This is a genomic window from Azospira sp. MPR-E4, from assembly GCF_058809645.1.
In genome coordinates, this window is sequence record NZ_JBXAST010000023.1 from 1 (window position 1) to 49,344 (window position 49,344).

The following is a 49,344-nucleotide window of genomic DNA, read 5'->3' on the forward strand; positions in this document are numbered from 1 at the left end:
GGGCAGCGGTGGGGCGGGGGCGGCAGCACGGTGACGAAGTCGCCGCCCTTGAAGCTGTGCAGCTTCTTCTTCAGGGTGATGTGCTCGGCGCTGGGGATGTAGGCCGCCGGGTAGTTGGCCTTGGTGTAGTTGATGGTCTTGCGGTCGTCGCCGAACCAGGCTTCGTACTGGTAGCGGATGCCGGGGGCCAGCACCAGGTAGTCGTAGCCGATGGCGCCCTGGCCGGTGATGACCTTCTTCCTGTCCCGCTCGATGCCGACGATCTCGGACTGCAGGAACTGGTAGCCGAATTTCTTCGCCACGGTCAGGTAGTCGTGCACCAGCAGGTCGGTGCCGACGATGTCCACCAGCCACTTGTTGCTCATGGGACAGGACCAGAACACCGGGTTGCGTTCGATCAGCACCACTTCGACCGACGGGTCCAGCTTGCGCAGGTAGCGGGCCACGGTGAGGCCGCCCCAGCCGCCGCCGCAGACGACGACGCGCTTGCCCTTGGGCGGCGGCAGCAGTTCGGCGCCGAGGGAGGGCAACACCAGGTTGCCGGCATGGGCCCGGGAGACGACACCTGCGCCCAGGGCGCCGGCAGTCGCCAGGAAGTTACGACGGGAAAAGGACATGACAGACTCCCCAAAACAAAGCCGCCGCGATGGGGATGGCACCGCAGCTTAAAAGCGGCCTGGCCGCTGAAAAATGGTGGCGGTACACCGACCGCCGGGGCGGAGGATAGCCGGGGCAGGCAGGGGGGGCAAGACTGTCGGTTGTTGGCGGCGGTTTATCATGGGCAGGAAAAAAATCAGAAGGAGTGGGCCATGGCGGTAAGAGTCATTCGACTGGGAACCCCCCGGATGCCGGGGGAAGGCACCCGCATCGGCACCGTGCGGCGGCCGCCCCGTGGCGTCCCCAAGCGCGAATACGCCAGCCGGGACTGGTACGACGTGTGGTTTCCCAACCTGGCCCCCAGCCTGGAGGCCATGAAGCTGGCCCAGGCGGCCGCCAGTGAGGCGGAGTGGGCCGCCTTTGTGCGGAAATACCGAAGCGAGATGGCAACGCCGGAGAACCGCCATGCCATCGAATTGCTGGCGGTGCTGTCCCGGCAAAGCAACTTTGCCGTGGGCTGTTACTGCGAGGACGAACGCCATTGCCACCGTTCCGTCCTCAAGGAACTGTTGCGCGAGAGTGGTGCCGAGTTGGCAGATTGAAGGCGGATTGAGGGTGGAGCGAGGCTTTCGGCCGCCTGTCCGATATCCGACAAATGTCGCATTCCCCTCGCCCTGTACATGGCTCCATGTCAGGCGTGTAACATATTGATGTAATGTTGTTTTGTCGGAATTTCCGGCCCTGGCACCCTTATTGCTGATACCCCGGCAAGAGGCCATGCCATGACAACCATCACCATCAACGACACCACCCTGCGCGACGGCGAACAGACCGCCGGGGTGGCGTTCACCGCCGCGGAGAAACTGGCCATTGCCCAGGCCCTGGCGGCGGCCGGGGTGCCGGAGATGGAGGTGGGCATTCCCGCCATGGGCGAGCAGGAGCAGGAAGTGATCCGGGCCATCGCCGGCCTCGGGCTGTCCACCCGGCTCATGGTGTGGGGCCGCATGTGCGCCGCCGACCTGGAAGTGACGCGGCGCTGCAATGCCCACATCGTCAATCTCTCCATTCCCGTTTCCGACCAGCAGATCCGCCACAAGCTGAACAAGGACCACCGCTGGGTGCTCGATTCCATCCGCCGCTTCGTGCCCGAGGCCCGGGCGGCGGGGCTGGAGGTGTGCGTCGGCGGTGAGGATTCCTCCCGGGCCGACCTGGACTTCCTGCACCGGGTCATGGAGGCGGCCCAGGCCGCCGGCGCCCGCCGTTTCCGCTTTGCCGACACCCTGGGGGTGCTGGACCCCTTCATCACCCACCAGCGCATCGCCGCCCTGCGGGCCCGCAGCGACCTGGAAATCGAAATCCACGCCCATGACGACCTGGGGCTGGCCACCGCCAACACCCTGGCCGCGGTGACCGCCGGCGCCACCCACATCAACACCACGGTCAACGGCCTGGGCGAGCGGGCCGGCAATGCGCCCCTGGAAGAGTCGGTGATCGCCCTCCGGCATCTCTACGACATCGACAGCGGCGTCGATCCCCTACAGCTGCCGGCCATCTCCGATCTGGTGGCCAAGGCTTCGGGGCGGCCGGTGGCGGTGAACAAGAGCATCGTCGGCGCCAACGTGTTCACCCACGAGGCCGGCATCCACGTGGATGGCCTGGCCAAGAACCCGGCCAACTACCAGGCCTTCGATCCGGCGGAAGTGGGCAAGGGCCACCGCATCGTGCTGGGCAAGCATTCCGGTTCCACCGCCGTGATCCACGCCTACAAGGACCTGGGCATCGATATCGACGAGGGCATGGCCCGCCGCATCCTCTCCCGGGTGCGCAGCTACGCCATGGCCTTCAAGCGCCCGCCGGGCTTTCGCGAACTGATGAGTTACTACCTGGAAGGGATGCAGGGGAGCGGCCGTCCGGCCCCCCGGCTGCATGTCGTCTGAACAAGGAGAAGCCTATGGAAACCCTGATGGACGAACTGCAGCAGCTCTCCACCGCCGAGGAATTCCTCGACTACTTCGGCCTGGAATACGACCCGGCCGTGGTCAGCGTCTCGCGCCTGCACATCCTCAAGCGCTTCAACCAGTACCTGGCCCGGGAAGGCGGACTGGCGGGCCTCAACGAGGGCCTGAGCCGCATCAAGTGCCGGGAGCTGCTGGCCCGGGCCTATACCGATTTCGTTCATTCCTCCGGGATCGAGCAGAAGGTTTTCAAAGTGTTTCAACAGGGCGTGCAGCGGGTATCCGTGGATAGCCTGCGCCGCTCCCTAGGAGAGGCAAGCCATGCATAGCGTCGTCTGTATCAAGCAGGTGCCGGACTCGGCCCAGATCCGGGTGCATCCGGTGACCAACACCATCATGCGCCAGGGGGTGCCGGCCATCATCAACCCCTACGACCTGTTCGCCCTGGAAGAGGCTCTGCGCCTCAAGGACAGGTTCGGCGGCACCGTCACCGTGGTCACCATGGGCCCGCCCATGGCCGAGGCGGCCCTGCGCAAGTGCCTTTCCTACGGCGCCGACGACGCCATCCTGGTGTCCGACCGGGCCTTCGCCGGTTCCGACACCCTGGCCACCTCCTACGCCCTGGCCACGACCATCAAGAAGATCATGGGCAACATGCCGGTGGACCTGATCTTCACCGGCAAGCAGACCATCGACGGCGACACCGCCCAGGTGGGCCCCGGCATAGCCAAGCGCCTCGACTACCAGCTGCTGACCTACGTCTCCAAGATCGTGGACCTGGACCTGGAGAAGAAGGAAATCACCGTGGAGCGCCGGGCCGAGGGCGGCGTGCAGCTGCTGAAGACCGCCACTCCCTGCCTCATCACCATGCTTGAAGGCACCAACGAGATGCGCTTCGGCGACCTGGACGACCTGTTCCGCGCCGCCCGCTACGACCTCAAGGTGTGGAACCGGGAAGCCGCCGGCATCGACGATGCCGAGATGATCGGTCTCAAGGGCAGCCCCACCGTGGTGAGCAAGGTCTTCGCCCCCCGCCCCCGCAGCCAGCGGGCCGAGATGGTGGAGACGGTGGACAACGATCCGAAGAACCTGGCCGTGACCCTCCTGGCCAAGGTGTTCACCCAGCATCCCAAGCTGGAAAAGGAAATCGCCAAGCGGGCGGGTTAACCAGGGAAGAGGACAACAGCCATGAGCGAACAACCGAAAAAGCCGGCGAAGAAAAAGGTCGAACTGGACCCCCGCTTCGTCAATTACAAGCACGTCTGGGTGGTCGTCGAGAGCGAGCGCGGCGAAGTGCATCCGGTCTCCTGGGAACTGCTGGGCGAGGGCCGCAAGCTGGCCGACGCCCTCGGCGTGCAGCTGTGCGGCGTGGTCATGTGCGGCCCCGGCGAACGCGGTGCCGGCATCTGCGGCGAGGCCTTCACCTACGGCGCCGACAAGTGCTACCTGATGCAGGACGAAGTGCTGAAGGACTACCGCAACGAGCCCTACACCAAGGCCCTGACCGACCTGGTGAACACCTACCAGCCGGAAATCCTCATGCTCGGCGCCTCCACCCTGGGCCGGGACCTGGCCGGCTCGGTGGCCACCACCCTGGGCACCGGCCTGGTGGCCGACTGTACCGAACTGGTGATCGAGACCGAGACCCGCAACCTGGCCTCCACCCGTCCCACCTTCGGCGGCTCCCTGCTCTGCACCATCATGACCCAGCGCCACCGGCCCCAGATGGCGACCGTGCGGCCCCGGGTGATGGCCATGCCGGAAGCCGACGGCAGCCGCAGCGGCGAAATCGTCACCGTGCCCTTCTCCATGATCGAAACCTCCATCGTCACCAAGGTGCTGGAGTTCATCGCCGACGACACCCGGGACAAGCCCAACCTGCCCTTCGCCGACATCATCGTCTCCGGCGGCCGGGGCCTGAAGAAGCCGGAAAACTTCCAGCTGGTGTGGGACCTGGCCAAGGTCCTGGGCGCCGAGGTGGGCGCCTCCCGTCCGGTGGTGCAGGCCGGCTGGGCCGAGCTGGACCGCCAGGTGGGCCAGTCCGGCAAGACGGTGCGGCCCAAGCTGTACATCGCCGCCGGCATCTCCGGCGCCATCCAGCACCGGGTGGGCATGGACGGGGCCGACGTCATCATCGCCATCAACACCGATGCCAATGCCCCCATTTTCGACTTCGCCCACTACGGCATCGTCGGCAACGCCATGACCATCCTCCCGGCGCTGACCGAAGCCTTCAAGGCCCACCTGGCGCAAGCCAAAAAAGCCGGCTAACAGGAGAACACCATGGCTGAAAAATTTGACGTGATCGTGGTCGGCGCCGGCATGGCCGGCAACGCCGCCGCCTACACCCTGGCCAAGGGCGGCCTCAAGGTGCTGCAGATCGAGCGGGGCGAAACCCCGGGCTCGAAGAACGTGCAGGGCGCCATCCTCTACTCGGACGCCATCGAGAAGATCATTCCCGACTTCCGCGACGACGCCCCCCTGGAGCGCCATCTCATCGAGCAGCGGGTGTGGATCCTGGACGACAACTCCTACGTCGGCACCAACTACCGCTCCGAGGACTTCAACAAGCCGCCCTACAACCGCTACACCATCATCCGCGCCCACTTCGACCAGTGGTTCAGCAAGAAGGCGCGGGAGGTCGGCGCCCTCACCATCTGCGAGACCACCGTCACCGAACTGCTGCTGGACGGCAAGAAGGTGGTGGGGGTGATGACCGACCGCAAGGGCGGCGAAATCTACGCCGACGCGGTGATCCTGGCCGACGGGGTGAATTCCCGCCTGGCCACCAAGGCCGGCTTCCATCCCGAGATCAAGCCCAAGGACGTGGCCCTGGCGGTGAAGGAAATCCACTTCCTGCCCCAGGAGACCATCGAGGCCCGCTTCAACATCGGCGAGGAAGAGGGCGTGGTCATCGAAATGGCCGGCACCATCTCCGAAGGCATGATGGGCACCGCCTTCCTCTACACCAACAAGGAATCCATCACCTTAGGCATCGGCTGCATGCTGTCGGACTTCAAGAAGCAGAAGACCACGCCCTACGAGCTGCTGGACAAGATGAAGAAGCATCCTTCCATCGCCCCCCTGATCGAAGGCGGCGAGATGAAGGAATACGCCGCTCACCTGATCCCCGAAGGCGGCTACAACGCCGTGCCCCAGGTCTATGGCGACGGCTGGCTGATCGCCGGCGATGCCGGCATGTTCGTCAACGGCATCCACCGCGAAGGCTCCAACCTGGCCATGACCACCGGCATGCTGGCGGCCCAGACCCTGGTGGAGCTGAAGCAGGCGGGCAAGGCCTTCACCGCCCCCAACCTCTCCAAGTACAAGGCCAAGCTGGACGACAGCTTTGTCATGAAGGACCTGAAGAAGTACCGCCGCATGCCGGACATCTTCCACAAGAACAATCAGTTCTTCACCACCTACCCGACCCTGCTGTCGAAGGCGGCCCAGACCATCATCCGGGTGGACGGGGTGGACAAGAAAACCAAGGAAAAGGAGATCAAGAAGAGCTTCATCGCCTCCCGCTCCGTCTTTGGCCTGATCGGCGACGCCTTCAAGTTCTGGCGCGCCATGGAATAACCCGGAGGACATGACCATGTTGAAAGTCGAAGAGAAACTGTTCCAGGACCGCTACCGGGTCGATTCGGGCCGTCCCCACATCCAGATCAAGAACCCGGAGCTGTGCACCCACAAGTGCGCCGAGCAGCAATGCACGGTGTGCTGTCCCGCCGGCTGCTATACCCAGGAGGGCAACGGCAAGGTGGTGCTGATCTCCGACGGTTGTCTGGAGTGCGGCACCTGCCGCATCATCTGCGACGAACACCGCAACCTGGAATGGGAATGGCCCCGGGGCGGTTTCGGCATCCTCTTCAAGTTTGGTTGAGGGTTGTAGAACCTTTGCCACAGAGGGCACAGAGAACACAGAGTTACGTCAAAACTGACTGACCTCCAGGTCAATAAGGACGCCACTCTTCAGCATGGCATAGCCAGGACTGGCATCCACGCTGGCTTTCCGGGTGGGTGCTTGTTGCAACCTTCTCCGCCTGAAAGTGGAAAGGAAAAACTCTGTGATCTCTGTGCCCTCTGTGGCTAAAAAAGAAAGCGCAAAAATGGAAGACATTCATCTGTTCCTCGCCCACGCCATCACCCTGGAGCGGGATTCCGCCCGGCGCTACGAGGAGCTGGCCGAAGGCATGAAAACCCTGGGCGATCCGGAAGTGGCCGCCTTCTTCGAGCAGATGGCCCACTACTCCCGCCTGCATCTGGCCGAGGCCACGGAGCGGGGCGGCTTCCGCCATCCGCCCAAGCTGGAGGCCCACGAGTACCAGTGGCCCGACGGCACCAGCCCGGAGACCGCCGCCTGGGCCGGGGTGGATGCCTTCATGGACGTGCCCTCCGCCCTGGCCCTGGCCCTGGACGGGGAGCAGCGCAGCTACGCCTTCTACGCCGGCATCGCCGCCACCACCCGCAATCCCCGGGTCAAGCTGATGGCCGAGGAATTCGCCGCCGAAGAAGGCGAACACGTGGCCGAGCTGGAAAAACGCATCGCCAAACTTCCCGCCTGAGGAGGCGCCATGAAACCCAAGAAGCACGTTTTCGTCTGTACCCAGGGCCGGCCCCCCGGCCATCCCCGGGGCAGCTGCATGCAGAGCGGCGGCCAGGCGGTGATGCAGGCCTTCCTCAACGAGCTGGGCAGCCGCAACGCCTTCGACCGCTTTGCCGTCACCGCCTGCGGCTGTCTCGGCCCCTGCGACGGCGGCCCCCACGTCCTGGTCTATCCGGACGGGGTGCTGTACCAGCACGTGCAGCCCGGCGACGCCGGGGAAATCTTCGACCAGCATCTGGAATTCGACGAGCCCCTGGAACGGCTGCGGGCTCCCGCCGGAGTATGGGACTAGATCTGGAAGACGGCGACCCGGCCGGCGGCGAAAGCATCCCCGGCTACTGCGGCGACCTCCCCGCCGCCACCGCGGCCCTGCTGCAGGAGGCCGCCGCCTGCGACGACGAACGGCGGGCCGAGTTCCTCATCCTCCGGGCCCATCACCAGTCCCCCTTCCACTTCGCCGTGTACCTGGCCCTGTACAAGTTCCACTTCTACCGCCAGCACTTCGAGGCGGCGGAACAGTGGATGCGGGCCGGCCTGGCGGCCAGCGCCCAGGCCGCCGGTTTTCCCCTGGATGCGCCGGCCCCGGCCCGCTTCGCCGAGCCCCTGGCGGCAGCGCCCCGCTTCTACCTCTTCTCCCTCAAGGCCCTGGCCTTCACCCTGCTGCGCCAGCAGCGCCCGGAGGAAGCCCGGGCCTACCTGGACCAGCTGCAGCGCCTGGACCCGCAGGATCGCATCGGCGCCGGCCCGGTCCGGGCGGTGGCCGCGGCGACGGCATAAAGGGCGGCCCGGCGCGTCCATGGTTCCTGCTCCGGCCAGCCAGGCGCCGCCCCGGGCGGCCTGCCCCGAACTGCACCTGCCGCCGCCCCTGCCCGGCATCGTCGCCGCCGTCGGCGAGGATGAGCTGCGCTGGCTCTGCCTGCGCCTGGCGGAAGCCCTCCAGGCCGGGCCCCTGGCGGCGGTGTGGCGGCTGGAGGTGGATGAGTTCTCCGACCTCGCCGGCGAACTGGCCGAGCTGGTGGTGCACGGCCTGGCCGGCCGCCAGCGGCAGCGGGCGGTGATCGCCTGGGTCCGCCTGTGGGGCCGCCACGGCCCCCTGGAGCTGGACGAAGGGCAGCGTCAGTCCTGGCTCGGGCTGTGGTCCGGGCAGCTGCAGCGGGTGCCCCTGCCGGCCTACCTGGCCCGTCCCCTGGAACGCTGGATGGAGGCCCTGACGGCCCAGTGGGTGCAGCCCGGTGCCGCCACGGTGCTGGCCTTTCCCCGGGCATCCCCCGGGTAGCGCCCGTGGTTTTCCCCGGGCTGTAATTTGCCCCCGTTTCCCCTAGACTGGCCTCGAAAACCACTCCCGGGGAAGACGTCGTATGGCCATCAAGGAAAGCTGGCGCTGGATCGCCCTGGTGCTGCTGCTGGTATGCGGCATCGACCTGCGCCTGTACTTCCTGGCCCAGAACGAACGGCAGGCAACCCTGGCCCGGGCCCACGCCACCCTGCACACCAGCGCCAAGGTGCTGCTGGGCCGCATGGACCAGTTGCTCGATACCTACGACCGCACCCTGTCCGGCATCGGCGAGGCCATCGGCGCCCACGGCGGCCTCTCCCGCCGGCCCGATCTCTACCTGCACCGTCTGCTGCTGCGCCGCCATGCCATCACCCCGGGCCTCAACTGGCTGATGCTGGCCGGGACCGACGGTCGCATCGCCGAACTGTCGGACCGCTTCCCCGCCAGCGACGTGGACGACGTCTCCCAATGGCCGTTCTACCAGCTCCCCCTGCGTCATTGGGAGATGGGCCTGTACATCGGCCCGGCCCAGCGCTCGCCCCATTCCAACGAGCCCTTCGTCCCCGTCAGCCGCCGCGTCGAGAACGACGGCGAACGCCTCCTCGGCGTGGTGGCAGGCGGCATCAACCCGGAGCAGCTGCGCCGCCTGCTGGAAGACGAGGACCTGCCCCCCGGCTTCGCCCTGCACCTGCTGTTGGAGGACGGCCGGGCCCTGGCCTGCCTGCCCCTGGGGCCCGACTGTCTGGAACGCAACTGGCTGGCCGACCCGGGGCTGGCCCGCGCCATTCTGGCGGCACCCCACGGCCCCTTCGACAACGGCCGGGTCATCGGCGACGTGGTGGGGCCCGGCGCCTTTGCCCGCTCCGAGCGCTACCCGGTGCTGGTGGTGGCCACTGCCGACGAGGCCCGGGTGCTGGCGCCGTGGCGGGACAGCCTGCCCAGCTACTGGGTCATCGCCCTGGGCAGCAACATCGGCCTGGCGGCCCTGGCCTATTTTGCCTACCACCAGCTGCTGCGCCGCCGCCGCGCCCTGGAGGCCCTGCGGGAAGCCAACCAGGGCCTGGAGGCCCGGGTGGCCCAGCGCACCGCCGAACTGCGTCAGCGCGAGGCCCAGGCCCGCACCTTCATGGACACCGCCATGGACGCGGTGGTCGTCCTCGACCAGGAGCGCCGGGTGCTGGAATTCAACCGGGCGGCGGAGCGGCTCTTCGGTTTCCGCGCCGAGGAACTGCTGGGCCGCAGCGTGGAGGAGTTCATGCCGGAGCAGACGGTGCCGATCCACCGCGCCCTGCTGGCGGAAGCGGCCGCCGGCCATGCCGCCGATGGGGCCGGCCACGGCCGCGAGATGCTGGCCCGCGCCGCCGACGGCCGCGAATTCCCGGTGGAAGTGAGCATCGGCAGCACGGAACTGGCGGGGGGCCGGGTTTTCGTCGGCATCCTGCGCGACATCAGCGAACGCAAGGCGGTGGAAGAGGAGCTGCAGCGCCTGGCCACCACCGACGGCCTCACCGGCATTCTTAACCGCCGCGCCTTCACCGCCGAGGCCGAGCGCCTGGTGGCCCTGGCCCGGCGCCACGATCACCCCCTGGCCCTGTTCATCCTCGATGCGGACAAGTTCAAGAACATCAACGACAGCCACGGCCACCCGGTGGGCGACCAGGTGCTCCAGGCCCTGGTCCGTGCCATCGGCGGCGGCCTGCGCCAGAGCGACGTCTTCGGCCGCCTGGGAGGCGAGGAATTCGGCCTGCTGCTGCCGCAGACGCCGCCGGCCGGGGCCCACCAGCTGGGCCAGCGCCTGTTGCAGGCGGTGCGCCAGGTGCGGCTGCCCCTGGCCCAGGGCGAACTGTCCTTCAGCGTCAGCATCGGAGCCTCCCTCCTGGCCGGTCCGGGGGACGACCTGGAGGCCATGATGCACCGGGCCGATGCCGCCCTCTATGCCGCCAAGGCCGGCGGCCGGGACCGGCTGGCCTGGGAAGGCTGGCAGCCCCCCGCCGCCTGAGCGCACTGGCCTGGGGCGCCGGGTCCTCCGGACGACCCAAGGCGGGGCCCGGCCCCCGGTCCCGGGGCGCCCCCATTCCCGCCATTGCCGGGAAATTCCCCTAAGTCCTTGTCCGGCATGGGCTTTGCTAACCGTTATATATTCGAAAAATAACGAAGGAAAGCCGCCATGAACGACCAGCCCATTAGCGAGATTGCCGATCAACTCAGCCCCGACCGGGTCGCGCCCCTGCGCCTGTACCCGGTGGCGGGCATTCCCGGTCCCTTTGCCGTGGCCGCCGGCCACGACCGTCTGGCCTGGCTGGAGCGGGCCGCCGTGGCCGACGCCCTGGCGGTGGGCGCCGAGGCCGCCGGGGAGGCCCGCCGCGCCGCCGAGGAGCTGAACAATCTGGCCGGCGAACGCCTGGCCGAATGGGAGGCGGAGGATGGTGGCGAAGGCAGCAGCGGCCGCCTGCGCCTGACGCCCCGGGGCCGGCGTCTGGCCATGGTGTTGGTGGCCCTGGCGGAAGAGCGGCAACTGCTGCGCCAGCGTTGCGGCGGCCACTTTGATGCGGACCTGCAACTGCTGGAACGGGTGGCGGTACGCACCAGCGCCCGCAACCAGTTCTGCGGCCGGGTGCAGGCGGTGGAGCAGGGCCCCCTGCTCGACCAGGTGCTGCTGGCCTTGCCCGGCGGGCGCCTGCTGCAGGCCAGCGTCACCCCGGAGAGCACCCGCTGCCTGGGCCTGGTCCCGGGCCAGGAGCTGGTGGCCCTGGTCAAGGCCTCGGCCACCCTGGTGCTGGGCAGCGGCGAAGGCAGCGACTACGCCGACTACAACCGCCTCGGCGGCATCGTCCAGCGCATCCAGGAAAGCGGCGAACGGCGGGAGATCGTGGTGGATCTTGGCCACGGCCTCACCGGCGTCGCCAACGCCGGCGCCGACCTGGCCGAACCCTTCGCCCCGGGTCAGCCGGCCTGGATCGCCTTCCGTCCCTCGGCCGTGCTGCTGGGTCTCGTCAGCTAGACCAGCCCCAGGCTCACCGCCACGTCCCGGGGCGTGGCGCTGTAGGGCCAGGAGGAGACCAGCAGGCGGGCGCCGCTGGCGGCGTAGGCCGCTGCGTTGCCGGGGTGGATGCCGCCGGCGGCGGCGAGGATGGGGTGCAGCTCGTGGCTGGCCAGCAGGTCGCGGCAGGCGGCGACGGCGGCGGGAGTGAATTTCTCCAGCTGCAGGATTTCGGCGCCGGCCCGGGCCCAGACCAGGGCCTCTTCGGCGCTATACACTTCCACCGCCAGCTTGTGCTCCGGCAGGGCGCCATGGAGCCGGGCCACGGTGGCGGCGGGGGGCTCGGCGAGAAAGCGGCGGTGCTCGGCGAAGAGCAGGAGGGACTCGGAAAGGCCCAGGCGGTGCATGACGGCACCGCCGCAGCGCATGGCCTTCACCGCCAGGGCTTTGCTGCCCGGCGGCGTCTTGCGCGTGCAGGCCACCGGCAGGGGCGCCGCCGCGGCCACCAGTTCGGCGGCGGCGCTGGCCAGGCCGCTGCTCCATTCCAGCAGCACCTGGGCGCTTTTCCAGGCCCGGTGCAGGGCGGCGGCACTGCCTGCGGCTTCCAGGATGGGGGCGTCGGCGGCCAGGGCGTCGCCGCTGGCCGCCAGGGGGCGTGCCGCGCAGCCGGCCAGGGTCAGCAGGCGGACCGCCTCCTCGACACCGCACAGGGTCATGGGCTGGCGGGCCCGGCAGTCGAGGCGGCCGGCCTGGGGGCCGATGCCCAGGGCGGCGGTGGTGAGGTCGCCGTGGGGTACGTCGTCGACCAGCAGCCGGGTCAGGTCGGCGTCGCCGAGGACACAGTCGGTGTCGACCGCAGGCGTGGCGGAGGGGGAATGAGGATGGGAAAGAGGAGCGGCGGCAACCATGGCGGGCTTTCGTCGTTGGCGCCGCGCCGGGGGCGCGGCTAGTGGCGGGAGGTGAGCAGGTCCTTCAGCTTGCACAGGATCAGGGTCGGGTCGAAACGTGTGTCGGGCAGCACCTCGCCGGCCAGCACCCGGGCCAGGGCCGCCGCCGGGTCGGTCTCGCCGGTGAGCAGCACCTGGGCGCCGCGCTTGGCCATGTGACGGATGAAGCCGTCGCCGGCGCTGGCGGCGATGACCACTTCCACCCCGTCCAGGGGATGGGGGCCGTTGTCGTCGAAGTGGTGGATGACCTGCTCCTTGGCCAGCTCGATGCGTTCCCCGGCGGGCAGGGGGGCGCCCGGCCGGCAGTCGTAGAGCAGCCACTGGTGGGCCTGGCCGGCATGGCTGGAGACGGTGGCGAAATCCTTGGCGGCGATGGCGATTTTCATGGTGTCGGAAGTCCTACAAAGGGAGGCGGATGGCTCTTCAGAGCGAATTCCATACCGCTTCATCTTCCTTGCCAGGGCAGGCCTGGGAGGTAGAAGAGACGGCCTTCTCGACGATGCCATGCCGGAGAGTGGCGTCCCTCCTGGCGTTACGGGCAGTGTCTGCGGGCAACCCGGGCCGCAGCCTGGCAGTCGCCTTCTCCAGCCGTGCAGCCCTCAGGCCAGCAGGGCCACGGCCTTGATCTGGGCCCACACGCTTTTCCCCGGCTGCAGTTGCAGCTGGTCCCGGGAGCGGCGGGTGATGCGGGCCAGCAGGGGCGTGCCGCCGGCTTCCAGGCGCACCAGGACGTGGGCCGGGGTGTCGGCGTCGGCGATGGCGGCCACCGTGGCCGGCACCCGGTTGAGGATGGAGCTGTCGTCCCGTTCCGAGAGGGAGAGGCTGACGTCCCGGGCTCGCACCTGGAAGCGCAGGCGCTTGCCCGGGTTTTCCGGGCCGTGGGCCACCTGCACCCGGCCGCCGGGGAAATCCAGGGCCAGCAGGTGGTAGGCGGCATCGTGGCCGGCCACGAGGCCTTCCACCACCACGCCGGCGTCGTCGCTCACTGCCGTGGGCAGGTCGAGACGGGCCAGGGTTTCCGCCAGGGGGCCGCTGGCCGCCACCTGGCCGTTGTCCAGCAGCACCAGGTGGTCCGCCAGGCGGGCCACTTCATCGGGGGAATGGGTGACGTAGAGCACCGGGATGTCCAGCTCCTCCCGCAGGCGGGTGAGGTAGGGCAGGATCTCGGCCTTGCGCTTGCCGTCCAGGGCTGCAAGGGGCTCGTCCATGAGCAGCAGCCGGGGCGAGGCCAGCAGGGCCCGGGCGATGGCCACCCGCTGCCGCTCGCCGCCGGAGAGCTTGTCCGGGCGGCGGGCCAGGAGGTGGCCGATGCCCAGCAGTTCCACCGCCTGGGCCAGGTCCACCCGCCGCTCGGCGGCGGCCAGGCGCTTGCGGCCGAAGTCCAGGTTGGCCTCGACGCTGAGGTGGGGAAAGAGGCTGGCCTCCTGGAAGACATAGCCCAGGGGGCGGCGATGGGTGGGCAGGAAGCGTTCGCCGTCCTGCCACACCTCGCCGTTCACCTCCAGGTAGGCGCCGGGGTGGCGCTCCAGGCCGGCGATGGCCCGCAGCAGGGTGGTCTTGCCCGAGCCGGAGTGGCCGAACAGGGCGGTGACGCCCCGGCCCGGCAGGGTCAGGTCTGCCGCCAGGGAAAATTCCCCGTAGGCGATGTGAAAGCGGGCGTGGATGGCCTGGTCGTCGTTGCGCATTTCAGTAGCCATGGCGGCTCCTTGCCTTGCTGCCGTAGAGGGCCAGCAGCACCAGGAAGCTGAAGACCAGCATGCCGCCGGCCAGCCAGTGGGCCTGGGTGTATTCCAGGGCCTCCACATGGTCGTAGATCTGCACCGAGACCACCCGGGTCTTTTCCGGGATGTTGCCGCCGATCATCAGCACCACGCCGAACTCGCCCACGGTGTGGGCGAAGCCCAGGATGGTGGCGGTGACGAAGCCGGGCCGGGCCAGGGGCAGCACTACCGAGAAGAAGGTGTCCCAGGGCGAGGCCCGCAGGGTGGCGGCCGCCTCCAGGGGCCGTTCCCCCAGGGACTCGAAGGCCTGCTGCAGGGGCTGCACCACGAAGGGCATGGAGTAGAGCACGGAGGCCAGCACTAGGCCGGGAAAGGTGAAGGGCAGCAGGCCCAGGCCGAGGGACTGGGTCAGCTGGCCGATGGGGCCGTTGGGGCCCAGGGTCACCAGCAGGTAGAAACCGAGCACCGTCGGCGGAAGCACCAGGGGCAGGGCCACGGCGGCCCCCACCGGGCCCTTCAGCCAGGAGCGGGTGCGGGCCAGCCACCAGGCGATGGGCGTGCCGAAGAGCAGGAGAAGGAGGGTGGTGGTACCGGCCAGCTTGAGGGTCAGCAGGACGGCGTTCCAATCATCGGGACCGAAGGGCATGGGCAGCGTGGGGCAGTCGGGTCAGGTAAGTATGGCCGAAGGGCGGTGCAGGTGGTGATTGTGGCAGCTGGCGCAAAAGGGGGCCGGGGCGGCGCCTGGCGCCCCGCCCGGCCCAAGGGGGTGACTCAGAGGTCGTAGCCGTAGGTCTTGATCACGGCCCTGGCCTTGTCGCCCTTCAGATACTTGACCAGGGCCTCGGCGGCGGGCTTGGCCTTGCCGTTGACGGTGCCCTTTTCCAGGATGGCGGCGTCCTGGCGGATGGGGCTGTACAGCTTGCCCGGCACCAGCCAGACGGAGCCGCCCTTGAGCTGGCCGTGTTCGTCCAGCACCTGGGCATAGGCGACGAAGCCGAGCAGGGCGTTGCCGGTGGCGACGAAGTTGTAGGCCTGGGCGATGTTCTCGGCCTGCACGAACTTGGGCGCCAGGGTTTCGTAGGCGCCCAGGGCCTTCATGGTCTCCACGGCGGCGGCGCCGTAGGGGGCCAGCTTGGGATTGGCCAGGGAGAGATGATCGAAGCCGCCCTTCTTCAGCACTTCGCCCTGGTTGTCCACGATGGCCGGCTTGGCGCTCCACAGCACCAGCTTGCCGATGGCGTAGGTGAAGCGGCTGCCGGGGAGGGTGCCGTTTTCCTTTTCCAGCCGGGCCGGGGTCTCATCGTCGGCGGCGAGGAAGACCTCGAAGGGGGCGCCGTTCCTGATCTGGGAATAGAACTTGCCGGTGGCGCCGAAGGACAGCACCGCCTTGTGGCCCGTGTCCTTCTCGAACTGGGCGGCAATCTTCTGCATGGGGGCGGTGAAGTTGGCGGCCACGGCCACCTGCACCTCGTCCGCCCGGGCGGCGGTGGCGGCGAAGGCGCCCAGGAGGGCGGCGGCGAGGATGGCGGCGGAACGGCGGGGCAGGGTCATGGCGGTTCTCCGAAGGTCGTGAAAGGGGATTGGGAAAAGCGGGAATCAGGCGGTGGCGGCGAGGATCACGCTGGAGGCCTTGAAGAAGGCGCAGGCCTTCTTGCCCGGCACCAGTTCCAGGGACTCGATGCTGCCGTGGGTGACCACGGCGGTGAGGGTCTTGCCGCCGGGCAGGGTCAGGGTGACCTCGGCATTCACCGGGCCGTCGTGGATGTGGCTGATCTCGCCCCACAGCTGGTTGCGGGCGGTGATGCGGCCGGCGCCCTCGGTCAGCAGCATCAGGGAGGAGGCCTTGACCAGGGCGCAGATCTCCTTGCCCAGGGCCAGTTCCAGGTTCTCCGAGGATTCCCTGGTGATGATGGCCACCAGTTCGGTGGATTCGTCCAGGGCGATGCGCACCTCGAAATCCACGCCGCCGTCGCGCAGGCCGACGATCTTGCCGACGAACTGGTTGCGGGCACTGGTGCGTACCGAGAGGCGGCGCAGCAGGGACTGGAACTGGCGCACGTCGCCCTCGCTGATTTCCGCCATATGGCCGGCGAGGCGGTCCAGGGCGCCCTGGTATTCCTGCTCCACGGCCCGGTACAGGGCGATGATCTTGCGTCCGTAGTCCGTCAGCAGGGTGCCGCCGCCGTGGCGGCCGCCGGTGCTGCGCACCACCAGGGCCTCGTCGGCCAGGTTGTTCATGGCATCCACCGCATCCCAGGCCGCCTTGTAGGAGAGGGGCACGGCCTTGGCCGCCTGGGAAATGGAGCCGTGGGTGTCGATGGCTTCCAGCAGGCGGATGCGGGTGTCGCCGAGAAAGGGGCCGAACTCGGTTTCCAGGGCCAGCTTGCCCACCAGCTTCTGTTGATTTTGGGACATCACAGCCTCTTCCTTGTCACGAAATATACAAAACTACATAGCCATTCTGGTGCGCGGGCGATCATTGATGCACCACCGCGGGGATTTGCAGCGCTATGGTTGAACTAATGCAACGGAACGACCTAGACTGCGCTTCATCACGCAAGAACCATGCGCGATATTATGTAGTAAATAGCGCAATTGAAAATAACCCGGATCAAAAAGGAGTTCAGCATGAAGACCAGCGCCCGTAACGTCTTTTCCGGCAAGGTGAGCGCCCTCACGGCCGGCGCCATCAATACCGAGGTCGAAATCACCACCGACGGCGGCGACCGGCTGGTCGCCATCGTCACCCAGGCCAGCGTCAGGGAACTGGGCCTGGCCCTGGGCAAGGAGGCCTTCGCCCTGGTCAAGGCGCCCTGGGTCATCCTCATGGCCGACGACGGCGAGGTGAGGTTCTCCGCCCGCAACCAGCTCAAGGGCACGGTGCAGAAAATTTCCCGGGGCGCCATCAACACCGATGTGGTGCTGGCCCTGGCCGGCGGCACCCAGGTGCACGCCGTGGTCACCAACGAGGCGGTGACCGAACTGGGCCTCAGGGAAGGCAGCCCGGCCACCGCCCTGATCAAGGCCAGCCACGTGGTGCTGGGCGTGCCGGCCTGAGTTTTTCGGCCAGCAGAAAAGGAAAAAGCCGCCCGTGGGCGGCTTTTCTATTTTGCGGCATCGACTCCTGCGGCGAGGAGTGCTGGCCGCTTCCCCTTTGGGGGAAATTTGCTCCGGGTGCGCCGGATCAGGCGCGGCAGGTTGCCGGTTTGGGTTGGGGCTTCTTGCCCTTGGATTCCTTCTTCTTGTCCTTGCTGCCCATATGTTTGCTCCTTGAATGAGGGTGCCGGCGCGATGCCGGCACTGTCTGGATCATAGTACGGATGGCGGATGCCGGGAGGCCGGAATTCCTTCTGCATGCCGGTGATTGGGCGGGGGAGGGCGGCGATCGGTTAAAATCCCGTCCCTGTTAACTGGAGAACCCCATGTCCAACCTGCCCGCCTGCCCCCAATGCACCCTGGAAAACACCTACCCGGACGGCGACAACTACGTCTGCGCCGATTGCGGTTTTGAATGGCCCCAGGCCGGTGCGGCGGCGGAAGAGGAAGCCGACGCCGTGATCAAGGACGCCAACGGCACCGTCCTCAACGACGGCGATGCCGTGGTGCTGATCAAGGACCTCAAGGTCAAGGGTTCCTCCATCGTCCTCAAGCAGGGCTCCAAGGTGAAGAGCATCCGTCTGGTGAGTGGCGGCGACCACGAGGTGGACTGCAAGCTGGACCAGGGCAATTTCATGCTCAAGGCCTGCTTCCTGAAGAAGGTCTGAGTCGTATAGGCACCGGTAGCGCCGGTCCCGCCGCAGCAAGGCCCGCCCATCTGGCGGGCCTTGGTTCTTTCAGGAGTGCTGTTAGGAAAATCTCTTAATGCGAGGTAAGTATTTCTTTCGCTATCAGAGTGTTGGCGTAGTCTGAGATATGGTCCGAGTAGCTGTACAAAAAATTGCCATCCTTCGTGATCGAGCACCTATTTTGTGGACGATCGCAAAGAATATCTGTTGGGTCAAACAATACAACTTGCGCGTTAGATTTCGATAGTCTTTCAGCAAACTGCCGATAGGCAGCTGTTCCCTCAATATGATCTGTGTAAGAAATTGTGCAGCGAGGGTTTTCCTTGCGATAGAGGAAGTTGTTGAGGAATGCACTTGAGGTCATGCCGCCACTAATGCAACTGCGCGGGTCTGGGAAGGTGGGGTTGTCAATCAAGAAAATAACTTTCTTCCCTGATGTTGTTAGATCGGCGATTGCATTTTTGTAGGCGGCGAATGTTTCATTCAGATTATTTGGTGTTGGATTGGATATGAATCCTGTTTCGCTATTAATCTGAAATATGTTTCGCATAGCAATAACTAAAACAACAGTTTTGATCGTCTGGCTATTCTTTAAAATGTCAAACGCCAACTTGTTCTTTTCCTGTTGTTTGATGTCGGCAGGGGTGTTTAACGGCTCTCGTGGCGGGCGAATGGAGCCAATCAAAATGCTGCTTGATTGGCTATTTATTGCTTTCAATTCTCGAGCAATTCCATAATATAAAGCCTCGGCCTTGCTGTCGCCAATAATAGCAATACTGGGTTGATTTTTGGTGCTGGATAAGCAGAACTGGTAGTTCCTAATTTTTTCGGACGGAAGTCCGCATTCCTTGAGGAGATTCCCCCTGTCATGTCCGATGGTCAGGGTGCTAATATTTCCGTTCAATTTGCCGTAAACCCTGTTTTTTATTCCATCAAGCTTGCGAATTGTTACGCCAAGGGAAAAAAGAATTATGGCGCCAATGCAGAGCAAGGCGACATACTTTTTTTGAGCGTGGCCATGTTTACTTCTGATGGGGATTTCTATAAATTTGTAAGTTCCCCAGGCCAAAACGAAACTGACGAGTATAAGAATTGCTCTGGTGCTAGCAGATGGTGTTTGGGATTCTATTATTCTGGCATAAGACAGCAGCGGCCAGTGCCATAGATAGAGTGGGTAGCTGATCAGGCCAACGAGCGCTAGTGGGCGAATAAAAAAACTGACGGATATTTTTGACTCTGTATGTGCGCTGTAATTTGCAATTACTAAAGCAGCTCCCAGGACGGGGATGGCTGCGATAATGCCAGGAAACGGAAGTGTGTTGTCGATGAAGAAGATGGCAATGGCAATAAGGCTAACTCCTATTGCCACCCAGAATGTCTTAATTCTGGCTTGATAATTTAATTTGTTGCTAAGCTCCATCTGAGCGATAAATGCGCCGGCCCCCAACTCCCAGAAACGGGTTATGGGAGAGTAAAAATCTGCGGTTGGGTTGCTTTTGACCAAGAATGCCGAGTAGACAATGGATAGCGCACAAAGAGAAAAAATGTATTTGGAAATGTATTTTGATTGAAAACGCCACAGCAGTGCGAGCAATACGGGCCAGATGATATAAAACTGCTCTTCCACTCCAAGTGACCATAGATGTAATAGTGGTTTGGTATCGGCGGCCATATCGAAATAACCAGCCTCTTTCCAAAAAACGAAGTTAGCGACAAATGCAGCGCCGCCAGCAATCGGTCGCCCAAGCATTTTGTATTCGTCGGGCGTTAATATTATCCAGCCAATAATTGCAGTTACAGCAATTACAACGGTGAGTGCCGGGAAAATTCTTTTGATACGCTTCCTGTAGAAAGAGCGAGTTGAAAAGGCGTTCTGCTGAAGGTCTTTTAGTATATGTTTTGAGATCAAATAGCCGGATATGACGAAGAAAATATCTACTCCGACGAATCCGCCTGGAGCAAAAGAGGGGAAGGCGTGAAAGAGTATGACCGCGATAACTGCTACTGCCCGCAATGCGTCAATGTCTGGTCTGTACTCGGAGTATTTTATTGACGTCTTTTCGCAATGGGATGCAAGTAATTCTTCTTTTTCTATTGGATTTGTACAGGACATAGTCAGCTCGAGTTGATTGCGGTATTCCGATTTTCTATAAATACCGTGCTATCAACTTAGGTTGGTGGCGTTAATATTGATGCGTATTCAATAATAATACGATTGGTTTCAGTGGTTGCCGTGGGTGCACTTAGGCGTTTGTCATTTTACCACAGATGGCTAAACATAGCCTGAGGCCTGTTCTAGGCTCGTTAGTGCGATACGCATATGCTGCGGATTAATGTCCGAATCATTGTTGATGGTTCCAATCGCGTGGCGCCTGAATTTTGATGCTCAGAAACGCCTATGTCCGTACGCGGTGCAGAGGCAGGAATAGCTCTGAGTCGGGCACAATGACGACTGGAATTCGTTCACGCAAGGCAAACCGAAGGGGTTGAGGGTTGTTTTGCTCTATCGGAAAGCTTGCTCGCGATATATTTAGGGACGGAGATGGGTTGAGAGATTTTTGGCCCGCCTCAATCGGGTGCAGGTTAAGTAGCACCGCGTGTTGCTAGTGGCGAACCATTGGGGACTGCGCTGATGTCTTGGGATTACTGCGATATCCTCTCGGCACTGAGATCAGCCGTCCAGTTCTCATTCCGTTGGTAGCGAGAGTAGCCTTCCGGTGCTGCGGGTGTCTGCCCCGCTACAAGACCGACTGGCGCTGGCTCGAAGGGCGCCAGGATTCGCCCTGGTATCCGGGGGTGCTGCGCCTGTTCCGCCAGGAGCGGCGGGGCGACTGGGACGAGGTGGTGTCCCGGGTGGCCGGGGAACTGGCGGCCTGGGCTGCCGGTGCAACTCCAGACAGCGGGACCCCTGCCCTAGAGGTGGGCGCTCACGGAGAGGGTGCCTAGGGCCGGCCCGTCCTCGTTGCCGAAGCACTCCGCCAGATGGGCGCAGACGCCGCAGGAGGGAGCGCGGCAGGCGCGGATTTCGGCCTGCTCGCACAGTTGCAGGTAGAAGAACTTCTTCCAGCGCATATTGCCCGTGTTGCGCGCGAAGAGCCGGGGAAAGTGTTCCCGCAGCAGGTCCGACAGGGCCTGCCGGTGGGGCAGGCCCAGGTCCTGCCACAGGTGGTTGTCGCCGAGGCAGCCCTTGGCCACGGCGGCGGCCAGGGGCCGGCTCTCCGGTCCGCTGCCATGGTCGAGCAGGAGGGCCAGCAGGTCCTCGTACTCGTCGTCCCGGGCCCGGGGCAGGAGGGCGAGACGGCCCAGGTCCATCAGGGCCAGGTAGTGGGCGGCGTCCATGGCGGCGGCTCGGGGTGGAACGGGTTCAGGCCTTGGCCGGGGCGTGGCTGATGCACTTCTTGGAACAGTTGCGGGCACAGGCCTCGCAGCCGACGCAGTTTTCCGGGTGGGCCACGGTCATGACCTTTTTCTCGTACTCGTCGTCGTCGCCGTCGTCGATGGCGATCAGCTCGCCCTCGTCGTCCATGGCCATGAGGGAGAGCACATCCCGGCCGCAGGTCTTGAAGCAGCGGCCGCAGCCGATGCACTTTTCGTCGTCGATGCTTTGCACGAAGTTGGGAATCCACTCCACACCGGAGGGCAGGGTGACGCTGAAGACAGACATGATGGCTCCTTGTAGAAAAATTCAGCGGGGCAGGGTGGCGGCCAGGGCGTAGTGGCGCCGCTCCGGGCGGCAGGCGCCGGCGGCGCCGTGCTCCCGGGTGCACACCAGCCAGTTGCCGGCGAGGCGCCAGGCGAAGACCGACTGGCCGTAGCAGCGGGCTTCCTGGAAGGCGCCTTCCTCGTCGTCCACGATGGGGGCGGGCACTTCATAGACGTGGTGGTAGAAGCAGTTCTCGCCCCAGCGGTCGAAGCCCATGACCCGCACGCCGCCGGCCTGAAGGTCCGCCTCCCGCTCGAAGCGGATGGGTACCGCGGTACGCCGCCGGTAGTCCGCCGGCAGGTAGCGTTGCCATTCGCGGCGCCAGGAGGTCTCGTCCCGGGTCAGGTCGGGCAGGCGTTCCACGATTCCTCCTAGCCCAGCTCGGCCAGGCGCTGCCGCGCCGCGGTGAGGGCGGCGTAGGCGTCGTGGGTCTTCTGGGCCGTTTCCATGATGTTTTCCCAGTTCACCGGCAGCTCCTCCGAGAGGTCGTGCAGGTTCATCTTCCAGGTCATGGCCTGGGCCGAGAGCTTCTTGATCTGGGCCTTCAGTTCTTCGGGGTTGTCGCTCATGGGGGGATTCCTTAAATCGTTGCCACCGAGGGCACAGAGATCACAGAGGGGAAAACATCGCAGCGGAAACGCCGGGGGTTTTGACGATCCGTATTGCCGCCGCTACTGCCCGGAATTTCTCTGTGCTCTCTGTGTCCTCTGTGGCTAAAGCCTTTCAACCGTAATTCGCCACCTCGCCAAAGCGGGCGATCATGGCCACCGCTTCGTTGACGATCTTGTCGCCCTGTTCCGCCAGGGCTTCCAGGGAGTCGAAGCCGAAGCGGTGCACGTCCCGGTGGTATTTATTGAACACCACCAGGCGGCCGGCGATGAGCACCACGCGGCCGAAGCCCTCGTGGCTCATCTTGATCATGGGGGCGCACATGACCTTGCTCTGGCGCTCGATGGCCAGGCCGATGGCGTTGTAGTACAGCTCCAGGCGCCACAGCACTTCCGGGTCCGGGTCGTCGATGATGGGGATGGCCTTGCGCGCCTCCTTGTCCAGCACGTAGGGACCCACCACTTCCACATCGCTCTTGCCGTCCCAGTGGCCGTAGCTGTCCTGGGAACGCAGCTGCTTGACCAGCTCGGAGAGGAAGGGGGAGTCGGCAATGGCAAAAGTTGCGCAGACAGCTGAATCAGACATGGGATTTTTCCTCTTCCAGGGCGTCGTCGAAATTGCGTTCCTGATCCTTCATCAGGGCCTTGCGCAGCCAGGGCGGCGGGGTGCCCTTGAGCACGGCCTGCAGCTTGCCGATGATGGCGGTGATGGGTTCCGGATTGGGCACCTTCACCGGGTGGATCTTCATGTTCACCACCCGGGCCGCCGCCGAGCCGCCAATGGCGGCCACGTACACAATGGCGCAGTCCTGGATGGCTTCCAGCTTGGCCCCCAGCTTGTCCTCGGTGCCGTCCTCCTTCAGGTCCCCCTCGAAGCGGACCACGGTGGCCAGGGTCGAGCTGTCGGCGGTGATGTCGTAGATGGCGATGTTGCGGGCCCAGCCGAAGTGGGCGTCCACCTGTTGCAGGTCCTCGGTGGCGAATGCGACTTTCAGCGGTTTGCTCATGGCGGCACCTTCCTTGGTTGATTCAGTGACAAGCGACAGCCGCCGCACCGTGCGCGCAGCCGGTGCCGCAGTTGGCGGCGGGTTCGGCGGTCGGCCGGAAATCGTCGGGGACGGCTTCGTGCAGGTTTTCAATGAAGACATTGCCCACCTCGAAAATCAGGTTCCGGGTGCCCCGGTAGCCCACGCTCACCTTGTGGGCCGCGCCGAGGCGGTCGAAGGTGGGCAGGCCGGAGCGCCAGAAGGGGATGCCCAGCCGCGCCGCCGCCTGGCGGCCGTGGGCATGGGTGATGAGCAGGTCAGCGCCGACGGCGCCCTGCTCGAAGTCTTCCAGGTCGCCGATCAGCACTTCGTCCGCCGGCACCCGGTTGAGGAGCGGGGATTCGGTGCTGGTGACGGCTACCTGGATTTCCGCCCCCATCTCCGTGAGGAAGGTGGTGAGGGCGTACAGCAGGTCCGGCTCGGCGGCCACCGCCACCTTCTTCTTGCCGAAGTGGAAGTGGCCGTCCAGCATGGCGTCCAGCAGCTGGCTGCGCTGGCGCTTGAAGCGGGGCGGCACCTCGGTGTTGGCGATGCGGGAGAGCAGGGCCAGGAAATCGTCGCAGGGCTTCAGACCGGTGAGCCGGTCGAAGACGGCGTAGGGCACGCCGGCGATGTCCTTCAGCTTTGCCGCCGCCGCCCGGCCCTGTTCGCCGATGACCAGGGTGTAGGCCGACTCGCCCATGCTGTGCAGTTCGTCGAGCCGGGTGCCGCCCAGGGTGGTGGGCAGGAAGGTCTCGGGAATGTGGCCGTCCATGGAGCCGGAGAGGTCGGGCAGCACCACCGGGGTGAGGCCGAAGGCTTCGACCATCTCCTTCACCTCCTCGATGTCGCCGGGGGTGAGGTGGCAGCCGGGCAGGATATTCACCTGCCAGGGGCGGTGCACATTCGATGGCTTGGCGATGGTCTCCACCATGCGCAGCACCGCCTTGCCCCAGCCGTCCTGGAAGGCGCTGGCGAAGTCCGGAGTGGAGACGAACACCACCTCCATGTCCGCCAGTTCCGGGTGCTTCTGCCGGATCAGCTGGAGGAAGCCGTCCACGTCGTCGCCCTTGGCCTCGGTGATGCCGGTGGAGATGAGGCCCACCAGGGCCGGGGCGGCCCGCTTGTGGATATTCACCAGGGCCTGCTCCACATTCTCCAGGCCGCCGAGGATGGTGGTGACCTCGTTCATGGCCGTGGTCTGCAGGGGAATGGTCTCGCGGAAGTGCTTGACGAAGAGCACCAGGCCGAAGGCGGTGCAGCCCTGGGAGCCGTGCAGCAGGGGCAGGGCCTGGTCCATGCCGAGGAAGGCCAGGGCGGCGCCGATGGGCTGGCTCATTTTCAGCGGATTGACGGCGCAGGCCTTCCTGCTGTGCTTGACCTCAGCCATGGCACACCTCGCCTGCGCATTCTTCCTGATTGCAGGACTGCCATTCTTCGAGGTCCTGTTCCCAGTCGGGCCGCTCCCAGGGGGCCGGCTGGCGTACCTGCTGCCACACCGGGTTGTAGAGGGCCTTGTCGATCTCATCCACCAGATTGACGATGCCGTCGTAGCCGGCCAGGGCGTGGTGCCGTTCCTGGTTGATCTCCACCCAGGGGGTCTTGGCCTTCAGCGCCACGAACTGGGAGCGGCCGCCGGAGAGCATCACGTCGGCCTGGGAGTCCCTGAGCATCCGGTACATCTCCCGGGGCGGCAGCTCGTCGAACATGTGGGCGTCGGTGCCCATGATTTCCTTCACCTTCTCCCGGTCGTTGGCGGTGGTCTTGCGCATGGAGGTGCCGACGATTTCCATGCCCACTTCCTGCAGGGCCGAGACCACGGACCAGGACTTCACCCCGCCGGTGAACAGCAGCACCCGCTTGCCCTTCAGGCGCGCCTTGTAGGGCTCCAGGCGGGCCCAGGCCTTGGCTTCTTCCCGGGCGATGAGGGCCTCGGCCCGTTCCTCCAGGTCTGCCGGGCCGCCCTGGCGTACCAGCAGGGCGCTGATCTTCCTCAGGGCGTCGGACATGTCGGAGACGCCGTAGAAGCTGCCCTCGAAGAAGGGAATGCCGTAGCGCTCCTCCATCTTGCGGGCCACGTTGATGAGGGCCTGGGAGCACAGCATGATGGCCGCCCTCGCCTTGTGGGCCGTGGCGATGTCGTTGTAACGGCCGTCGCCGGAGATGGTGGCGAGGATGCGGATGCCCAGCTCATCGAAGAGGGGCTTCACCTGCCACAACTCCCCCACCACGTTGTATTCGCCGATCAGGTTGATGTCGCAGCGGGTGGTGTAGTCGGGCTCCCGGGTGCCGATGACGTAGTCCAGCAGGGCCTCGCCGCCCAGCTTGTTGCCCAGGTTCTTGCTGCCGACGAAGCCGGGGGCATTCACCGGGATCACCGGCTTGCCGAACTTGGCGGTGGCGGCCTTGCACACCGCCTCGATGTCGTCGCCGATCATGGCCGGCAGGCAGGTCTGGTACACGAAGACGGCGGGCGGGTCGTACTTGTCGATGATTTCCTTGATGGCCCGGTAGAGCTTCTTCTCGCCGCCGTACACCACGTCCATCTCGTTCATGTCGGTGGTGAAGCCGGTGCGGTAGATATGGGAGCCGGAGGAGAGGGTATGGCGCGAATCCCAGGAATTGCCTTCGCAGGCGATGGGGCCGTGTACCAGATGGGCCACGTCCACGATGGGCTGCAGGGCGATCTTGGCCCCGTCGAAGGCACAGCCGCCGGCAGCGGCGCCCGGAGTGAGCTGCTTCTTGCAGCCCGCCTTGCGTTCCTTCTCGCCCTTGGCCTGGTTGGTGGCGCAACCCGGTTCTTCCAGGACACTGGCCACCTTCTGTTGCAATGCGCTCATGTCGGCTCTCCTACAATTTTTCTTTTGTGAGCCTTAAGTAGCAGGTTTGGTGCCAGTGCCCGGCACTGCCCCAAAGTGCTTGTTTTTGCTGCCTCGTCAGGGCCGTGGCGGCGTCGTGGGGCGTCTTCCTGTCGGTTTCGCGACAGCCCCGGGGCGCCTCTTGTTGCACTTGGCACCAGCCCGGCCGGACCGGGGGCCAGCCTTTATGCCGGCCCCCGCTCGCGGTATATTTGCCCGCCTATGACTGACATTCGCCCTGCCATCGTCCTGCTTTCCGGCGGCCTGGACTCCGCCACCTGCCTGGCCATCGCCAAGAGCGAAGGCTTCGCCCCCTATTGCCTGTCCTTCGACTACGGCCAGCGCCACAAGGCCGAGCTGCAGGCCGCCGCCCGGGTGGCGGCCGCCCTCGGCGCCAAGGAGCACCGCGTGGTGCGCCTGGACATCGGCCAGTTCGGCGGCTCCGCCCTCACCGACAGTTCCATTGCCGTGCCCGTCGAGGGCGTCCAGGCCGGCGGCATCCCCGTCACCTATGTGCCGGCCCGCAACACCGTCATGCTCTCCTTCGCCCTGGCCTGGGCCGAAGTGCTGGGGGCCAAGGACATATTCGTCGGCGTGAATGCCGTGGATTATTCCGGCTACCCGGACTGCCGCCCCGAGTTCATCGCCGCCTTCGAACGCATGGCCAATCTGGCCACCAAGGCCGGGGTGGAAGGGGCCGAGCTGCATGTGCATGCGCCCCTGATCGACCTCACCAAGGCCCAGATCGTCCAGCGCGGCACCGCCCTCGGTGTCGATTACGGCATCACCGTCTCCTGCTACCAGGCCGACGACGAGGGCCGGGCCTGCGGCGTCTGCGATTCCTGCCGCCTGCGGGCCGAAGGCTTCCGCGCCGCCGGCTTGGCCGATCCCACGCCCTACCGTAGCGCCTGATGGACAGCCTGCCCGATCTGTCGCCCCTGCTGTGGCTGGCCGCCGGCCTCGGCGGCCTCTTCGGCGCCGTCGCCCAGCGCACCTGCTTCTGCACCATGGGCGCGGTGTCCGACATAGTGAACATGGGGGACTGGAACCGCATGGGCATGTGGCTGCTGGCCATGGGCACGGCGGTGCTGGGTACGGCCGGCCTGCAGCTGGCGGGCCTCATCGACGTGGCCAATTCCATCTACACCGCCCCCCGCCTGCTGTGGGCTTCCCACCTGGCGGGTGGCCTGCTGTTTGGCATCGGCATGGTGCTGGCCTCGGGCTGCGGTGCCAAGACCCTGGTGCGCCTGGGGGGCGGCAATCTCAAATCCCTGGTGGTGTTCCTGGTCATGGGCCTCACCGCCCTGGCCACCCTCAAGGGCCTGCCGGCTCTGCTGCGGGTCGGCCTGCTGGATGTCCTGGCCGTGGATCTGTCCGCCCCGGGTCAGGACCTGCCCCGGCTGTTGCAGTCTCTCCTGGGCCTGCCGCCGGCCACGGTGTCGGCCCTGGTGGCCGGCAGCGTCGGCGGCCTGCTGCTGGCGGCGCCCCTGCTGCGCGCCGACTTCCGCCAGGCCGAGTACATCCTCGGCGGTCTGGCCATCGGCGCCGCCGTGGTGGGCGGCTGGTTCCTCAGCGGCCATCTGGCCTTCGTCACCGAACATCCCGACACCCTGCAGCCGGCTTTCCTTGGCACCAACAGCGGCCGCATGGAGTCCCTCACCTTCGTCGCCCCGCCGGCCTACGCCCTGGAACTGTTCGCCACCTGGAGCGACGCCAGCCGCAAGCTGACCCTGGGCATCGCCACGGTGCTCGGCGTCGTCGCCGGTTCCGCCCTGGTGGCCCTGTCCCGCCGCAGCTTCCGCTGGGAAGGCTTCCGCGATGCGGAAGACACGGCCAGCCACCTCATCGGCGCCGTCCTCATGGGCTTCGGCGGCGTCACCGCCCTCGGCTGCACCGTGGGTCAGGGCCTCTCCGGCATCTCCACTCTGGCCCTGGGCAGCCTCATCACCACCCTGTCCATCATTGCCGGCGCCTGGCTGGCCCTGCGCCTGCAGTACCGACGCATGCTCAACGAATAGCCCGCCCACCCGCATCAATCCCGGGTTTGACAGGCCCGGGGGTGCCCCCTATAATTCGCGCTCCGTTTTTGCGGGTCGGTAGCTCAGTCGGTAGAGCAGCGGACTTTTAATCCGTTGGTCGCGAGTTCGAATCTCGCCCGACCCACCAAAAATGCGCCACGAAACTAAAGCAAAAAGCCAGCCAATAGGTTGGCTTTTTTGTTTTCTGCCTTGCTTTTTGCCCTACTTCTCTGCCTCAAGCGTAAGAAAATTCTATTTGGCATATTTTGAGGGGCGTCAGTTTCACACCTCCCCACCGTGCCGCATTGAAGCGCCATCCTTGGTTTTGACGGGCGTGCTAGTGCATGTTGTTCTTCTTATCTATTTGTTTTTATGTTTTGTTTTTCGAAATCCCTCTCCTTTGGAAGAAGGTGATATCGGCCGGGATAGGCGATTGGAACTTCAAGATTCATCGGCGGGTACAGCCTTTTTCAGCGTAAGAAACAGTTATGGTGCGTATTTCTGGTCGGCCAAATAAAATTCGTTCCTCATAGGTTCGTGCCCTGCAGATCGCTCTGCAAGCGAGGAATTATCGAATGTTCATGAGTCGTGCATTTGCCGTGGTGTGGAATAGCCAGCTTGGTACCTGGAGTTTTACCCATGAAAGTACCTCCCGTCGTGGAGGATGTCCTGCCGCGATTCTGACCTCGGCGCTGCTTTTTGGCTCTGGCGTGGCTGCTGCGGCCGATCTGCCTACCGGCGGTGTCATCACATACGGAAGCGGTGCCATTGGCTCTTCCGGAAGCCAAATGGTGATCAACCAGTCCAGCAATAAGTTGGCGATAGACTGGCAGAGCTTCAACATCGGTGCAGGAAGCCGGGTTACTTTCAATCAACCCGGGGCCGATGCCATTGCCCTGAACCGGGTATTGGGAAGCGATGGTTCCCAGATCATGGGTCAGTTGAATGCCAATGGAAGGGTCTTCCTGGTCAATCCGAATGGTGTTCTATTCGGCAGCAGTGCCCAGGTTCAGGTGGGTGGCCTGGTGGCTTCCTCAATGGACATCGATCCTCTCGACTTCGTTCGGGGCTCCTATCGTTTCAAGGCTAATGGCCAACCGGCAGCTGTCATTAACCAGGGCAGCATTATTGCTGCCGATGGAGGAGCTGTTGCCCTCTTGGGGGGGCGAGTCAGCAACGAGGGGGTCATCGTTGCACGTCAAGGCAGCGTAGCCTTGGCTGCTGGAAATGCCATGACTCTCGACTTTGCCGGTGATGGCCTGCTCAATGTACAGGTAGATAGCTCGGCGGCGGATGCGTTGGTAGAAAACCACAAGCTGATCCGGGCCGATGGCGGCAAGGTGCTGCTCACCGCAGACGCAGGCAACGCACTGATCAAGACCGTGGTTAACAACACCGGCGTGATCGAGGCTCGCACCCTGGGCCAGAAGAACGGCAAGATCATGCTCATGGGCGACTTCGACGGCGGCGTGGTCAAGGTGGCCGGTACCCTCGACGCCAGCGCACCCAACGGTGGCAACGGCGGCTTCATCGAGACCAGCGGTGCCCACGTACGGATCGCCGATGACGTGAAGGTCACTACCCTGGCGCCCAAGGGCAAGACCGGCGAGTGGCTGATCGACCCCTACAACGTGACCATTTCCAACGCCACCAGCTCCGGCATGGGAGGCTTCAACGGCAACGCCAACGACAGCGTGCTCAACGTCACCACCCTCACCAATGCCCTGGCCAGCACCGGGGTGACGGTGACCACCGGCGTCGGCGGCAGCCAGGCCGGCAACATCACCGTGGACGCGCCCATCAGCTGGAGCGCCAACACCGTGCTGGCGCTCAACGCCGCCGGCAGCATCATCGTCAACAAGGATATCACCGCCACCGGCAACAACGCCGGGCTGTCCATGTCCTACAGCGGCAGCTACAGCCTGAACAAGGGCGCCCGCGTCACCCTGTCCGGCAGCAATGCCAGCCTCAGCCTGGCGGGCACCGGCTATGTCCTGATCCATGACATCGGCGCGTTGCAGAACATCACCAGCACAGGCTTCTACGCCCTGGGCAACGACATCGACGCCAGCGCCACCGCGGGCTGGAACGGTGGCGCCGGCTTCAACCCGCTGGACGGGGCGAGCACCAACTTTGCCGGCCTTGGCCACAGCATCGACAAACTGACCATCAACCGCGGGCTAGAGAGCGACGTCGGGCTGTTCCGCACCGTGAGCGGCAACGTCCGTGACCTGACCCTGTCGAATGCCCGCATCACCGGCCAGATGAACGTCGGCGGTATCGCCGCCACCCTTGGCGGCACCCTCAGCAACGTCCACATGACCGGCAGCGTGTCCGGCTCCGGGGCCTTCGTCGGCGGCCTGGCCGGCACGGTGAACAACGGCATCATCCGCTACTCGTCCTCAGCCGCCGACGTGACCGGCCTGACCGTGGTGGGCGGGTTGGCGGGCAGCGTGCAGAGCATTGCCATGGCTGACTCATATGCCACCGGCTCGGTCACCGCCACGGTCAGCAACACCAGTGCGTATGCGGGCGGGCTGCTGGGCGAGGTGATCTCCAGCGCGACGCTCACCAACACCTACGCCAGCGGCAAGGTCACCGGCTACACCACCACGGGCGGCCTGATCGGTGGCGGCTACCTGCCCACCATCACCGTCAACACCAGCTACTGGGACATCAACAGCACCGGCCAGTCCAGCTCCCTGGGTGGCGGTACCGGCCTGACCAGCGCCGTGCGCAACCAGTCGGCCTACACCGGTTTCGACTTCACCAACATGTGGGTGATGTTCGAAGGCGATACCCGGCCGATGCTGCGCAACGAATACTCCACGACCATCTTCACCCCCCACGCCCTGCAACTGATGGGGCTGGACCTGACAGCCAATTACCGCCTGGGCACCGACCTGAGCCTGGCCAGCGCCATGGCCGCCAGCGGCGGCTACTACGGCGAGGTGTGGGGTGCATCGGGTTTCCGCTCGGTCGGCAACAACACACAGCAGTTCACCGGCAGCTTAAATGGGCAGGGCCACAGTATCAGCGGCCTGGCCATCAACCGTGCGGCCACCGACTATGTCGGCCTGTTCGGCTACACCTCCGGCGCGACCCTGGCCAACGTCAAGCTGGTGGGCGGCAACGCTACCGGCAGAGACAACGTCGGTGCCCTGGTCGGTTACATGCAGGGCGGTACCCTCGGCAACGCATCGGCCAGCACCACGGTCAGCGGCACCAGCACCAGCGAAGCCAATACCGGCGGGCTGGTAGGCACCAACGACAGCGGCGCCATCGCCGATGCCTCCGCCACCGGCAATGTCACCGGAGCCGGCTACCAGGTCGGTGGCCTGGTCGGCTTCAACGTCAACGGCGGCAGCATCACCCGCTCCTATGCCACCGGCAACGTCACCGGCACCAACACGACCGCAAACCTCGGCTATGTCGGCGGCCTGGTGGGCGCCAACGGCTACAGCGGCGATGGCGGCTCCATCAGCCAGTCCTACGCCACCGGCACGGTGAGGGCGTCGTCGGGGCCGGTCGGCGGCTTCGTCGGGCACAACGAAGGCAGCATCACCGACTCCTACGCCACCGGCGCGGTGATCGGCCAGGGCTCTTCGAGCAACATCGGCGGCTTCGCCGGGGTCAACTTCATCAACGGCACCATCAGCAACAGCTACTCCACCGGCTACGTCGCCGGCGGCACCCAGCTGGGTGGCTTCGTCGGCTACAACAACGGCACCAACGGCGCCATCAGCAACGCCTACTGGAACACCCAGACCAGTGGCCAGTCGCAGGCCGCGTCCGGTGGCCTGGTGAACGGCATCACCGGGCGTACCAACGCGCAGCTCCAGGGTGGGCTGCCGTCCGGCTTCTCCTCGTCCATCTGGGGCACCGGCGCCAACCTCTACCCGTACTTCACCTGGCGCTACAGCACCACGCCCATCGCCATCAGCGGCAAGGCCTTCAGCAATGGCGGCAGCACGGCCCTGGCGGGCGCGACGCTGACCGCCGTATCCGGCGGCGTGGCCATCGGCAGCGGCAGCAGCGGGGCGGACGGCTACTACTACATCCTCAGCGACGCCAGCGGTCTGGATGCCAACGGCGCCATCGCCTACCTGGATGGCAACGTCGACACCGGTGCCGGCTTCGGCGACGTGATCGGCATCAACGGCATCCAGGGGCTGGACGTCTACAGCTCCGCCGCGCGCCTGGCCACGGGGCAGGGCAGCCTCTCGGCGACCCGCAGCCGCTACCTGGCCGCGCGCGGCAGTTATGCCGATGCCGACCTGGCGTTCCTCTCGTCCAGCGACTTCTCAGCCCTCACCAGCAGCGGCTACGGCCTCTACCTGGCTGCCAGCGCTGCCAACTACAGCCTGGACACCAACCTCGGCTCCGGCGGCCTGCTCAGCCTCGACAGCGGCGGTGCCTTCGGCATCAGCGGCACCCGCCAGCTGTCGGCGGGCGGTAACCTCGACGTGGCCGACCGCCTGACCTGGGGCGATGCCGCCGGACTGACCCTCAGCACCAGCAATGGCGGCAACGTCGTGCTGGGGAATGGCATCGACGCCGCCAACGGCAGCCTGGCCCTGTCCGCCGCCGGTACTGTGACCAGCAACGGTGGCGTCAACCTCGGCGTGCTGAATTTCACCGGCGGCACCTGGCGCCAGGTGGCGGCCAGCCTGCCCAGCTTCAGCGTCACCGACTTCCGCCTCAGCCCCGGTGCCACCTTCGTGCGTGCCCTGGGCGGCGACGGTAGTGTCGCCACGCCGTACCGCATCGCCGATGTCTATGGCCTGCAGGGCCTGGCTTCCACCAGCCTGGCGGGCAGCCGCTTCGTCCTGGCGAACGACATCAATGCCTCCAGCAGCGCGCTGTGGAACAGCGGCACCGGCTTCCTCTCCATCGGCAGCCTGGCCAACCCCTTCACCGGCCGGTTCGACGGGCAGGGGCATCGCATCAGCGGCCTGGCCATCAACCGTCCCGGCAGCACCTACAGCGGCCTGTTCGGCTACAACGCCGGCTACGTCGGCAACCTCAACCTGGTGGGTGGCAGCGTGGCCGGTGGTAGCTACACCGGTGCCCTGGTGGGCTACAACGCTGCCACCGGGGGGGTCGAGCGGGTCAGCAGCGACACCGCCGTCACCGGCACGGGCAATGTCGGCGCCTTGGTCGGCACCAACGCCGGGACCCTCAGCGAGTCCCTGGCCACGGGCAGCGCCAGCGGCGGCCTGAATGGCGGCGGCCTGGCCGGCAGCAACGCCAGCACCGGCACCATCCACGACAGCTACGCCACCGGCAGCGCCCAGGGCAGCGCCACAGCAGGCGGCCTGGTCGGGTTCAACGACGGCAGCCTGCTGCGTGTCTATTCCACGGGCACGGCCAGCTCCAGCGTCGGCGCGGTCGGCGGCCTGGTGGGCAGCAATGTTGGCACCGCCACCGGCAGCTTCTGGAACACAACCACCAGCGGCCTGGTCCAGGGCGTCGGGGCCGGCAACGGCACCGGCGTATCGGGGCTGACCAGCGCCCAACTCAGCAGCCTGGCGCCCTTCGTGACGGCCGGCTGGAATATCGACGACGCCGGCGGAACCGGTGCCACCTGGCGTATGTACGAGGGCCACAGCGCCCCCCTGCTGCGCTCCTTCATGACCGCCCTCAGCGTCAGTGTCGGCAACGCCAGCAAGACCTACGACGGCTCAGCCACCAGCAGCACTGGAGCGCTAGTGTTTCCCATCGGATATGATCCGTCGCTGCTATCCGGCAGCGCCATCTATACGGCAAACAGCGCCAATGTCGGAACCTATAGCGGCGCTACCCTTCGTCTCGGTGGTTTGTATTCAACTCAGTTCGGCTATGACATCTCTATGGGAGCCGGCTCCCTTACCGTCAGCAAGGCACCCCTAACCATTACTGCCAGCAATGCCAGCAAGACCTATGGACAAACGGGGGGGCTGAGCGGCTTCATTACCTCCGGACTGCTAGCCTCCGATCAAGTATCCGTCGTTAGTCTGAGCAGCCCCGGCGCGGCCAGTACTGCTCCGGCGGGGACCTACGCCATTGTCGCGAGTAACGCTCAGGGGCAGGGGCTGGGAAACTATGACATTACCTACGCCGATGGCCTGTTGACCGTGATTGGCTCGTCGCCAAGCACCTCTGTTGACTCCCGTCTTTTGCAGGCCCAGATCGTTGCCAGTCACACTCGGGAAGAACATCGCCGCCCAGCGGTAGCAGTAAATCCTGTCCCAACGGCATCTGTCATCGATATTCCCCGGTTGAATGTCATTAATCAGGGCATTCGCCTGCCAGAAGGAATCTGAAGATGCGTCCGATGTTATTGATGGCCGCCTTAGGCACTTATCTGCAGGTCTCTTCTGTATTTGCTGCAACAGTTCCGGATGTCGGACAGATAATGCAAAACCTCGAGCAACAGCCTCGCAGGCAGAATCTGAAATCATCCATTCCGATCAATCTTCCGGATGCTCCAAACGATCAGTCGACTGATGACAGCCCGAAGATTGCGGTCAATCAGTTACGCCTGGAAGGAAACCAGACCATCCCCAGCGCCTCTCTGCTGGCATTGCTCGCCGATCTTCCGGGTAAGGAGTGGCGTATCAGTGAACTGCAGGCGGCCGCCAACCGTATCACCCGTTACTATCGCGAGCAGGGCTATCCCCTGGCGCGGGCGTATATACCAGCCCAGGAAATTGAAGCTGGCATCATAACGATCGCAGTCCTGGAAGGTCGTTATGGTGACGTGCAAATCAGCGACAACGCTGGTCTGGGCGGCAGCGCCCTGGCGCCACTCGCGGATTTGCGCTCTGGTGAGGTGGTACAGGCACGCTCTCTCGAGCGAGGTTTGTTGCTGTTGCAGGAGACCCCCGGTGTCGAGGTGAAATCTACCCTACGTCCAGGGGCCAGTACCGGGACTAGCGATCTGCTGATCGATGTGCATCAAGGACGCAGAGTCTCCGGTTCCGTGGATCTGGACAACTACGGAAACCGCTTCGTTGGCCAATTCCGCGCAGGCAGCACTGTCAATTTCAACAATCCTCTGAATCTTGGAGATCGGCTGACATTGCGCGTGACAGGTAGCGATGAACAGCAGCTTTATGGTCGCCTGGCCTATCAACTTCCGGTGGGGCCCTGGGCCACCCAGTTGGGCTTCGCCTATTCAGACATGAGCTACAAGCTCGGCAAGGATTTCAAGGATATCCGGGCCCATGGCAGTGCCAGCATTGTCAGCATTTATGCTCTACAGCCTCTGATACGCTCGCGCAGCCTTAACGTATCGACGCAGTTCCAGTTTGAAGAAAAGCGCCTCAAGGATGATATAGATCTCTTTGGCGAACGAAGAAGCAAGCGCACCCAGGCCATTACTGCCACGCTTCATGGCAGTCAGCGTGATGATTGGCTAGGAAGTGGCCAAAGCAGTTTCTCGATAGCCTGGACCCATGGACAGTTGGACCTAGATGGTCATCCTGCCCAGCAATTCGATGCGGTAACGGCCAACACTCAAGGTCGATTCGACAAGTTCAATCCGAGCATTGCTCGTTCACAGTATCTGGGCGAACGCTTCAACCTGTATACCCAGCTACAGGGACAGTGGTCCAACCGCAATCTTGATGGAGCAGAAAAGCTGTGTCTCGGTGGCGCCTACGGTGTCCGCGCCTATCCTCAGGGCGAAGCCTGTGGTGATCAGGGGTTGCTGGCCAATGTGGAGCTTCGCTACGCCCTCACTGATGCTTGGCAAGTGTCGACCTTTGTTGACCATGGTGACGTGCGTGTAAACAAGCGTCCGTGGACATGGGGCAACAATTTTCGCCGCCTTTCAGGTGCCGGGATCGGGGTAAGTTGGGCTGTCACTGACTGGCAGCTGAACGCAGTTGCAGCCTGGAAAATTGGGCATGAGAAGGCGCAGAGCGATGTAGAAAGAAGTCCCCAGATTTGGGTGCAGCTCGTGCGCTATTTCTAGTTGCGCTACATTTCCGGAGCAGGAGCATCCTTGCTGCTGTGTGGCTTCATAGCGAAGTTGCCCTAGGCCGATAAATACCGAGAAAGTACTCGCTCTTGCCTTATTCTGCGCACAATATTCAGCTAACAACTCTGTAACCGCTCCGGTTCCCGCTCAGTTGCTTGACGCGTCACCTGAAAATACTGATAATCCGCAACCTGTTGTTGCAGTCGGAAGTGCCAAGAAAATTATCAGTCCAGCAAGTTTTTTCGTGCAGGACTTGGCCTATTTTCTGGCAGTGTGATTGAAATTTCCGAAAAAACTGTACAAAAAAGAAAAAGGTGGCTAGAATGCGCACCTCTTTGGGTTGTTAGCTCAGTTGGTAGAGCAGCGGACTCTTAATCCGTAGGTCGAGTGTTCGAGCCACTCACAACCCACCAGATTCAGGTAAAACGGCCTCCGCTAGGGGGCCGTTTTATTTTGCAGGGCTGCCGTTTTCTCGCTGGCGGTCCGAATGTGTGGCCCATGTAGCTCAGTGGCAGAGCACTCCCTTGGTAAGGGAGAGGTCGGCAGTTCAATCCTGCCCATGGGCACCATCCTTTCCGGTGGCGCCAAGCCGTCCGCAGCGCGCCCCGTCCGGGGCTATTTTTTTGTCTTGAGCCGGTGCAGGTTTTCTCTCCAGGGGAAGTCATGAAGATGATTGCGCGGAGTTGCTCTGTCCTGTTGTGCCTGTTCGCCTTTCTGGCGGCGCCGGCCTTTGCCAATGAAGGCGGCGGCGGGGCGGCGGCGGAGCCCCTGCGTTTCGTCGTCAATCTGGCCGGCAGCGGACGCATCCTGCAGGTGGACATGGTGTTCGAAGTGGCCCACGCCGGGGTGGATGGGACTCTCAAGGCCATCCGCCCCAAGGTGCAGCACAAGCTCATCATCCTGCTCTCCTCCGAGCAGCCGGAACAGCTGCTGACCCTGGAGGGCAAGAAGGCCCTGGCGGAAAGCATCCGCGACGTCCTCAACAAACTCCTCGACGAGACGCCCAAGAGCGGCGTCAAAGAAGTGTTGTTCACCAACTTCATCATCCAATAGGCGAGTCTGCCTTCCTGGTCGCCAGGGCCGCTACAGGCGGTGCCGGGCGGCAAGAAAAAAGCCCCGGGGCCTTGCGGCCGGCGGGGCTTTTCTTTTTGGCCGGGGCTAGCCCGGCCGTTGCGACTCAGCGCTGCTTCTTGGCATCCACCACGGCCAGGGCCGTCATGTTCACCAGGCGGCGCACGGTGGCGGTGGCGGTCAGCACGTGCACCGGCTTGGCCACTCCCATGAGGATGGGGCCGATGGTGACGCCTTCGCCGCCGGTCATCTTCAGCAGGTTGTAGGAGATGTTGGCGGCGTCCAGGTTGGGCATCACCAGCACGTTGGCCTCGCCCTTGAGGGGGGATTCCGGATCGGACTGCAGGCGGATTTCCTCGGACAGGGCGGAGTCGCCGTGCATTTCTCCGTCGATCTCCAGGTCCGGGGCCTTGGCCCGGGCGATGTCGGCGGCTTCGGACATCTTGCGGGCAGAGGCGGACTGGGAGGAGCCGAAGTTGGAGTGGGAGAGCAGGGCCACCTTGGGGGTGATGCCGAAGCTGCGCACGGTCTCGGCGGCCATCACGGCGATGTCGGCCAGCTGCTGGGCGTCCGGGTTCTCATTGACGTGGGTGTCGCAGAGGAACAGGGCCCGGTTGGGCAGCAGCAGGTGGTTCATGGCGGCCAGGGTGTTGTGGCCGGCAGCCTTGCCGATCACCTCTTCCACCTGGCGCAGGTGGTGGGCGAAGCGGCCGCTCATGCCGCAGATCAGGGCGTCGGCGTAGCCGAGCTTGACCAGCATGGCGCCGATGATGGTGTTGTCGGAGCGCAGGCGCATCTTGGCGATGTCGATGGTGACGCCGCGACGCTTCATCAGCTGGTGGTAGGCGCTCCAGCATTCCTTGTAGCGCTCGTCGTAGTTGGGGTTCACCACTTCGAAGTGCTCGCCGGCCTTGAGCTTGGAGCCGATCTTCTGCAGCCGGGCTTCAATCACTTCCGGGCGGCCCACCAGGATGGGCTTGGCCAGGCGCTCTTCCAGGATCACCTGGATGGCGCGCAGGACGCGCTCGTCCTCGCCTTCGGCGTAGATGACGCGGCTGGCTTCGCCCTGCTTGGCGGCGGAGAAGACGGCGCGCATGCCGACGCCGGTGTGGGTGTTGAATTCCTTCAGCTTGTCCCGGTAGGCGTCCATGTCCACGATGGGGCGGGTGGCGACGCCGGATTCCATGGCGGCCCGGGCCACGGCCGGGGCGATGATGGAGATGAGGCGGGGATCGAAGGGCTTGGGAATCAGGTACTCGGGGCCGAAGGTCAGCTGCTGGCCCTGGTAGGCCATGGCCACTTCGTCGCTGACTTCTTCCTGGGCCAGGGCGGCGATGGCCTTGACGCAGGCCAGCTTCATTTCCTCGGTGATGCGCTTGGCGCCCACATCCAGGGCGCCGCGGAAGATGAAGGGGAAGCAGAGGACGTTATTGACCTGGTTGGCGTAGTCGGAGCGGCCGGTGGCGATGATGGCGTCGGGACGGACTTCTTTGGCCAGTTCCGGCATGATTTCCGGGGTCGGGTTGGCCAGGGCGAAGATCAGCGGGTCCTTGGCCATCTGCTTGACCATCTCGGCCTTCAGCACGCCGGCGGCGGAGAGGCCGAGGAAGATGTCGGCACCGACGATGGCGTCGGCCAGGGTGCGGGCGCTGGTTTCCTGGGCGTAGCGGGCCTTGGTGGCTTCCATCTTGGCATCGCGGCCGACGTAGATGACACCCTTGGAGTCGCAGACGGTGACGTTTTCGCGCTTGATGCCCAGCTCGCACCACAGGTTGAGGCAGGAGATGGCGGCAGCGCCGGCGCCGGAGCAGACCACTTTGACGCTGGCGATGTCCTTGCCGATGACCTTGAGGCCGTTGAGCATGGCGGCGGCGGAGATGATGGCGGTGCCGTGCTGGTCGTCGTGGAAGACGGGGATGGACATGCGTTCCTTCAGCTTCTCTTCAATGTAGAAGCATTCGGGGGCCTTGATGTCCTCCAGGTTCACACCACCCAGGGTGGGTTCCAGGGCGGCGATCATGTCGATCAGCTTGTCCGGGTCGTTTTCGGAGATTTCGATGTCGAAAACGTCGATGCCGGCGAATTTCTTGAACAGGCAGCCCTTGCCTTCCATCACCGGCTTGGCGGCGAGGGGGCCGATGTTGCCCAGGCCCAGCACGGCGGTGCCGTTGGTGACCACGCCCACCAGGTTGCCGCGGGAAGTCATTTCGTCCACGGCGTTGGGGTTGGCGACGATTTCCTCACAGGCGTAAGCCACGCCGGGGGAGTAGGCCAGGGCCAGGTCCCGCTGGTTGGTCAGACCCTTGGTGGGGCGAACGGCGATCTTGCCGGGGGTCGGCAGGCGGTGATATTCGAGCGCTGCTTCGCGCAGATCCTTTTCCATGACTTAACTCCTGGGGAGCCGCGCGGGCTCCCGGGCTTGCTGTGAAAAATAAAAGAGCGGAAGTATGCGGGTTTTTCCCAATGGACGCAAAGAGCGGTTATCCACAACTGCTTGTTGCGGCACAGCATTTTTGCCTCGGGAGGCGGGCGGGAAAAGCGCGAAAAATCGCTGCCGGGAATGTCGCCGCAACCCCGTCAGCGCTACCAGGGCTGGCCGGGCAGGGCGGCGCGCCACTTGTCCCAGTCGATGGCGGCGGCGGTGGCGTCGGCCAGGCGGTTGAGGTCCGCCTCGCGCCGGGCCACCGGGTCCACCGTCTGCGCCGGGGCGAAGCCCATGTCGGCGCCGGCCCAGGCCAGCAGGGCGGCGAGGGCCTCGGGCTGGTCGAAGAGGCCGTGGCAGTAGGTGGCGAGGATCTGCCCGTCCGCCGACAGGGCGCCGTCGGGGCGGCCGTCGGCGAAGATGGCGGCGGGCCGCTCCAGGGCCGGGCCGTGGCTGACGCCCATATGGATTTCGTAGCCGGCCAGGGCCGCGTCCCCGGGCAGGCACAGCCGGCCGCTCACGTTGCGCAGCTGCTTTTCCGCCGCCAGGGAGGTTTCCAGGTCCAGCAGGCCGAGGCCGTCGGCGGAGCCGGGGGCGCCTTCCAGGCCGAGGGGGTCGTGCAGGCGGCGGCCCAGCATCTGCAGGCCGCCGCAGATGCCGATGACCTTGCCGCCGTAGCGCAGGTGGCGGCGCAGGGCAGTGTCCCAGCCATGCTGGCGCAGCCAGGCCAGGTCGGCCTGGACGCTCTTGGAGCCGGGCAGGACGATCAGGTCCACGTCCTGGGGCGGCGCCTCGTTGGGGCCGATGAAGCGGAAATCCACTTCCGGATGCAGGCGCAGCGGGTCCAGGTCGTTGTGGTTGGAGGTGCGCGGATAAACAGGCGCCACGGCCCTGAGACGGCGGCCCTGGCTGGGGCCCGCATCCAGGCTGGTGCGCGCCACGGCATCCTCCGCGTCCAGGTACAGGCCGTGCAGGTAGGGCAGGACCCCCAGAACTGGTTTGCCGGTGCGGGCCTCCAGCCAGTCCAGTCCCGGTTGCAGCAGGCTGATGTCGCCGCGGAAACGGTTGATGAGGAAGCCCACGGTGCGCTGCTGTTCGCTCTCCGAGAGCAGCGCCAGGGTGCCCACCAGATGGGCGAAGACGCCGCCCCGGTCGATGTCGGCCACCAGCACCACCGGGCAATCCACCGCCTCGGCGAAGCCCATGTTGGCGATGTCCCGGTCCCGCAGGTTGATCTCCGCCGGGCTGCCGGCTCCTTCCACCAGCACCGCCTCGTATTGCTGGCACAGGCGGCCGTAGGATTGCAGCACCGCCGCCATGGCCCGGGGCTTGTACTCGTGGTAGTCCCGGGCGTTGAGGTCGGCCACCGCCTGGCCGTGGATGATGACCTGGGCGCCGGTGTCGGTGTTGGGTTTCAGCAGCACCGGATTGAAGTCGGTATGGGGCTCCAGGCCGGCCGCCAGGGCCTGCAGGGCCTGGGCCCGGCCGATCTCGCCGCCGTCCACGGTGACGGCGGAATTCAAGGCCATGTTCTGGGACTTGAAGGGCGCCACGCGCACGCCGCGCCGGTGCAGCAGACGGCACAGGGCCGCCACCACGGTGCTCTTTCCCGCGTCCGAGGTGCAACCCTGGACCATGAGGGTGGGCTTATTCATTTAAAATCCGCTCTTTCGTGCCAGGACGCTGCAAAAGCGCCGGCACTGTTGCCCGGTCGGCCGGCCGCTCTGTGCGGCCCCCGCCCGGGGTCTGATTGAAACCACGGATTATCCCATGCCCAGCTGGCTTGCCCTGCCCTTAGCCGCCCTTCTCGGCGTCGGTCTCGACCGGCTGCTGGGGGAGCCCCGTCGCGGCCATCCCCTGGTGGCCTTCGGCGCCCTGGCCAACCTGCTGGAAAAAGCCCTGCGGCCGCCGCCCGCCGTTGCCTCCCGCTCCGCCCTGCGCGTTTTCGGCCTGCTCGCCTGGAGCTTCGCCGTGCTGCCGCCGGTGCTGCTCGCCGCCTGGGCCAGCGCCACGCCCTGGCTGGGCATCCTGGCCGACGCCGGCCTGCTCTACTTCGCCCTCGGCGCCCGCAGCCTGAAGGAACACGCCGACGCCGTGGCCGTGCCCCTGGCCGGCGGCGACCTGGCCACGGCGCGCCAGAAGGTGGGCTACATGGTCAGCCGCGACACCACCGCCCTGGACGAATCCGGGGTGGCCAAGGCCTGCGTCGAATCGGTATTGGAGAACGGCAACGACGCCGTCTTCGGCACCCTCTTCTGGTTCGCCCTGCTGGGCGGCCCCGGCGCATTGTTGTTCCGCCTGGCCAACACCCTGGATGCCATGTGGGGCTACAAGAACGAGCGCTTCCTGCACTTCGGCTGGGCCGCCGCCCGCCTCGACGACCTGCTCAACTGGCCCGCCGCCCGCCTCACCGCCCTGACCTACGCCTGGCTCGGCAACACCCGCCAGGCCCTGGCCTGCTGGAAAGCCCAGGCCCCCACCTGGGAGAGCCCCAACGCCGGCCCGGTGATGGCTGCCGGCGCCGGTTCCCTCGGCATCCTCCTGGGCGGCGCCGCCATCTACCACGGCCGGGAGGAACAGCGCCCGTCTTTGGGCGAAGGCCGTCCTGCCGCCGCCTTCGACATCGACCGGGCCAGCCATCTGGTGCAACGCGGCCTGGTCCTGTGGCTGGCAGCCATCGTCGCCCTGCTGCCCCTCATCGCCCTGGTGCAGTTCCTTCTCGGAAAGGTCTTCCATGCTTGAACACGGCGGTCGCCTGCGCCAGGCAGCCCGGCAGTGGGGCATTCCCCTGGCGGACTGGCTCGATCTGTCCACCGGCATCAACCCCTGGGCCTATCCCATTCCCGGTATTCCCATCAATGCCTGGCAGCGCCTGCCGGAAGAGGAGGACGGCCTGGAGGCGGCCGCCCGCAATTACTACGGGGCCAAGCACGTGCTGGCCCTGGCCGGCTCCCAGGCCGCCATCCAGACCCTGCCCAAGCTGCTGCCGCCGGGCCGGGCGGCGGTGCTGGCTCCGTCCTACGCCGAACACGCGGCCGCCTGGGTCAAGGCCGAATGGGCCGTCACCCCCTTCGCCCCGCCCCGGCTGGAAGAGGTGGCCAAGGAGCACAACGTGGTGGTGGTGGTGAACCCCAACAATCCCACCGGCGAGCGCATCACCGCCCGCCGCCTGCGCGCCGCCGCCCGGGCCCTGGCCAAGCGGGGCGGCCTGCTGGTGGTGGATGAGGCCTTTGCCGACGCCGATCCCCGGGATTCCCTGGCCGACCTGGCCGGCACCAAGGCGGCGCCCAACATCATCGTGCTGCGTTCCCTGGGCAAGTTCTTCGGCCTGGCCGGGGCCCGGGTCGGCTTTGCCATCGGCCGGCCCGAACTGCTGGAGGCCCTGGCCGACACCCTGGGCCCCTGGCCGGTGGCCGGCCCGGCCCGCTGGGTGGCCCGCTGCGCCCTGGAAGACCGGGCCTGGCAGGCCGACATGCGCCAGGAGCTGCAGGTGGCCGCCGAGCGCCTGGAAACCCTGCTGCAGGAAAGCCTGGGGGCCAGCACCGGCACCGGCCTCTTCCGCTGGCTGCCCCATCCCCGGGCCGACTGGGTGTACGACGAGCTGGCCCGCCGCGGCATCCTGGTACGCCTGTTCCTGGAAGTGGACGGCTCCTCCAGCCTGCGTTTCGGCCTGCCCGGCAGCGACGACGAATGGCGCCGCCTGGAAGGCGCCCTCAACGAACTGAGGAAGGATCTATGAAAGCCGTTCTGCTGCTGTCCCTGGCCCTCTGCGGCGGCGCCGCCCAGGCCGCCGACATCGTGCTCAAGGACGACACGGGGGCGACCCTGCGGCTGCCGGCCCCGGCCCGGCGCATCGTCAGCCTGGCGCCCCATGTCACGGAAAACCTCTTCGCCGCCGGCGCCGGCGGGCAGGTGGTGGGCACCGTGGACTACAGCGACTATCCGGAGGCGGCGAAGAAGATCGCCCGGGTCGGCGGCTACTCCCGTCTGGACCTGGAGGCGGTGGCGGCCCTGCGCCCCGACCTCATCATCGCCTGGGAAAGCGGCAACGCCCCCGGCCACGTGGCCAAGCTGCGCAGCCTGGGCATCCCCGTTTTTATCTCCCAGCCCAACCGCATCGAGGACGTGGCCGAACAGCTGGAGAAGTTCGGCCAGCTGGCCGGCACCAGTGCCGTCGCCAACGGCGACGCCGCCCGCTTCCGCGCGCGGCTGGCGGAAATCCGCAAGCAGTATTCCGGGCAGCCCAGGGTGCCCACCTTCTACCAGATATGGAAACAGCCCCTGATGTCCGTCGGCCGCCAGCAGATCATTTCCGACGTCATCAGCCTGTGCGGCGGCAGCAACGTCTTCGGCCAGGTGGAGCAGATGGCGCCCAAGGTGAGCGAGGAAGCGGTGCTGGCCGCCAATCCGGAAGCCATCATCGCCAGCGGCATGGGCGATTCCCGGCCCGAGTGGCTGGACGACTGGAAGCGCTGGAAGCAGATCACCGCCGTGGCCCGGGACAACCTCTTCTTCGTCCCGCCCGAGCTGATCCAGCGCCACACGCCGCGCATCCTGGAAGGGGCGGCCCGCCTCTGCGAACACCTGGAGACGGCCCGCCACCGCCGTCCGGCCCGGTAGGACGCCGCCATGCGCATGCTCCTGCTGCTGTGCTCGCTGTTCCTGGCCTGGGGCGCCCGGGCCGAGGCGGAAATGGATTCCGAGACGGACTTCCATTTCCGCGCCTTCGGCATCGAGCCGGCAGACCGGGTGGAGTGGGGCGAAGGCCATCTCACCGCCGGCGTGGACCGGGAGCTGCGGCCCGAGCGGGGCACCCGGCGGCGCACGGTGACGCCCCTGGAAGCCACCTTCGGCCTGGGCGCCGGCTTCAGCGCCGTGGTCGGCCTGGAGGGCAGTTCCCGCACCCTCTTCGACGACGGCAGCGGTTCCCGCGCCGCCTCCCGGGAGGTGCTGCTCAAATACGCCCTGCCGGCCTGGAACGGGCTCCACGTGGCCGCCTTTGCCGGCGCCAACCGCCTGCAGGACCAGGAGCACCACAGCCACACCCGGGGCTTCAGCCTCAACCTGGACACGGACCTGGGCACCTTCGGCAGCGGCTATTCCCAGGACCGGCGGCGTCCCGGCGAGCCCCACCAGGGGCGCGAGTGGGGCGTGAACTGGTTCCGCCTGTGGGATGCCGGCCCCCTGCACGGCTGGGGCCTGGCGGCGGAGGCGCGCTTCGTGCGCAGCCCCCTGGGGGAACGCATCGACCACTGGCTGCTGGGCGTCGCCCGGGTGGTGGGCAAGGGCCTGCTGGCGGACGTGGCCATCGGCGGCAGCGGCGGCGACACCGACGCGCGGCGGCTGACGGCGGGCATTTCCTGGTTCTACTGAGCCGTATGCCGCCGGGCTGGCTATGATGGAAGGGTTCTGCCCGCCGGAGCCCGCCATGAAAAAACAGTCCGTTCCCCTCGCAGAAGCCTACCGCCTGCTGGAACCCGGCCCGGTGCTGCTGCTCACCACCGCCGATCCCCGGGGCGGGCGGCCCAATGTGATGACCCTCTCCTGGCACATGATGATGGAGTTCGAGCCGCCCCTGGTGGGCGTCCTGGTCAGCGGCCGGGAGGACAGCTTCGCCTGGCTCGAGGCCAACGGCGAGTGCGTGCTCAACATTCCCACCGCCAACCTGGCGCCCCAGGTGGTGGCCTGCGGCAACAGTCACGGGCGCCGCCGCGACAAGTTCCGCCTCACCGGCCTGACGCCGAGTCCCGCCTCCCGGGTCGGCGCTCCCCTCATCGACGAGTGCTATGCCAGCCTGGAGTGCGTGGTGCACGACCGGGGCTGGGTGGCGCGCTACAACCTGTTCGTGCTCGAAGTGGTGGCCGCCTGGGCCGAACCGCGCAAGCGTCCCCGCACCCTGCACCACCGGGGCTGGGGCGAATTTGCCGTGGCCGGCTCGGTGCTGCGCCTGCCCTCGGCCATGAAGTGAGATGAAGATTTGACCCTGCGGCTTCACCCCGCCCGGGAACTAGGGTGTTGCCGGGTGGCAGGGCGGCGGCCGGCGCTGTACCCTATCGGCATGCAATCGTGTCCTAGGATCAGGGAGGGTCATGGAAGCTTTTGTCTGGGATGAGCGTTTCGTTACCGGCATCCCCAGCGTGGATGCCCAGCACCGGCATCTGGTGGACATCGTCAACCGGGTCGGCGACCTTTTGCTGGCCGAGGGCGAGGGCACCGACGAGGCCCTGCAGCAGATTTTCAAGCAGCTGGCCGACTACGCCCACCTGCATTTCGCCGACGAAGAGCGGCTGATGACGGAGCTGGGCCTGGACATCCGCCACCAGGACCTCCACGTGCAGCACCACCGCCAGTTCGTCGAGCAGCTGCTGTCCATGTGGCAGGCCCGTTCCTCCCTCAGCCAGCCGGCGGAGACGGTGCACGGCTTTCTCGCCGCCTGGCTGACGGTGCACATCCTGGGCGAGGACCAGGTCATGGCGCGCCAGATGTCCCGGGTCCAGGCCGGCCAGTCCGCCGCCGAGGCCTTCGCCGCCGAGAGCGGCGAAGTGGCCGACAGCACCAGCGCCCTGCTCGACGCCCTGGGCCGCCTCTACCACCTGGTGTCCCAGCAGAACCGGGACCTGGCGGCCATGAACCAGCAACTGGAGGCCAAAGTGGAGGAGCGCACCCGGGAGCTGTCGGCGGCCAACGTCCGCCTGGCGGCGGAGCAGGCCGAACTGGCGCGGCTGCTGCAGAAGGTGGAAAGCACCCAGCAGCAATTGCTGCAGTCGGAAAAGATGGCGGCCATCGGCCAGCTGGCGGCCGGGGTGGCCCACGAGATCAACAATCCGGTGGGCTTCGTCCATTCCAACCTGGGCAGCCTGAAGCAGGACATCGCCCTGCTGTTCAAGGTCATCGACACCTACGAGCAGCACCTGCCGGACAGCGGCCCGGCCTTCGCCGCCCTGCAGCAGGTGCGGGAGGAGGCGGACCTGGCCTACCTGAAGAGCGACCTGCCGGCCCTGCTGGCCGAGTCCGACGAGGGCCTGGCCCGGGTCACCAAGATCGTCAAGGACCTCAAGGATTTCTCCCACGTGGACGAGGCCGAGCTGCAGACGGCGGACCTCAACAAGGGCATGGAAAGCACCCTCAACGTGGTGTGGAACGAGCTCAAGTACAAGGCCGAGGTGGTGCGGGAGTACGGCGACATTCCCCTGGTGCAGTGCATGCCGGCCCAGATCAACCAGGTGTTCATGAACCTGCTGGTGAACGCGGCCCACGCCATCCCTGAGCACGGCACCATCACCGTGCGCTCGGGCAGGGAAGAAAACGGGGTGTGGATGGAGGTGCAGGACACCGGCAAGGGCATGACGCCGGAAGTGCAGAAGCGCATTTTCGAGCCCTTCTTCACCACCAAGCCGGTGGGCAAGGGCACGGGCCTGGGCCTTTCCCTCTCCTACGACATCGTGGTCAAGAAGCACGGCGGCCGCATTGAAGTGCGCAGCGCCCCGGGCCAGGGTTCCACCTTCCGCGTCACCCTGCCCCTGGAGCCGGCCGCCGCAGGGGCCGCCTAGGCCTCAGGGTTCAGCCGCCGCGGTGGTTGGCGGCGTCCTGCTCCTCTTCCTGCACCATGAGGCGACGCAGGACGAAGGGAAAGAAGCCGGAAATGATGAGGGAGACGGCCGTCACCAGGGCGGCGATGCCGGCGCCGCTGTCGGCCAGGATGGGATGCAGGAGGGCGCCGAATCCGGCCAGGCTGGCCACGGCGGGCACCAGGCAGAGCAGGCCGAGAAACTCCATGACGATGAAGCTGAGAGGCAGATTTTTCATGGGGGCAATGATGCCAGAGAGCACCGTACGGGGCCAATCCCGTATAGCATTCACGACCATTACAAATAGATCCAAACAGGGGGATTTTGCTCATGCTGTTCAGAACCTGGGCCTTTGTCATTGCGCTGGTCTTCGTCCTCGGTGCCTACGACACCATCTTTCCGTCGGCGCCGCCCCAGTGGATGGAGGCGGATTTCGAGACGGTGCACCGTAGCGGCGAGTTACCCTCCTCCCGCCTGACCCTGAAGGGTGGCGACATCGGTAGCGACCTGCTGTACACCGAGCGTTTCCACCGCATCAATTCCCTCAGCTTCATCCTCGTGCCCGAAGACACGCCGGCGGACAGCAAGCCCGAGGCCCGCATCCTCTACAAGGTGCCCACGCCCAAGGACACGGACGAAAACAATCTGACCCAGGTGGCCGTGACCCTGGTGCCGGAGAGCTTTTCCGGCTGCATCTCCGAAACCAGCGATCCGGAGAAGGTGAAGTTCCTGGTGGACAGCGGCTACCAGGTCAAGCTGCCCTTGCTGGAAATGACTCCTTGCAGCCGCGAGGCGGCACCGGCCTCGCCCCTCAATTCCTACTGGGGCCTGCTGGGGCTGCCGGTGGTGCTGTACGGCCTGTGGCAGTTCTTGCGCCTGTTCCGCCTGTGTTACCGGGAGCGCCGGGAAGCGGCCGCGGAGGTGGATGACCGTCTCATGCCGGAGGACCTGTCGCTTGGGGAAACGGTGCGCACGGCCAAGGCCGGTTTCAATCGCTGGAAGCTGCTGCGGGAGTCCTGCCTTGATGCAGCCTGCCATTACGTGCCCCGTCTGGCCCTGTACCGTCTCAAGGACGCCTTGCCCCGGGATGTGGGCCGGGTCTCCCTGGGGGCCTGGCGCCAGCTGCGCGATGCCCGGCGGGAAGGGCGCCTGGGGGAAACCCTGCGGGAGATGGGGCGCAATCCCCTGATCGTGGTGAGCAACGTCAGCGCCCTGGTGCTGTTGCTGTCCACCCTCATCCTGAGCGGCCGGCAGCTGGAGGCGGTGGCCGCCATGGTCGGTGCCGGGATCTTCTTCGGCCTCTGGTTCGTGTATGCCCGTTATCTGGGCATGAGCCGGCGCAAGGCCCTGTCGGCCACTTTCGTCTATTGCCTGGCGGCCATGCTCTGGCTCTCCGGCATGCCCCAGCTTCTGCTGGAGGAAGGCGTGCTGATCAAGCTGCCCTTCCTCAGCGACAGCATGACCGTCATCCACCCGGACCTCTTGTCCCTCCCCTGGGTGGTGCTGTTCGCCCCCCTCAGCTATGTGGTGCTGGTCTATCTCGGCCGGGGCGTGATCCGCTATTTCAGCGGCGGCCTGGAGTTCGACTACTCGGGCAAGAAGGTGGTGCTCTCCGACGAGGACAGCTGAGCCCTAGAGAAAGAGCCGGGCCACCGCCTCCGGGTTGGCGGGGAAGTAGAAGTGCACGTAGGAGGCGGTGAGGCGGCCGACCCGGTAGATGGGCTCCCCCGGCGTGTTGCCGGTGAGCTTGAGCGCCCGTACCAGGGGTTCCAGGGGCGTGTTGCTGGTGGAGTAGTGGAAGCTGTGGCCGGGCAGGCGGCCTTCCGGCAGTTCGGCGGCCATCAGGCCCAGGGCGGCCAGCTTCTTCTGCATGCGGCTCTCGCCGGGCAGCAGGCCGAAGCCGGCCGTGCTTTCCCCCGTCACCGAGACCAGGGTTTCGAACAGGCTCATCATGCCGCCGCATTCGGCCAGCAGGGGCTTGCCGGCGGCCGCGTGGGCCTGCAGGGCGGCAGCCATGGAGCGGTTGGCGGCGATGGCGGCACCGTGCAGTTCCGGGTAGCCGCCGGGCAGCCACACAGCGTCGCAGGGGGGCAGGGCGGCGTCGGCCAGGGGCGAGAAATGGACGAGGCGGGCCCCCAGGTTTGTCAGGCATTCCAGGTTGGCCGGATAGGCGAAGCAGAAGGCGGCGTCCCGGGCCACTGCCACGGCCTTGCCCGCCAGCAGGGGGGGCAGGGC

General features: G+C 65.6%; 47 protein-coding genes, 3 tRNA genes and 1 pseudogene. 30 read left to right on the forward strand and 21 right to left on the reverse strand.

Features of this window, described 5'->3' with window-relative positions; genetic code table 11:
• A partial coding sequence (locus tag AC1RTA_RS08825; protein ID WP_492784530.1) for an FAD-dependent oxidoreductase occupies positions 1-617 on the reverse strand: 617 nt, incomplete at its 3' end.
• Between the two features lie 192 nt (positions 618-809).
• On the opposite strand from AC1RTA_RS08825, the gene AC1RTA_RS08830 reads away from it, so the two are divergent.
• The 7 genes from AC1RTA_RS08830 (at position 810) to AC1RTA_RS08860 (ending at position 6,438) form a co-directional block, all read left to right on the forward strand.
• The gene (locus AC1RTA_RS08830) at positions 810-1,199 is read left to right on the forward strand and encodes a DUF488 domain-containing protein (protein WP_492784531.1); all 390 of its coding nucleotides are present in this window, start codon (positions 810-812) and stop codon (positions 1,197-1,199) included.
• Positions 1,200-1,379: 180 nt separating this feature from the next.
• Positions 1,380-2,534, forward strand: a complete 1,155-nt coding sequence (nifV, locus tag AC1RTA_RS08835; RefSeq protein ID WP_416243598.1) for a homocitrate synthase — start codon at positions 1,380-1,382, stop codon at positions 2,532-2,534.
• Positions 2,535-2,548: 14 nt separating this feature from the next.
• Positions 2,549-2,881, forward strand: coding sequence for a nitrogenase stabilizing/protective protein NifW (nifW, locus tag AC1RTA_RS08840; RefSeq protein ID WP_014235688.1), 333 nt, complete (start codon positions 2,549-2,551; stop codon positions 2,879-2,881).
• The gene (locus AC1RTA_RS08845; protein ID WP_130459777.1) at positions 2,874-3,719 is read left to right on the forward strand and encodes an electron transfer flavoprotein subunit beta/FixA family protein; all 846 of its coding nucleotides are present in this window, start codon (positions 2,874-2,876) and stop codon (positions 3,717-3,719) included. The genes nifW and AC1RTA_RS08845 overlap by 8 nt, the downstream gene beginning before the upstream one ends.
• A gap of 21 nt (positions 3,720-3,740) precedes the next feature.
• On the forward strand, positions 3,741-4,823 hold the full coding sequence (locus AC1RTA_RS08850; protein ID WP_130459778.1) for an electron transfer flavoprotein subunit alpha/FixB family protein: 1,083 nt from the start codon (positions 3,741-3,743) through the stop codon (positions 4,821-4,823).
• A 12-nt stretch (positions 4,824-4,835) separates the two neighbouring features.
• Positions 4,836-6,134 (forward strand): FAD-dependent oxidoreductase, encoded by a 1,299-nt coding sequence (locus AC1RTA_RS08855; RefSeq protein ID WP_014235685.1) that lies wholly within the window; start codon positions 4,836-4,838, stop codon positions 6,132-6,134.
• A 16-nt stretch (positions 6,135-6,150) separates the two neighbouring features.
• On the forward strand, positions 6,151-6,438 hold the full coding sequence (locus AC1RTA_RS08860) for a ferredoxin family protein (RefSeq protein WP_014235684.1): 288 nt from the start codon (positions 6,151-6,153) through the stop codon (positions 6,436-6,438).
• A 48-nt stretch (positions 6,439-6,486) separates the two neighbouring features.
• Here the strand turns inward: AC1RTA_RS08860 and AC1RTA_RS08865 are convergent, their stop codons facing one another.
• The gene (locus AC1RTA_RS08865) at positions 6,487-6,675 is read right to left on the reverse strand and encodes a hypothetical protein (RefSeq protein WP_416243600.1); all 189 of its coding nucleotides are present in this window, start codon (positions 6,673-6,675) and stop codon (positions 6,487-6,489) included.
• On the opposite strand from AC1RTA_RS08865, the gene AC1RTA_RS08870 reads away from it, so the two are divergent.
• The 6 genes from AC1RTA_RS08870 (at position 6,665) to AC1RTA_RS08895 (ending at position 11,438) form a co-directional block, all read left to right on the forward strand.
• A complete protein-coding gene (locus AC1RTA_RS08870) occupies positions 6,665-7,120 on the forward strand; it encodes a ferritin-like domain-containing protein (protein WP_014235683.1) in 456 nt (151 codons plus the stop codon). The genes AC1RTA_RS08865 and AC1RTA_RS08870 overlap by 11 nt on opposite strands.
• 9 nt (positions 7,121-7,129) lie before the next feature.
• Positions 7,130-7,453 (forward strand): (2Fe-2S) ferredoxin domain-containing protein, encoded by a 324-nt coding sequence (locus tag AC1RTA_RS08875; protein WP_205229681.1) that lies wholly within the window; start codon positions 7,130-7,132, stop codon positions 7,451-7,453.
• Positions 7,444-7,938 (forward strand): hypothetical protein, encoded by a 495-nt coding sequence (locus AC1RTA_RS08880; RefSeq protein ID WP_492784532.1) that lies wholly within the window; start codon positions 7,444-7,446, stop codon positions 7,936-7,938. Before AC1RTA_RS08875 ends, AC1RTA_RS08880 begins: the two co-directional genes overlap by 10 nt.
• A 19-nt stretch (positions 7,939-7,957) precedes the next feature.
• A complete protein-coding gene (locus AC1RTA_RS08885) occupies positions 7,958-8,437 on the forward strand; it encodes a hypothetical protein (protein WP_492784533.1) in 480 nt (159 codons plus the stop codon).
• An 82-nt stretch (positions 8,438-8,519) separates the two neighbouring features.
• Positions 8,520-10,436 (forward strand): diguanylate cyclase domain-containing protein, encoded by a 1,917-nt coding sequence (locus tag AC1RTA_RS08890; RefSeq protein ID WP_492784534.1) that lies wholly within the window; start codon positions 8,520-8,522, stop codon positions 10,434-10,436.
• A 168-nt stretch (positions 10,437-10,604) separates the two neighbouring features.
• Complete coding sequence (locus AC1RTA_RS08895; protein ID WP_492784535.1) at positions 10,605-11,438, forward strand: TOBE domain-containing protein; 834 nt, start codon at positions 10,605-10,607, stop codon at positions 11,436-11,438.
• Here the strand turns inward: AC1RTA_RS08895 and modD are convergent.
• From modD to AC1RTA_RS08925, 6 genes are all read right to left on the reverse strand, one after another.
• Positions 11,435-12,325, reverse strand: coding sequence for a ModD protein (gene modD, locus AC1RTA_RS08900; protein ID WP_492784536.1), 891 nt, complete (start codon positions 12,323-12,325; stop codon positions 11,435-11,437). The genes AC1RTA_RS08895 and modD overlap by 4 nt on opposite strands.
• 38 nt (positions 12,326-12,363) lie before the next feature.
• Entirely contained in the window at positions 12,364-12,750 is a 387-nt protein-coding gene (locus AC1RTA_RS08905) for a NifB/NifX family molybdenum-iron cluster-binding protein (RefSeq protein WP_492784537.1), read from the reverse strand.
• 213 nt (positions 12,751-12,963) lie between these two features.
• Positions 12,964-14,061, reverse strand: a complete 1,098-nt coding sequence (modC, locus tag AC1RTA_RS08910) for a molybdenum ABC transporter ATP-binding protein (protein WP_492784538.1) — start codon at positions 14,059-14,061, stop codon at positions 12,964-12,966.
• Complete coding sequence (modB, locus tag AC1RTA_RS08915) at positions 14,051-14,731, reverse strand: molybdate ABC transporter permease subunit (protein ID WP_014235674.1); 681 nt, start codon at positions 14,729-14,731, stop codon at positions 14,051-14,053. The genes modC and modB overlap by 11 nt, the downstream gene beginning before the upstream one ends.
• 125 nt (positions 14,732-14,856) lie before the next feature.
• The gene (gene modA / locus AC1RTA_RS08920) at positions 14,857-15,636 is read right to left on the reverse strand and encodes a molybdate ABC transporter substrate-binding protein (protein ID WP_492784539.1); all 780 of its coding nucleotides are present in this window, start codon (positions 15,634-15,636) and stop codon (positions 14,857-14,859) included.
• Between the two features lie 45 nt (positions 15,637-15,681).
• Positions 15,682-16,500, reverse strand: coding sequence for a TOBE domain-containing protein (locus AC1RTA_RS08925; RefSeq protein WP_014235672.1), 819 nt, complete (start codon positions 16,498-16,500; stop codon positions 15,682-15,684).
• A 213-nt stretch (positions 16,501-16,713) separates the two neighbouring features.
• Between AC1RTA_RS08925 and AC1RTA_RS08930 the strand changes: the two genes are divergently transcribed.
• Both AC1RTA_RS08930 and AC1RTA_RS08935 read left to right on the forward strand, forming a co-directional pair.
• On the forward strand, positions 16,714-17,142 hold the full coding sequence (locus AC1RTA_RS08930) for a TOBE domain-containing protein (protein ID WP_014235671.1): 429 nt from the start codon (positions 16,714-16,716) through the stop codon (positions 17,140-17,142).
• 365 nt (positions 17,143-17,507) lie between these two features.
• Positions 17,508-17,849, forward strand: coding sequence for a zinc ribbon domain-containing protein YjdM (locus tag AC1RTA_RS08935; RefSeq protein WP_014235670.1), 342 nt, complete (start codon positions 17,508-17,510; stop codon positions 17,847-17,849).
• 94 nt (positions 17,850-17,943) lie between these two features.
• Here the strand turns inward: AC1RTA_RS08935 and AC1RTA_RS08940 are convergent, their stop codons facing one another.
• From AC1RTA_RS08940 to nifE, 9 genes are all read right to left on the reverse strand, one after another.
• Positions 17,944-19,983 (reverse strand): acyltransferase family protein, encoded by a 2,040-nt coding sequence (locus AC1RTA_RS08940; protein WP_492784540.1) that lies wholly within the window; start codon positions 19,981-19,983, stop codon positions 17,944-17,946.
• A gap of 800 nt (positions 19,984-20,783) precedes the next feature.
• Positions 20,784-21,209 carry a nitrogen fixation protein NifQ gene (locus tag AC1RTA_RS08945; RefSeq protein ID WP_492784541.1) on the reverse strand — a complete coding sequence of 142 codons (426 nt, stop codon included), beginning with the start codon at positions 21,207-21,209 and terminating at the stop codon, positions 20,784-20,786.
• A 25-nt stretch (positions 21,210-21,234) separates the two neighbouring features.
• Positions 21,235-21,534 carry a ferredoxin III, nif-specific gene (fdxB, locus tag AC1RTA_RS08950; RefSeq protein WP_014235667.1) on the reverse strand — a complete coding sequence of 100 codons (300 nt, stop codon included), beginning with the start codon at positions 21,532-21,534 and terminating at the stop codon, positions 21,235-21,237.
• Between the two features lie 21 nt (positions 21,535-21,555).
• Positions 21,556-21,936, reverse strand: coding sequence for a hypothetical protein (locus AC1RTA_RS08955; RefSeq protein ID WP_014235666.1), 381 nt, complete (start codon positions 21,934-21,936; stop codon positions 21,556-21,558).
• 8 nt (positions 21,937-21,944) lie between these two features.
• Entirely contained in the window at positions 21,945-22,142 is a 198-nt protein-coding gene (locus tag AC1RTA_RS08960; RefSeq protein WP_014235665.1) for a CCE_0567 family metalloprotein, read from the reverse strand.
• Positions 22,143-22,296: 154 nt separating this feature from the next.
• Positions 22,297-22,767 (reverse strand): NifX-associated nitrogen fixation protein, encoded by a 471-nt coding sequence (locus tag AC1RTA_RS08965; protein WP_416243615.1) that lies wholly within the window; start codon positions 22,765-22,767, stop codon positions 22,297-22,299.
• Complete coding sequence (gene nifX, locus AC1RTA_RS08970; RefSeq protein ID WP_197739016.1) at positions 22,760-23,188, reverse strand: nitrogen fixation protein NifX; 429 nt, start codon at positions 23,186-23,188, stop codon at positions 22,760-22,762. Before nifX ends, AC1RTA_RS08965 begins: the two co-directional genes overlap by 8 nt.
• 22 nt (positions 23,189-23,210) lie before the next feature.
• Positions 23,211-24,596, reverse strand: coding sequence for a nitrogenase iron-molybdenum cofactor biosynthesis protein NifN (nifN, locus tag AC1RTA_RS08975; protein WP_492784542.1), 1,386 nt, complete (start codon positions 24,594-24,596; stop codon positions 23,211-23,213).
• Positions 24,589-26,046: a nitrogenase iron-molybdenum cofactor biosynthesis protein NifE gene (gene nifE, locus AC1RTA_RS08980; RefSeq protein WP_492784543.1), complete on the reverse strand. Its 1,458-nt coding sequence runs from the start codon at positions 26,044-26,046 to the stop codon at positions 24,589-24,591. Before nifE ends, nifN begins: the two co-directional genes overlap by 8 nt.
• Positions 26,047-26,286: 240 nt before the next feature.
• Between nifE and queC the strand changes: the two genes are divergently transcribed.
• The 8 genes from queC (at position 26,287) to AC1RTA_RS09020 (ending at position 37,101) form a co-directional block, all read left to right on the forward strand.
• Positions 26,287-26,976 carry a 7-cyano-7-deazaguanine synthase QueC gene (gene queC, locus AC1RTA_RS08985; protein WP_130459795.1) on the forward strand — a complete coding sequence of 230 codons (690 nt, stop codon included), beginning with the start codon at positions 26,287-26,289 and terminating at the stop codon, positions 26,974-26,976.
• Positions 26,976-28,082, forward strand: a complete 1,107-nt coding sequence (locus tag AC1RTA_RS08990; RefSeq protein WP_492784544.1) for a YeeE/YedE family protein — start codon at positions 26,976-26,978, stop codon at positions 28,080-28,082. Before queC ends, AC1RTA_RS08990 begins: the two co-directional genes overlap by 1 nt.
• A gap of 72 nt (positions 28,083-28,154) precedes the next feature.
• Positions 28,155-28,230: transfer RNA gene (locus AC1RTA_RS08995), tRNA-Lys, on the forward strand.
• 433 nt (positions 28,231-28,663) lie between these two features.
• Positions 28,664-34,387, forward strand: coding sequence for a two-partner secretion domain-containing protein (locus AC1RTA_RS09000; protein ID WP_492784555.1), 5,724 nt, complete (start codon positions 28,664-28,666; stop codon positions 34,385-34,387).
• Between the two features lie 2 nt (positions 34,388-34,389).
• A complete protein-coding gene (locus AC1RTA_RS09005) occupies positions 34,390-36,042 on the forward strand; it encodes a ShlB/FhaC/HecB family hemolysin secretion/activation protein (protein ID WP_492784545.1) in 1,653 nt (550 codons plus the stop codon).
• Between the two features lie 343 nt (positions 36,043-36,385).
• Positions 36,386-36,461 (forward strand) — tRNA-Lys (locus tag AC1RTA_RS09010).
• 81 nt (positions 36,462-36,542) lie between these two features.
• Positions 36,543-36,617 (forward strand) — tRNA-Thr (locus AC1RTA_RS09015).
• A 94-nt stretch (positions 36,618-36,711) separates the two neighbouring features.
• Positions 36,712-37,101 (forward strand): flagellar basal body-associated FliL family protein, encoded by a 390-nt coding sequence (locus AC1RTA_RS09020; protein ID WP_492784546.1) that lies wholly within the window; start codon positions 36,712-36,714, stop codon positions 37,099-37,101.
• Between the two features lie 124 nt (positions 37,102-37,225).
• Here the strand turns inward: AC1RTA_RS09020 and AC1RTA_RS09025 are convergent, their stop codons facing one another.
• The gene (locus AC1RTA_RS09025; RefSeq protein ID WP_130459797.1) at positions 37,226-39,502 is read right to left on the reverse strand and encodes an NADP-dependent malic enzyme; all 2,277 of its coding nucleotides are present in this window, start codon (positions 39,500-39,502) and stop codon (positions 37,226-37,228) included.
• Between the two features lie 200 nt (positions 39,503-39,702).
• Entirely contained in the window at positions 39,703-41,196 is a 1,494-nt protein-coding gene (locus AC1RTA_RS09030; RefSeq protein ID WP_492784547.1) for a cobyric acid synthase, read from the reverse strand.
• 115 nt (positions 41,197-41,311) lie between these two features.
• Here AC1RTA_RS09030 and cbiB point away from each other — a divergent pair, with 115 nt between their 5' ends.
• The 6 genes from cbiB (at position 41,312) to AC1RTA_RS09060 (ending at position 47,091) form a co-directional block, all read left to right on the forward strand.
• Positions 41,312-42,283 (forward strand): adenosylcobinamide-phosphate synthase CbiB, encoded by a 972-nt coding sequence (gene cbiB / locus AC1RTA_RS09035; RefSeq protein WP_492784548.1) that lies wholly within the window; start codon positions 41,312-41,314, stop codon positions 42,281-42,283.
• Positions 42,276-43,280 carry a threonine-phosphate decarboxylase CobD gene (cobD, locus tag AC1RTA_RS09040; RefSeq protein ID WP_492784549.1) on the forward strand — a complete coding sequence of 335 codons (1,005 nt, stop codon included), beginning with the start codon at positions 42,276-42,278 and terminating at the stop codon, positions 43,278-43,280. The genes cbiB and cobD overlap by 8 nt, the downstream gene beginning before the upstream one ends.
• Entirely contained in the window at positions 43,277-44,161 is an 885-nt protein-coding gene (locus AC1RTA_RS09045) for a cobalamin-binding protein (protein WP_492784550.1), read from the forward strand. Before cobD ends, AC1RTA_RS09045 begins: the two co-directional genes overlap by 4 nt.
• A 9-nt stretch (positions 44,162-44,170) precedes the next feature.
• Positions 44,171-44,914, forward strand: coding sequence for a hypothetical protein (locus AC1RTA_RS09050; protein ID WP_492784551.1), 744 nt, complete (start codon positions 44,171-44,173; stop codon positions 44,912-44,914).
• A gap of 55 nt (positions 44,915-44,969) precedes the next feature.
• On the forward strand, positions 44,970-45,509 hold the full coding sequence (locus tag AC1RTA_RS09055; protein ID WP_492784552.1) for a flavin reductase family protein: 540 nt from the start codon (positions 44,970-44,972) through the stop codon (positions 45,507-45,509).
• A 121-nt stretch (positions 45,510-45,630) separates the two neighbouring features.
• Positions 45,631-47,091, forward strand: a complete 1,461-nt coding sequence (locus AC1RTA_RS09060; RefSeq protein WP_492784553.1) for an ATP-binding protein — start codon at positions 45,631-45,633, stop codon at positions 47,089-47,091.
• A gap of 10 nt (positions 47,092-47,101) precedes the next feature.
• On the opposite strand, the gene AC1RTA_RS09065 is transcribed toward AC1RTA_RS09060, so the two are convergent.
• A complete protein-coding gene (locus AC1RTA_RS09065; RefSeq protein ID WP_130459805.1) occupies positions 47,102-47,347 on the reverse strand; it encodes a hypothetical protein in 246 nt (81 codons plus the stop codon).
• Positions 47,348-47,439: 92 nt separating this feature from the next.
• Between AC1RTA_RS09065 and AC1RTA_RS09070 the strand changes: the two genes are divergently transcribed.
• Positions 47,440-48,738 carry a hypothetical protein gene (locus AC1RTA_RS09070; protein WP_492784554.1) on the forward strand — a complete coding sequence of 433 codons (1,299 nt, stop codon included), beginning with the start codon at positions 47,440-47,442 and terminating at the stop codon, positions 48,736-48,738.
• A 3-nt stretch (positions 48,739-48,741) separates the two neighbouring features.
• Here the strand turns inward: AC1RTA_RS09070 and AC1RTA_RS09075 are convergent.
• Positions 48,742-49,344 (reverse strand): annotated as a pseudogene (locus AC1RTA_RS09075) (cobyrinate a,c-diamide synthase); the annotation flags it as partial.

Coding starts and splice junctions, on each gene's coding strand:
- AC1RTA_RS08830 (WP_492784531.1), top strand. CDS start 810: ATGGCGGTAAGAGTCATTCGACTGGGAACCCCCCGGATGCCGGGGGAA.
- nifV (WP_416243598.1), top strand. CDS start 1,380: ATGACAACCATCACCATCAACGACACCACCCTGCGCGACGGCGAACAG.
- nifW (WP_014235688.1), top strand. CDS start 2,549: ATGGAAACCCTGATGGACGAACTGCAGCAGCTCTCCACCGCCGAGGAA.
- AC1RTA_RS08845 (WP_130459777.1), top strand. CDS start 2,874: ATGCATAGCGTCGTCTGTATCAAGCAGGTGCCGGACTCGGCCCAGATC.
- AC1RTA_RS08850 (WP_130459778.1), top strand. CDS start 3,741: ATGAGCGAACAACCGAAAAAGCCGGCGAAGAAAAAGGTCGAACTGGAC.
- AC1RTA_RS08855 (WP_014235685.1), top strand. CDS start 4,836: ATGGCTGAAAAATTTGACGTGATCGTGGTCGGCGCCGGCATGGCCGGC.
- AC1RTA_RS08860 (WP_014235684.1), top strand. CDS start 6,151: ATGTTGAAAGTCGAAGAGAAACTGTTCCAGGACCGCTACCGGGTCGAT.
- AC1RTA_RS08870 (WP_014235683.1), top strand. CDS start 6,665: ATGGAAGACATTCATCTGTTCCTCGCCCACGCCATCACCCTGGAGCGG.
- AC1RTA_RS08865 (WP_416243600.1), bottom strand. CDS start 6,675: ATGTCTTCCATTTTTGCGCTTTCTTTTTTAGCCACAGAGGGCACAGAG.
- AC1RTA_RS08875 (WP_205229681.1), top strand. CDS start 7,130: ATGAAACCCAAGAAGCACGTTTTCGTCTGTACCCAGGGCCGGCCCCCC.
- AC1RTA_RS08880 (WP_492784532.1), top strand. CDS start 7,444: ATGGGACTAGATCTGGAAGACGGCGACCCGGCCGGCGGCGAAAGCATC.
- AC1RTA_RS08885 (WP_492784533.1), top strand. CDS start 7,958: ATGGTTCCTGCTCCGGCCAGCCAGGCGCCGCCCCGGGCGGCCTGCCCC.
- AC1RTA_RS08890 (WP_492784534.1), top strand. CDS start 8,520: ATGGCCATCAAGGAAAGCTGGCGCTGGATCGCCCTGGTGCTGCTGCTG.
- AC1RTA_RS08895 (WP_492784535.1), top strand. CDS start 10,605: ATGAACGACCAGCCCATTAGCGAGATTGCCGATCAACTCAGCCCCGAC.
- modD (WP_492784536.1), bottom strand. CDS start 12,325: ATGGTTGCCGCCGCTCCTCTTTCCCATCCTCATTCCCCCTCCGCCACG.
- AC1RTA_RS08905 (WP_492784537.1), bottom strand. CDS start 12,750: ATGAAAATCGCCATCGCCGCCAAGGATTTCGCCACCGTCTCCAGCCAT.
- modC (WP_492784538.1), bottom strand. CDS start 14,061: ATGGCTACTGAAATGCGCAACGACGACCAGGCCATCCACGCCCGCTTT.
- modB (WP_014235674.1), bottom strand. CDS start 14,731: ATGCCCTTCGGTCCCGATGATTGGAACGCCGTCCTGCTGACCCTCAAG.
- modA (WP_492784539.1), bottom strand. CDS start 15,636: ATGACCCTGCCCCGCCGTTCCGCCGCCATCCTCGCCGCCGCCCTCCTG.
- AC1RTA_RS08925 (WP_014235672.1), bottom strand. CDS start 16,500: ATGTCCCAAAATCAACAGAAGCTGGTGGGCAAGCTGGCCCTGGAAACC.
- AC1RTA_RS08930 (WP_014235671.1), top strand. CDS start 16,714: ATGAAGACCAGCGCCCGTAACGTCTTTTCCGGCAAGGTGAGCGCCCTC.
- AC1RTA_RS08935 (WP_014235670.1), top strand. CDS start 17,508: ATGTCCAACCTGCCCGCCTGCCCCCAATGCACCCTGGAAAACACCTAC.
- AC1RTA_RS08940 (WP_492784540.1), bottom strand. CDS start 19,983: ATGTCCTGTACAAATCCAATAGAAAAAGAAGAATTACTTGCATCCCAT.
- AC1RTA_RS08945 (WP_492784541.1), bottom strand. CDS start 21,209: ATGGACGCCGCCCACTACCTGGCCCTGATGGACCTGGGCCGTCTCGCC.
- fdxB (WP_014235667.1), bottom strand. CDS start 21,534: ATGTCTGTCTTCAGCGTCACCCTGCCCTCCGGTGTGGAGTGGATTCCC.
- AC1RTA_RS08960 (WP_014235665.1), bottom strand. CDS start 22,142: ATGAGCGACAACCCCGAAGAACTGAAGGCCCAGATCAAGAAGCTCTCG.
- AC1RTA_RS08965 (WP_416243615.1), bottom strand. CDS start 22,767: ATGTCTGATTCAGCTGTCTGCGCAACTTTTGCCATTGCCGACTCCCCC.
- nifX (WP_197739016.1), bottom strand. CDS start 23,188: ATGAGCAAACCGCTGAAAGTCGCATTCGCCACCGAGGACCTGCAACAG.
- nifN (WP_492784542.1), bottom strand. CDS start 24,596: ATGGCTGAGGTCAAGCACAGCAGGAAGGCCTGCGCCGTCAATCCGCTG.
- nifE (WP_492784543.1), bottom strand. CDS start 26,046: ATGAGCGCATTGCAACAGAAGGTGGCCAGTGTCCTGGAAGAACCGGGT.
- queC (WP_130459795.1), top strand. CDS start 26,287: ATGACTGACATTCGCCCTGCCATCGTCCTGCTTTCCGGCGGCCTGGAC.
- AC1RTA_RS08990 (WP_492784544.1), top strand. CDS start 26,976: ATGGACAGCCTGCCCGATCTGTCGCCCCTGCTGTGGCTGGCCGCCGGC.
- AC1RTA_RS09000 (WP_492784555.1), top strand. CDS start 28,664: ATGAGTCGTGCATTTGCCGTGGTGTGGAATAGCCAGCTTGGTACCTGG.
- AC1RTA_RS09005 (WP_492784545.1), top strand. CDS start 34,390: ATGCGTCCGATGTTATTGATGGCCGCCTTAGGCACTTATCTGCAGGTC.
- AC1RTA_RS09020 (WP_492784546.1), top strand. CDS start 36,712: ATGAAGATGATTGCGCGGAGTTGCTCTGTCCTGTTGTGCCTGTTCGCC.
- AC1RTA_RS09025 (WP_130459797.1), bottom strand. CDS start 39,502: ATGGAAAAGGATCTGCGCGAAGCAGCGCTCGAATATCACCGCCTGCCG.
- AC1RTA_RS09030 (WP_492784547.1), bottom strand. CDS start 41,196: ATGAATAAGCCCACCCTCATGGTCCAGGGTTGCACCTCGGACGCGGGA.
- cbiB (WP_492784548.1), top strand. CDS start 41,312: ATGCCCAGCTGGCTTGCCCTGCCCTTAGCCGCCCTTCTCGGCGTCGGT.
- cobD (WP_492784549.1), top strand. CDS start 42,276: ATGCTTGAACACGGCGGTCGCCTGCGCCAGGCAGCCCGGCAGTGGGGC.
- AC1RTA_RS09045 (WP_492784550.1), top strand. CDS start 43,277: ATGAAAGCCGTTCTGCTGCTGTCCCTGGCCCTCTGCGGCGGCGCCGCC.
- AC1RTA_RS09050 (WP_492784551.1), top strand. CDS start 44,171: ATGCGCATGCTCCTGCTGCTGTGCTCGCTGTTCCTGGCCTGGGGCGCC.
- AC1RTA_RS09055 (WP_492784552.1), top strand. CDS start 44,970: ATGAAAAAACAGTCCGTTCCCCTCGCAGAAGCCTACCGCCTGCTGGAA.
- AC1RTA_RS09060 (WP_492784553.1), top strand. CDS start 45,631: ATGGAAGCTTTTGTCTGGGATGAGCGTTTCGTTACCGGCATCCCCAGC.
- AC1RTA_RS09065 (WP_130459805.1), bottom strand. CDS start 47,347: ATGAAAAATCTGCCTCTCAGCTTCATCGTCATGGAGTTTCTCGGCCTG.
- AC1RTA_RS09070 (WP_492784554.1), top strand. CDS start 47,440: ATGCTGTTCAGAACCTGGGCCTTTGTCATTGCGCTGGTCTTCGTCCTC.